The 50,436-nt window shown below is 51.4% G+C and carries 59 protein-coding genes, 1 tRNA gene and 1 pseudogene (1 of these 61 cut by a window edge); 35 read left to right on the top strand and 26 right to left on the bottom strand.

Annotation, left to right across the window (positions count from 1 at the left end; all coding sequences use genetic code 11):
• Positions 1–53: 53 nt before the first annotated feature.
• Positions 54–335, bottom strand: coding sequence for a DUF8124 family protein (locus tag AArcSt2_RS13680; protein ID WP_250585378.1), 282 nt, complete (start codon positions 333–335; stop codon positions 54–56).
• Positions 336–453: 118 nt separating this feature from the next.
• Between AArcSt2_RS13680 and AArcSt2_RS13675 the strand changes: the two genes are divergently transcribed.
• Positions 454–1,644: a redox-regulated ATPase YchF gene (locus tag AArcSt2_RS13675; RefSeq protein WP_174653988.1), complete on the top strand. Its 1,191-nt coding sequence runs from the start codon at positions 454–456 to the stop codon at positions 1,642–1,644.
• 20 nt (positions 1,645–1,664) lie between these two features.
• On the opposite strand, the gene AArcSt2_RS13670 is transcribed toward AArcSt2_RS13675, so the two are convergent.
• Positions 1,665–2,204, bottom strand: coding sequence for a CinA family protein (locus tag AArcSt2_RS13670; RefSeq protein WP_250585376.1), 540 nt, complete (start codon positions 2,202–2,204; stop codon positions 1,665–1,667).
• A gap of 127 nt (positions 2,205–2,331) precedes the next feature.
• On the opposite strand from AArcSt2_RS13670, the gene AArcSt2_RS13665 reads away from it, so the two are divergent.
• From AArcSt2_RS13665 to AArcSt2_RS13655, 3 genes are all read left to right on the top strand, one after another.
• A complete protein-coding gene (locus AArcSt2_RS13665) occupies positions 2,332–3,777 on the top strand; it encodes a carotenoid oxygenase family protein (RefSeq protein WP_250585374.1) in 1,446 nt (481 codons plus the stop codon).
• A 195-nt stretch (positions 3,778–3,972) separates the two neighbouring features.
• Positions 3,973–4,224, top strand: a complete 252-nt coding sequence (locus tag AArcSt2_RS13660) for a DUF8028 family protein (RefSeq protein ID WP_174653991.1) — start codon at positions 3,973–3,975, stop codon at positions 4,222–4,224.
• A 13-nt stretch (positions 4,225–4,237) separates the two neighbouring features.
• Positions 4,238–4,486, top strand: a complete 249-nt coding sequence (locus AArcSt2_RS13655) for a DUF7123 family protein (protein WP_174653992.1) — start codon at positions 4,238–4,240, stop codon at positions 4,484–4,486.
• A 47-nt stretch (positions 4,487–4,533) separates the two neighbouring features.
• Here the strand turns inward: AArcSt2_RS13655 and AArcSt2_RS13650 are convergent, their stop codons facing one another.
• Positions 4,534–4,806 carry a DUF7521 family protein gene (locus AArcSt2_RS13650; protein WP_250585372.1) on the bottom strand — a complete coding sequence of 91 codons (273 nt, stop codon included), beginning with the start codon at positions 4,804–4,806 and terminating at the stop codon, positions 4,534–4,536.
• Between the two features lie 12 nt (positions 4,807–4,818).
• Entirely contained in the window at positions 4,819–5,202 is a 384-nt protein-coding gene (locus AArcSt2_RS13645; protein ID WP_250585370.1) for an ArsR/SmtB family transcription factor, read from the bottom strand.
• 170 nt (positions 5,203–5,372) lie between these two features.
• Between AArcSt2_RS13645 and AArcSt2_RS13640 the strand changes: the two genes are divergently transcribed.
• On the top strand, positions 5,373–5,891 hold the full coding sequence (locus AArcSt2_RS13640) for a halocyanin domain-containing protein (RefSeq protein ID WP_250585368.1): 519 nt from the start codon (positions 5,373–5,375) through the stop codon (positions 5,889–5,891).
• A gap of 2 nt (positions 5,892–5,893) precedes the next feature.
• Here AArcSt2_RS13640 and aglM read toward each other — a convergent pair whose 3' ends face one another.
• A complete protein-coding gene (gene aglM, locus AArcSt2_RS13635) occupies positions 5,894–7,204 on the bottom strand; it encodes a UDP-glucose 6-dehydrogenase AglM (RefSeq protein WP_250585366.1) in 1,311 nt (436 codons plus the stop codon).
• Between the two features lie 91 nt (positions 7,205–7,295).
• Between aglM and aglF the strand changes: the two genes are divergently transcribed.
• The gene (gene aglF / locus AArcSt2_RS13630; protein WP_250585364.1) at positions 7,296–8,024 is read left to right on the top strand and encodes a UTP--glucose-1-phosphate uridylyltransferase AglF; all 729 of its coding nucleotides are present in this window, start codon (positions 7,296–7,298) and stop codon (positions 8,022–8,024) included.
• Positions 8,025–8,122: 98 nt separating this feature from the next.
• The gene (locus tag AArcSt2_RS13625; RefSeq protein ID WP_174653997.1) at positions 8,123–9,115 is read left to right on the top strand and encodes an AI-2E family transporter; all 993 of its coding nucleotides are present in this window, start codon (positions 8,123–8,125) and stop codon (positions 9,113–9,115) included.
• Positions 9,116–9,126: 11 nt separating this feature from the next.
• On the opposite strand, the gene AArcSt2_RS13620 is transcribed toward AArcSt2_RS13625, so the two are convergent.
• The 3 genes from AArcSt2_RS13620 to AArcSt2_RS13610 all read right to left on the bottom strand — a co-directional run bounded on the left by AArcSt2_RS13620 (position 9,127) and on the right by AArcSt2_RS13610 (position 11,025).
• Positions 9,127–9,636 carry a TspO/MBR family protein gene (locus tag AArcSt2_RS13620; RefSeq protein WP_250585362.1) on the bottom strand — a complete coding sequence of 170 codons (510 nt, stop codon included), beginning with the start codon at positions 9,634–9,636 and terminating at the stop codon, positions 9,127–9,129.
• A gap of 52 nt (positions 9,637–9,688) precedes the next feature.
• Positions 9,689–10,294: a rod-determining factor RdfA gene (gene rdfA / locus AArcSt2_RS13615; RefSeq protein ID WP_174653999.1), complete on the bottom strand. Its 606-nt coding sequence runs from the start codon at positions 10,292–10,294 to the stop codon at positions 9,689–9,691.
• 71 nt (positions 10,295–10,365) lie between these two features.
• Positions 10,366–11,025, bottom strand: coding sequence for a lactate utilization protein (locus AArcSt2_RS13610; RefSeq protein ID WP_174654000.1), 660 nt, complete (start codon positions 11,023–11,025; stop codon positions 10,366–10,368).
• A 293-nt stretch (positions 11,026–11,318) separates the two neighbouring features.
• Between AArcSt2_RS13610 and AArcSt2_RS13605 the strand changes: the two genes are divergently transcribed.
• Genes AArcSt2_RS13605 through AArcSt2_RS13595 form a run of 3 tightly spaced genes read left to right on the top strand, consistent with a single transcriptional unit; the run spans position 11,319 to position 13,257 of the window.
• Entirely contained in the window at positions 11,319–12,422 is a 1,104-nt protein-coding gene (locus AArcSt2_RS13605; protein WP_250585360.1) for a threonine synthase, read from the top strand.
• Between the two features lie 53 nt (positions 12,423–12,475).
• Complete coding sequence (locus tag AArcSt2_RS13600; protein ID WP_250585358.1) at positions 12,476–12,760, top strand: hypothetical protein; 285 nt, start codon at positions 12,476–12,478, stop codon at positions 12,758–12,760.
• 41 nt (positions 12,761–12,801) lie between these two features.
• Complete coding sequence (locus AArcSt2_RS13595) at positions 12,802–13,257, top strand: SRPBCC family protein (protein ID WP_250585356.1); 456 nt, start codon at positions 12,802–12,804, stop codon at positions 13,255–13,257.
• On the opposite strand, the gene sucD is transcribed toward AArcSt2_RS13595, so the two are convergent.
• From sucD to AArcSt2_RS13570, 5 genes are all read right to left on the bottom strand, one after another.
• Positions 13,254–14,123 carry a succinate--CoA ligase subunit alpha gene (gene sucD / locus AArcSt2_RS13590; RefSeq protein ID WP_174654004.1) on the bottom strand — a complete coding sequence of 290 codons (870 nt, stop codon included), beginning with the start codon at positions 14,121–14,123 and terminating at the stop codon, positions 13,254–13,256. The genes AArcSt2_RS13595 and sucD overlap by 4 nt on opposite strands.
• Positions 14,120–15,265 (bottom strand): ADP-forming succinate--CoA ligase subunit beta, encoded by a 1,146-nt coding sequence (sucC, locus tag AArcSt2_RS13585; RefSeq protein ID WP_174654005.1) that lies wholly within the window; start codon positions 15,263–15,265, stop codon positions 14,120–14,122. The genes sucD and sucC overlap by 4 nt, the downstream gene beginning before the upstream one ends.
• A 99-nt stretch (positions 15,266–15,364) precedes the next feature.
• Positions 15,365–15,655 (bottom strand): hypothetical protein, encoded by a 291-nt coding sequence (locus AArcSt2_RS13580; protein ID WP_174654006.1) that lies wholly within the window; start codon positions 15,653–15,655, stop codon positions 15,365–15,367.
• A gap of 2 nt (positions 15,656–15,657) precedes the next feature.
• Positions 15,658–15,840, bottom strand: a complete 183-nt coding sequence (locus AArcSt2_RS13575) for a hypothetical protein (protein WP_250585354.1) — start codon at positions 15,838–15,840, stop codon at positions 15,658–15,660.
• A 39-nt stretch (positions 15,841–15,879) separates the two neighbouring features.
• Positions 15,880–16,110 carry a hypothetical protein gene (locus tag AArcSt2_RS13570; RefSeq protein WP_174654008.1) on the bottom strand — a complete coding sequence of 77 codons (231 nt, stop codon included), beginning with the start codon at positions 16,108–16,110 and terminating at the stop codon, positions 15,880–15,882.
• A gap of 81 nt (positions 16,111–16,191) precedes the next feature.
• Between AArcSt2_RS13570 and AArcSt2_RS13565 the strand changes: the two genes are divergently transcribed.
• Together AArcSt2_RS13565 and AArcSt2_RS13560 are read left to right on the top strand one after the other, a co-directional pair.
• Entirely contained in the window at positions 16,192–17,154 is a 963-nt protein-coding gene (locus tag AArcSt2_RS13565) for a quinone oxidoreductase family protein (RefSeq protein ID WP_250585352.1), read from the top strand.
• A 69-nt stretch (positions 17,155–17,223) separates the two neighbouring features.
• Positions 17,224–17,928 carry an SDR family NAD(P)-dependent oxidoreductase gene (locus tag AArcSt2_RS13560; RefSeq protein ID WP_250585350.1) on the top strand — a complete coding sequence of 235 codons (705 nt, stop codon included), beginning with the start codon at positions 17,224–17,226 and terminating at the stop codon, positions 17,926–17,928.
• 20 nt (positions 17,929–17,948) lie between these two features.
• On the opposite strand, the gene AArcSt2_RS13555 is transcribed toward AArcSt2_RS13560, so the two are convergent.
• Positions 17,949–19,307, bottom strand: coding sequence for a sodium-dependent transporter (locus AArcSt2_RS13555; protein ID WP_302929012.1), 1,359 nt, complete (start codon positions 19,305–19,307; stop codon positions 17,949–17,951).
• 259 nt (positions 19,308–19,566) lie between these two features.
• Here AArcSt2_RS13555 and AArcSt2_RS13550 point away from each other — a divergent pair, with 259 nt between their 5' ends.
• Both AArcSt2_RS13550 and AArcSt2_RS13545 read left to right on the top strand, forming a co-directional pair.
• Complete coding sequence (locus AArcSt2_RS13550) at positions 19,567–21,111, top strand: acyl-CoA carboxylase subunit beta (RefSeq protein WP_250585386.1); 1,545 nt, start codon at positions 19,567–19,569, stop codon at positions 21,109–21,111.
• Positions 21,111–21,446 carry a DUF8022 family protein gene (locus tag AArcSt2_RS13545; protein WP_425493664.1) on the top strand — a complete coding sequence of 112 codons (336 nt, stop codon included), beginning with the start codon at positions 21,111–21,113 and terminating at the stop codon, positions 21,444–21,446. Before AArcSt2_RS13550 ends, AArcSt2_RS13545 begins: the two co-directional genes overlap by 1 nt.
• Before the next feature lie 8 nt (positions 21,447–21,454).
• Here the strand turns inward: AArcSt2_RS13545 and AArcSt2_RS13540 are convergent, their stop codons facing one another.
• Positions 21,455–21,919 (bottom strand): MOSC domain-containing protein, encoded by a 465-nt coding sequence (locus AArcSt2_RS13540; RefSeq protein WP_250585348.1) that lies wholly within the window; start codon positions 21,917–21,919, stop codon positions 21,455–21,457.
• A 31-nt stretch (positions 21,920–21,950) separates the two neighbouring features.
• Positions 21,951–22,619 carry a glycerophosphodiester phosphodiesterase gene (locus AArcSt2_RS13535; protein ID WP_250585346.1) on the bottom strand — a complete coding sequence of 223 codons (669 nt, stop codon included), beginning with the start codon at positions 22,617–22,619 and terminating at the stop codon, positions 21,951–21,953.
• Positions 22,620–22,728: 109 nt separating this feature from the next.
• On the opposite strand from AArcSt2_RS13535, the gene AArcSt2_RS13530 reads away from it, so the two are divergent.
• Positions 22,729–24,525, top strand: a complete 1,797-nt coding sequence (locus AArcSt2_RS13530; protein ID WP_250585344.1) for an acetyl-CoA carboxylase biotin carboxylase subunit — start codon at positions 22,729–22,731, stop codon at positions 24,523–24,525.
• Between the two features lie 93 nt (positions 24,526–24,618).
• Positions 24,619–25,239, top strand: a complete 621-nt coding sequence (locus AArcSt2_RS13525) for a CDP-alcohol phosphatidyltransferase family protein (protein WP_250585343.1) — start codon at positions 24,619–24,621, stop codon at positions 25,237–25,239.
• Positions 25,240–25,246: 7 nt separating this feature from the next.
• On the opposite strand, the gene AArcSt2_RS13520 is transcribed toward AArcSt2_RS13525, so the two are convergent.
• Complete coding sequence (locus AArcSt2_RS13520; RefSeq protein ID WP_174654017.1) at positions 25,247–26,455, bottom strand: potassium channel family protein; 1,209 nt, start codon at positions 26,453–26,455, stop codon at positions 25,247–25,249.
• Positions 26,456–26,566: 111 nt separating this feature from the next.
• On the opposite strand from AArcSt2_RS13520, the gene AArcSt2_RS13515 reads away from it, so the two are divergent.
• The 11 genes and pseudogenes from AArcSt2_RS13515 (at position 26,567) to AArcSt2_RS16850 (ending at position 37,459) form a co-directional block, all read left to right on the top strand.
• Positions 26,567–27,139: a magnesium transporter gene (locus tag AArcSt2_RS13515; protein WP_250585341.1), complete on the top strand. Its 573-nt coding sequence runs from the start codon at positions 26,567–26,569 to the stop codon at positions 27,137–27,139.
• Positions 27,139–27,717: a magnesium transporter gene (locus AArcSt2_RS13510; protein ID WP_174654019.1), complete on the top strand. Its 579-nt coding sequence runs from the start codon at positions 27,139–27,141 to the stop codon at positions 27,715–27,717. Before AArcSt2_RS13515 ends, AArcSt2_RS13510 begins: the two co-directional genes overlap by 1 nt.
• 51 nt (positions 27,718–27,768) lie before the next feature.
• Positions 27,769–28,953, top strand: a complete 1,185-nt coding sequence (locus tag AArcSt2_RS13505; RefSeq protein ID WP_174654020.1) for an HD domain-containing protein — start codon at positions 27,769–27,771, stop codon at positions 28,951–28,953.
• Between the two features lie 43 nt (positions 28,954–28,996).
• Positions 28,997–30,226 (top strand): HD domain-containing protein, encoded by a 1,230-nt coding sequence (locus tag AArcSt2_RS13500; RefSeq protein ID WP_250585338.1) that lies wholly within the window; start codon positions 28,997–28,999, stop codon positions 30,224–30,226.
• Positions 30,227–30,296: 70 nt separating this feature from the next.
• A complete protein-coding gene (locus tag AArcSt2_RS13495; RefSeq protein WP_250585336.1) occupies positions 30,297–31,310 on the top strand; it encodes an amidohydrolase family protein in 1,014 nt (337 codons plus the stop codon).
• Between the two features lie 70 nt (positions 31,311–31,380).
• Positions 31,381–31,968 carry a thymidine kinase gene (locus tag AArcSt2_RS13490; RefSeq protein ID WP_174654023.1) on the top strand — a complete coding sequence of 196 codons (588 nt, stop codon included), beginning with the start codon at positions 31,381–31,383 and terminating at the stop codon, positions 31,966–31,968.
• A 61-nt stretch (positions 31,969–32,029) separates the two neighbouring features.
• A complete protein-coding gene (locus tag AArcSt2_RS13485) occupies positions 32,030–32,650 on the top strand; it encodes a YIP1 family protein (protein WP_250585334.1) in 621 nt (206 codons plus the stop codon).
• Positions 32,651–32,703: 53 nt separating this feature from the next.
• Complete coding sequence (locus AArcSt2_RS13480) at positions 32,704–34,773, top strand: DHH family phosphoesterase (RefSeq protein WP_250585332.1); 2,070 nt, start codon at positions 32,704–32,706, stop codon at positions 34,771–34,773.
• Between the two features lie 74 nt (positions 34,774–34,847).
• Entirely contained in the window at positions 34,848–36,512 is a 1,665-nt protein-coding gene (locus AArcSt2_RS13475; protein ID WP_250585330.1) for a tRNA uridine(34) 5-carboxymethylaminomethyl modification radical SAM/GNAT enzyme Elp3, read from the top strand.
• Positions 36,513–36,616: 104 nt separating this feature from the next.
• Positions 36,617–36,955, top strand: a complete 339-nt coding sequence (locus tag AArcSt2_RS13470; protein ID WP_250585328.1) for a CBS domain-containing protein — start codon at positions 36,617–36,619, stop codon at positions 36,953–36,955.
• Between the two features lie 54 nt (positions 36,956–37,009).
• A pseudogene (locus AArcSt2_RS16850) lies at positions 37,010–37,459 on the top strand (SHOCT domain-containing protein).
• A gap of 31 nt (positions 37,460–37,490) precedes the next feature.
• Here the strand turns inward: AArcSt2_RS16850 and AArcSt2_RS13455 are convergent.
• Positions 37,491–38,297, bottom strand: coding sequence for a ZIP family metal transporter (locus tag AArcSt2_RS13455; RefSeq protein WP_250585324.1), 807 nt, complete (start codon positions 38,295–38,297; stop codon positions 37,491–37,493).
• A gap of 95 nt (positions 38,298–38,392) precedes the next feature.
• Here AArcSt2_RS13455 and rqcH point away from each other — a divergent pair, with 95 nt between their 5' ends.
• The 4 genes from rqcH to AArcSt2_RS13435 are packed head-to-tail and all read left to right on the top strand — an operon-like array spanning position 38,393 to position 43,331.
• Entirely contained in the window at positions 38,393–40,528 is a 2,136-nt protein-coding gene (gene rqcH, locus AArcSt2_RS13450; protein WP_250585322.1) for a ribosome rescue protein RqcH, read from the top strand.
• 60 nt (positions 40,529–40,588) lie between these two features.
• On the top strand, positions 40,589–41,617 hold the full coding sequence (locus tag AArcSt2_RS13445; protein ID WP_250585320.1) for a DUF4013 domain-containing protein: 1,029 nt from the start codon (positions 40,589–40,591) through the stop codon (positions 41,615–41,617).
• A gap of 58 nt (positions 41,618–41,675) precedes the next feature.
• Positions 41,676–42,743, top strand: coding sequence for an mRNA surveillance protein pelota (locus tag AArcSt2_RS13440; RefSeq protein WP_250585318.1), 1,068 nt, complete (start codon positions 41,676–41,678; stop codon positions 42,741–42,743).
• A gap of 12 nt (positions 42,744–42,755) precedes the next feature.
• Positions 42,756–43,331 (top strand): DUF8215 family protein, encoded by a 576-nt coding sequence (locus tag AArcSt2_RS13435; protein WP_174654033.1) that lies wholly within the window; start codon positions 42,756–42,758, stop codon positions 43,329–43,331.
• Here AArcSt2_RS13435 and AArcSt2_RS13430 read toward each other — a convergent pair.
• Together AArcSt2_RS13430 and AArcSt2_RS13425 are read right to left on the bottom strand one after the other, a co-directional pair.
• Positions 43,315–43,545, bottom strand: a complete 231-nt coding sequence (locus tag AArcSt2_RS13430; RefSeq protein WP_174654628.1) for a DUF7385 family protein — start codon at positions 43,543–43,545, stop codon at positions 43,315–43,317. The genes AArcSt2_RS13435 and AArcSt2_RS13430 overlap by 17 nt on opposite strands.
• A gap of 64 nt (positions 43,546–43,609) precedes the next feature.
• Positions 43,610–44,866: a hypothetical protein gene (locus AArcSt2_RS13425; RefSeq protein WP_250585314.1), complete on the bottom strand. Its 1,257-nt coding sequence runs from the start codon at positions 44,864–44,866 to the stop codon at positions 43,610–43,612.
• Positions 44,867–44,947: 81 nt separating this feature from the next.
• Between AArcSt2_RS13425 and AArcSt2_RS13420 the strand changes: the two genes are divergently transcribed.
• Positions 44,948–45,223: a zinc ribbon domain-containing protein gene (locus AArcSt2_RS13420; protein WP_174654035.1), complete on the top strand. Its 276-nt coding sequence runs from the start codon at positions 44,948–44,950 to the stop codon at positions 45,221–45,223.
• Here AArcSt2_RS13420 and AArcSt2_RS13415 read toward each other — a convergent pair whose 3' ends face one another.
• The 4 genes from AArcSt2_RS13415 to AArcSt2_RS13400 form a co-directional block, all read right to left on the bottom strand.
• The gene (locus AArcSt2_RS13415; RefSeq protein ID WP_250585312.1) at positions 45,224–45,829 is read right to left on the bottom strand and encodes a class I SAM-dependent methyltransferase; all 606 of its coding nucleotides are present in this window, start codon (positions 45,827–45,829) and stop codon (positions 45,224–45,226) included.
• A 45-nt stretch (positions 45,830–45,874) separates the two neighbouring features.
• Entirely contained in the window at positions 45,875–46,270 is a 396-nt protein-coding gene (locus tag AArcSt2_RS13410) for a winged helix-turn-helix domain-containing protein (RefSeq protein WP_174654037.1), read from the bottom strand.
• Between the two features lie 105 nt (positions 46,271–46,375).
• On the bottom strand, positions 46,376–46,585 hold the full coding sequence (locus tag AArcSt2_RS13405) for a hypothetical protein (RefSeq protein ID WP_174654038.1): 210 nt from the start codon (positions 46,583–46,585) through the stop codon (positions 46,376–46,378).
• Between the two features lie 81 nt (positions 46,586–46,666).
• Positions 46,667–46,750, bottom strand: a tRNA-Leu gene (locus tag AArcSt2_RS13400).
• A 105-nt stretch (positions 46,751–46,855) separates the two neighbouring features.
• Here AArcSt2_RS13400 and AArcSt2_RS13395 point away from each other — a divergent pair.
• Together AArcSt2_RS13395 and AArcSt2_RS13390 are read left to right on the top strand one after the other, a co-directional pair.
• A complete protein-coding gene (locus AArcSt2_RS13395) occupies positions 46,856–47,341 on the top strand; it encodes a DUF309 domain-containing protein (protein WP_174654039.1) in 486 nt (161 codons plus the stop codon).
• Between the two features lie 101 nt (positions 47,342–47,442).
• Entirely contained in the window at positions 47,443–48,246 is an 804-nt protein-coding gene (locus tag AArcSt2_RS13390) for a M14 family metallopeptidase (protein ID WP_174654040.1), read from the top strand.
• A gap of 10 nt (positions 48,247–48,256) precedes the next feature.
• Here the strand turns inward: AArcSt2_RS13390 and AArcSt2_RS13385 are convergent, their stop codons facing one another.
• Positions 48,257–48,706 carry a UPF0179 family protein gene (locus AArcSt2_RS13385; protein ID WP_174654041.1) on the bottom strand — a complete coding sequence of 150 codons (450 nt, stop codon included), beginning with the start codon at positions 48,704–48,706 and terminating at the stop codon, positions 48,257–48,259.
• A 47-nt stretch (positions 48,707–48,753) separates the two neighbouring features.
• Positions 48,754–49,143, bottom strand: coding sequence for a DUF5820 family protein (locus tag AArcSt2_RS13380; RefSeq protein ID WP_174654042.1), 390 nt, complete (start codon positions 49,141–49,143; stop codon positions 48,754–48,756).
• Between the two features lie 497 nt (positions 49,144–49,640).
• Between AArcSt2_RS13380 and AArcSt2_RS13375 the strand changes: the two genes are divergently transcribed.
• Positions 49,641–50,436: the 5' end (the start) of a PrkA family serine protein kinase gene (locus AArcSt2_RS13375; RefSeq protein ID WP_250585310.1), read on the top strand. 1,283 nt of this gene lie beyond the right edge of the window; only the first 796 of its 2,079 coding nucleotides appear in the window; its start codon is at positions 49,641–49,643; its stop codon lies beyond the right edge, outside the window.

Raw genomic sequence — 50,436 nt, 5'->3', positions numbered from 1 at the left:
GAAGAGAGATTTCTCTCTTTGGGGTTTTTTGCATTTCATTCGAAGAGAGACATCTACTCCAGTTGTAACGAGTGTGACGTTACGTCCCCATTTGGAAGGAGCGAAATAGTACCTAAAGACACAGTATCTCCGGGCTCAGTCATAGATACGATCTGTTCAAGAACCGCCTGCTGATCAAGGATGTTCCAGACGTGGTTTTCTACGAGGGTCTGAAATGTATCGGGGTCCGTCCACCCGGAGTCAATATCTGAGGGAACTTGGACAATAAACTGGAGCTCGTTAAGGGTCCGATGGATTTGAACACCGAAGGTGTCTCCATCCGAGTGGTCTGTCATACGAATACTCGAGAACAATGCACAAAGAATCCTCCGGCTACAAGTTGCGGCATGGCACCTTAGCACAAAGCACAGACAGGTAGAACCGCTTTTGACTGTTGGAAGGTCAGTTTCGGTAATGAGTTACAAAATTGGCTTGGTCGGGAAACCATCAGTGGGTAAATCCAGTTTTTTTAATGCAGCAACAATGAACGACGTCCCAGAGGGCGCATATCCATTTACGACAATCGACCCAAGTGTTGGAGAAGCGTATGTTCGTGTTGAGTGTGCTGCTCCTGAATTCGAAGAGACATGCACACCAAGTGTTGGAACTTGTAAGGATGGGACTCGGTTTGTCCCAGTCAAACTTGTTGATGTCGCAGGGCTCATTCCGGGAGCGCATGAAGGCAAAGGTCTCGGAAACCAATTTTTGACAGATTTGAATGAAGCGGACGTGCTTGTCAATATCGTCGACTTTTCTGGGAAAACAGATATCGAGGGTGAGCCAACAGAGAACCACGACCCACGGGAAGACATTGATTTTCTTGAGGACGAACTTGACATGTGGTATCTGGAGATCCTCAACAAAGGAATTGAAAAGTTCGAGACAAAATATCATGGTGCAGAAGCCGAAATCGAAAAAGATCTTGCAGAGCAGATGAGTGCATTTCGAACAAACAAAGACGAAATTAAGCAGATCATTCTTGGGTTGGGCCTTACATTAGAGCCAGGAACATGGGAGCCTGAAGACAGAGAAGAGTTGGCACGATCGATTAGAAAACGGACAAAACCGATGATTGTCGCAGCGAACAAGATGGATACCCCAGAAGCAGCAGCAAACTGGGAAGAGATTACGAATGATCCTGCATACGACCATCTCACATTCGTTCCTGCAAGTGCACATGCCGAAAAAGCGCTCAAAAACGCTGCAGAAGCAGGTGTAATCGAATATGTCGCCGGTGAAGATACGTTCGATATTCGTGGAGATATTTCGTCGGAACAGGAGGCGGGCCTCGAACAGATTCGTGAGTTTATCCACTCATACGGGGGCACAGGGGTACAAACTGCACTTGAGACGGCACTATTTGATGAACTTGGTTGTATGGCAATCTTCCCTGGGTCTGCAAATGGGAGCAAAGACGAAAAAGGGGTTTTCCGTGATTGTTTCATTCTCCCAAAACAGTCCACGACAGAGGATTTTGCATACCATCTACACTCTGATATTGGCGATGGGCTACTACATGGAATCGATTGTAGAAGTAAACGTCAGGTCGGCTCAGGACATGAACTGACGCACCGAGATGTCATTGAAATAATTTCGACGAACTAGCTGTTGTTCGGCTGCAACGGTTATTCATCAGGACTCGACCGTGTAATCGCAGTTTCCAGCGATTCCAATGCCGTGTAGACCGTTTGGTGTCGAACACTCTGACGATCGCCATCGAATACAAATCGATCTGCGGTAACAGCTGAGGTTTGTGTTCCCCACGGCCCTGCGTATGCGATTGCGATGTAGACTAACCCAACTGGTTTCGTTTCAGTCCTACCGTCAGGACCGGCAATGCCGGTCACAGAAATCGCCCAAGTTGTATCCGCTATGTCGCGAGCACTTTGTGCCATCCGAGTTGCGACTGCCTCTGCAACGGCACCATGCTCATCAAGGAGCTCTCGCGGAACTGCAAGTGCAGACCGCTTTGCGTCGTAGGCATATGTCACAAATCCACGTGTGAAATAATCGCTCGACCCGGGTATTGCTGTGAGTTCTGCACTAATCATCCCACCAGTCAACGACTCTGCAGTCGAAACAGTTTCATTTCGATCCCGTAGTCGCGATCCAACACGGGTAGCAATCGATCGTATTTCATCATGACGCTCAGTAGGAGTGTCCATAATCACACATTCAACAGCAGGTAGCATCAAGCCCAGTGTCTATCTGCCACGCAGCCAAACATAACTATACAGAGCTTCTGATACAGCCAACCTACTAAGTTACACTCCACTGTAGTGAAGTAACGATATGGATCCCTCATATAGCGCTGGATTACAATCAATAAGCAAAGAGTACGATGAAGAACCGCTCACAATAGAAGGAACCATTCCCGATTGGCTCTCTGGGGTGTTGCTTCGAAATGGTCCCGGGAAGTTTGAAATCGGTGAACGCGAGGTCACACACTGGTTTGATGGGCTCGCGTATCTGAGGCGGTATGCAATCGCAGAGGGAGAAATTATGTTTACGGGTCGATTTCTTCGGAGTGAGGAGTACAATTACGCAACGACAAAAGGTGAACTCTACAGAGACCAGTTCGGGACAAATATTGACCACTCAGTTTTACGAAGGATATATCTAACACTTCGCGGTGGGTTCACAGATAACTGTGTCGTGAACATCGATCGATGGGGTTTATCAACGGAACCATGTGCACTTACGGAGACCGCACGTGCGGTCACATTCGATCAGCAAACACTCAAAACGAACTCCAGCCTCACACGCGTTCCGGACGTGGATATTACAGGTGCGTTAGCTCATGTTCAGTATGATTTCGGCCGTGATGTTGTGATCACACTGGGATATCAGTTTGGACGCCGCGGTTCATATGTTCTTCTTGAGACAGAATGGCATACCGGAAAGACACGGACTATTACAACGATTCCGGTCAGTCAACCAGCCTATATTCATTCATTTACCCTTACACCAACTCATATTGTTGTGACAGAGCCACCGTTTAGATTCTCGCCAAAGAGAGCGCTTCGTGGGCACACATACGGAAATTGTTTTAAATACGATGAGACGGGGGCAACACGATTCTTTGTAATTGATAGGGCGTTGGATGAGGTGGTTTCGGTGCTTGAGACAGACCCATTCTTTGTGTTCCACCACGTGAACGCATATAATCAAAATAATAACAAAATAGTTGTAGACCTAGTTGCCTACGATGATCCAGCAATTATTGATGCACTGACGCTACAGAGGCTACAAAAAAGCGGAGCTACGATTCCGACTGGAAGACTTAACCGGTACACACTGAATTTTGTGAATACTACTGTGACAAACACCAGTTTGTCTACTGGACCGATAGAATTTCCGACAATAGCATACCAATCATACAACGGTCAGCCGTATCGGTACCTCTACGGCGCAGGACATACGCAAGAGGAGCCACATCAAATACAAGACTGTATCACAAAGGTCGATACCGAAACAGGCACAACAACACAGTGGTCACAGAATGGTATATTTGTAGGAGAACCACTTGTTGTTGAAAAGCCTGAAGCAACAGCCGAAGACGACTGTGTACTACTCGTTCCAGCGCTTGATACAGATACTGAACGAAGCGGACTTATTCTGATTTCTGGGGCCGATCTATCAGAGTATGGACGTGGTATGCTCCCAACAACACTCCCATTTGGATTCCATGGGCAGTTTTATACTGCTGAATCGATCCCACAGCGATCGATGACATAGCAACTTCAGTGTATACATACACCGGATAATATGGCTTTAAAAAGCGTTATAAAATTTCTAATCGTTTTTGAAGCGCTTATGAATTGTGGTGAACAATAGCGTTTTACGGTTAATCAACCTGAAGCCAAAGTAACGCTCACCGTATTATATGTGGTTATCTCACCTTATTCTGAAATGTACACGGTGACTCCTCCCATGGCAAGCGCAACTCAACTGGAATCAAACACGTCGATGAATCATCAAGGTGGTTCAGACTCCGTCAACTACCTGCCTGTTCGTGCAGCACGCGGTATTCGATTTGCAAGCTTTTGGCTCGCGATCGTGCTTCCGTTCGCATACCTACCACTGTTAACTACGGAACTGACACTTGCTACTGCCCTGCTGTTTTTCGGGCTGTTTGGAGCAAATATACTTGCACTAATCGTCGGACACAATCATAATCAATAAGAAGTCTACTACAATGAGCGCTACAACCAACCCAAACCCGACAGTTCAGGAAAAAGAGGCTAGACTCCTTCGGTATCTCCGGCAGAAGGCCGAAAACGGCGAAATGTATTTCAAAAGCAAATTTATTGCAGACGATGTTGGCTTGTCGGCGAAAGAGATCGGTGCACTGATTGTCAAACTCCAAGACTCAGCGACTGATCTCACTATTGAAAAATGGTCATACACTGGTGCCACGACGTGGCGGATAGAGCGTACCGCGTAGCGAAGTCAACTGGTCCCCGAACACGGCCTACAGGTAGTTTGTTTATTTTATTCAAGAAATAGCGCGTATACAATAACTGCGAAGCCGATCGCTGTGAGTGCACTATTAATGACGACACCTGTTGCCAGTTCAACATTCAACAGCTGATCAGCAATGCCACCGAGTAATGCACCGAGTGTCACAAAACTGAACCCAACTACTAACGCTCGTAGTGATGGATCTCCGGTTCGTCGATATGCCTTGTATGCAAAGAATGCGATGCTACCACCGAGCAATAGGATCGTTGTTTTCGTTGCAATCAGTAGGATATCTATATACATTGGTATGATCCTCTAAGTTTCTTCCTTGATCTGTGCCCAGAGCTCTTCAAGACGCTGATCGGCGGTTGCAGTTTCTTCAGGCCGATCGATCACAACTGAAAGATTGGATTCCGCATCAAGTTCAACGCTCACCGACGCAAAGTTTCGAGCATATCGCGTTGTGTGTTGCCCGTTGCGTTTGATTTGTGTGCGCTCTACGAGCAATGATGCGTCAGTGAGACGTTCAAGCTTTCGGTACATTGTAGAGAGTGGAATCTCACATCGATCCGAGAGCTCGCTTGCAGTCATTGGTTCAGTAAGCGTCTCAAGAATATCTCTGGTTGCGTCGTCGCCGAGTGCATCTAAAATGACGCCACTCTCGGGTGGCGAATCATCCACTGTCGAGCGACGGGGCATTGTTATACAGTTTTGATGCGTGAAAATTAAACGTGTCCGTTTGCGTGTCGAGAGACGTACTTGTACCTCCGGATAGCTAAGGGTCTCAGCAACATATATCCATGGTCGATTACCACGTATGTAGAACGGTACTCCGGCTTATCCGAGTACAACACTTATGAGTGCATGTAATGAGTGGGGAGTTACTCGATAGACGAGCGTTTGTTAAAACTGTTGCTGCAAGTGCCACCGTAGTTGCGCTTGCAGGCTGTGCTGGAAATGAAGATAATGGAAATGGCGTGGACCCAGGAAACGGTGGTGGAGAAGACGAAGATGGAAACGGAAACGGTGACCAACCACCAGAGCCAGACTACGGTGACTGGTTCGATGATGTTGAAAACTATGATGGGACAGCCGATCTTCGTGGTGAGGATACCGTAGACGTAGCAGTTGGTGCTGGCAGTGATGGACTGCTGTTTGACCCCGCAGCAATCAGAGTCGACCCCGGAACAACCGTCGTGTTCGAGTGGACTGGAGAAGGAGGTGGACACAACGTGGCAGAGGTTGATGATGTGTTTGAAAGCGAAACTGTGGATGAAGCAGGCCACACATTTGAATATACGTTCGAAGATGAGGGTGTATTCCAGTACGAATGTACCCCTCATGTTGCGTTGGGTATGAAGGGTGCGGTTGTCGTTGGAGACGACTAGACCTACCACGTTAGTCCTTCATATCGTCCGTTCGTAACTGACTCAATCTGTTTTCGGTCGATTATTCGCCGCCCATCGATAACGATCGGCTGTGCCATCGTTCCAAACGTTTCAGCATCGATCGCACTAAATTCGTCCCAATCAGTGACAACAACAGCACCATCCGCACCAGAGAGTGCACTTTTTGCGCTGTCTGCGTAGCTGAGATCTGGATATTGTTCTCGCATGTTTGCTGTTGCGACTGGATCGTACCCAACGACAGTTGCCCCACGGGTAAGGAGTTCGTCAATAATTGGAACCGCACGGGAGCCACGAATGTCGTCCGTTCCCGGTTTGAATGAGAGCCCAAGCACCGCAATTCGCTTGCCGGACAGGTCAGTGTGGGATGCAAGCAACTCAAGCATCCGTGCTGGTTGTTTAGCATTGACCTCAACAGCCGCAGAAAGCAGTGTTGGATCATAGCCTTTCTCACGTGCGGCTGCAATGAGTGCAGCAACATCTTTTGGGAAGCAGGAGCCACCCCAACCGACCCCGCTTGCAAGGAACCGTTCACCGATCCGATCATCCTTGCCGATCGCATCAGCAACCTCGTAGGTATCGACGTCGTACTCTTTGCAGATGTTGCCAAGTTCGTTGATGAGGCTGATTTTTGTGGCTAAGAATGCGTTATTTGCGTATTTGATGATCTCTGCCTCTCGAATGCCGGTTCGGATAACGTGTGTATCAACCTGCTCGATGAGGGGTGTGAACACGGCTTCCATCTGATCGTGCGTACGCGGTGTTTCGGCACCGAGAACAATTTTATCTGGATTTCGGAAATCTTCCAGTGCAAAACCTTCACGGAGGAATTCCGGATTCATGCCGAGGTGAATCTCCTTACCGACAGTCTTCCCAGATGCGGACTCCAACAGTGGCGCAATGACGTCTTCTGTTGTTCCTGGAATAACGGTACTTTTTACAATCACCGTATGCGCCGTCTCTTTTGAAGCAAGCGTATCACCAAGCGATTCGGTAGCGGCCTCAATATATGAGGTGTTGATATGCCCATTCTCGTCTGATGGCGTCAATAACGCAAGGAATGTCACATCTGTATTGAGAATTTGGTCATACTCCGTGGTCGCTTGAATTCGATCGCCACTGTGCTTTGCAAGTAGTTCTGGGACTCCTGGCTCATGGATTGGAGACTCCCCACGATTGATTGTATCAACAACAGATTGATCAATATCAACCGCAAGCACCTCGTGACCAAGCTCGGCAAATGCCGTAGCGATCGTCGTTCCGACGTAGCCGCTGCCGACGATACTCACACGCATACATGATATACGTACGTTGGGTAGTTTGATTCTTCTGTCTTTGACGCTGAGATGCTGAAAGTATTTAGCGATCGCTTGATACTCCATAAATATGAAAGCAGTGCTGCTTGCGGCAGGGAAAGGAACGAGGCTTCGACCACTTACAGACGAGATACCAAAGGGGATGGTCGAAATTAACGGGAAGCCAATACTGACACACTGTTTTGAACAGCTTGCATCGCTTGGGGCCGACGAGTTTGTTGTCGTGGTCGGTTATAAAAAAGAAATAATAATTGACCACTATGGGGATGAATTCAACAAGATCCCGATCACCTATGCACATCAGCGTAAACAGAGTGGATTAGCCCACGCGCTGCTCACTGTTGGAGAACACATTGATGATGATTTCATGCTCATGCTCGGCGACAACATTTTTAATGCCAATCTCAGAGATGTTGTCAGACGTCAACAAGAGGATAGAGCAGATGCTGCGTTCCTCGTTGAGGAGGTTGCGTGGGAAGAAGCAAGCAGATACGGTGTTTGTGATACGAATGCATATGGTGAAATTACCGACGTGGTTGAGAAACCAGAGGAGCCGCCATCAAACCTTGTTATGACTGGATTCTATACGTTTACGCCTGCGATCTTTCATGCCTGTCACCTTGTCCAACCGTCAAACCGTGGTGAGTACGAAATCAGTGAAGCGATCGATCTGCTGATTCGATCGGGTCGGACAATCGATGCAATCCGTATTGATGGGTGGCGAATCGATGTTGGCTACCCAGAAGACCGCGACCGAGCAGAAGAACTACTCAAACAAGATGCTGAAACAACGATTTGATATCCTCTCCGCCCTGAATGACGAGTTTTAGCTTTGCAACCGCCATAATCACATCGGAAAGCACACGGTTTTATTTTTGGTTTTGTTGACATAGATGTATGAATCGGTCCCAAACGTTCCTCCTCATTTGTATCGCGCTTTCTGCGATTGCATCGCTGTATGTTATTTCGCCCTTTCTTGAGTATGTCCTCGGTGCGGTGATACTTGCATATATTCTCTATCCGCTTCACCAGCGGTTGGTACCGTATCTCGGAGTTATACTCTCACCGATCGCACTCATTGGGGCCTCATCAGTTGCAGTGTTTCTTCCGGTATTGTACATCTCAACGGTATTCTACCAAGATGTGATTGAACTAACACAGGGGGAAACAGCGCTAGATATTACTGAAGTTGAAGCCGCAATTCTTGATTCAACGGGATACGAGGTTGATTTAGAAATTCAGTTGACGACGCTTGGTGAGTCTGTTTTTGATGTGCTCTTTGGGAGCGTCTCAAATATTGTAACTGTCGGCTTACAAATGTCGCTTGGCTTTGCGCTTGTGCTCTTTTTAGTCTACTATACACTCAAAGATGGTGATCGTTTTGTCGAATGGATTCATGACGTGACACCGCTTCCGGATCCGGTGACCGATCGGCTGTTCGCCAAAATAGACCAGATGGTTCGTGGCGTTGTCATCGGTCACATCGCAGTGGCAATCATTCAAGGGATTGTTGCCGGCATTGGTATGTGGGTCGTTGGAATTCCAAACGTCGTCTTCTGGACCTTTGTGATGATCATCCTCGCGTTGTTACCGCTAATTGGTGCATTTTTAATTTGGGGACCAGCAGCGGTCTATCTGTTTTTGATTGGTGATGCAGTTGGGGCAACAGCACTGGCGATCTATGGTGTTGCGATCGTTAGCATGATCGACAACTACGCACGCCCAATTCTTATTGACCAACAAGTGCGGCTAAACCCAGCAATCATTCTTGTTGGTGTGTTTGGTGGTGTGTACACGATCGGTTTTACTGGGCTGTTTGTTGGACCGGTGATTCTCGGAGTACTAGCGGCAACGCTCACAACATTCAACGATGAGTTTGATCTGCTATAGGAAGGCTCGAATCAGAACGGTGCGTTAAGATACCAGATCGATGCAGTCAACAGTGTCGCAAATCCGACCCAAAACAGATACGGAACCAAGAGGAGCGCTGCTCGCCGGTCGACAACTCGAAACCATCGAATTGTGCCTACGATCAGTCCAAAGAGCACGACAATCACCCCGAGTGCGATATCAGGCCGTTCAAGCGTGAAGAACGTAGGTGACCATGCAACATTGACAACCATCTGAATACCAAATAGCGCAAGTGCGTTCGTCCGTGCTTTGCTGTCTGGAGTTCGATACACGAGATAGAGTGCAATGCCCATCAGTGTGAACAGCGCAGTCCATACAATGCCAAATAATACGGACGGAGGGTAGAACCATGGGAGCGTGAGCGACTGAAACCATGCACTTCCTGGCGATGTAAATACAACACCGCTTGAGCCAATGAGGTTTATTGCGACGATCGACAGAAGGAGACCACCAATATCGTCTGATCCAAGACCCGAACGATTCGATACAAGCGTGCTCATACGCTCATTACGCTCGGCAGCGTCATCAACGTACTGACCGAACCGCTACTACTCACTCGTGTTGAAGGTTACAGTCACAGCCGCCACGATCTAAGAGCTGATCAAGTGTATATTGACCACCACAGTCTTCACACAACACTGAGACATCTACCAATACGGATGCTGCACCAACATGTACTTTTTCAGCCGTGTCTAGTCGGTCCACCGTATTTTCCGCGACTGCAGTCAGACGGCTTACGAGCCGTTTGATTGTCTCTCGATCGCGTTCGATCCGCTCTTCAGGTGAATATTTATTCGATGGCCGCTCTGACTCTCGTGTCTTTGTGAGGTACGTGTGAACCGCTTGATGTGAGACAAAATCCGATTGTAGCTCTTCAATGTCGATACCTGCTCGTTCGAGACGGCGTCTTGCTTGTGTCCGCATCCCTGCACTTACACCTTCATCAGTAAGAAGCCGATACGTATTTTCCACCTCCCCGTCAAGTGGTGTAAGTCCTGCATCTTGCATCCGATTCTCGAGGAGCCAACTGTTAAATCGATCTGCGAGTGATCGGAGACTCTCACGCTCGTACCCGTCACCAATCCATCGCTGTTCTAACTCCTCGCCTCGCCCATTCAATTCATAACTCTCGATGAGCCGTGCAACTTTGGTTACCATTTCGAAAGACGGACCTCTCTCTGTTAATCAACTTCGGGGAAGATATGAGAAACTACCGACCGTAGATGGTTTTAGTAGCCGAGTGATTCGTTGATCAGGACAACAGTTGTTCGGCCTTCGGTCCCCTCAAATCGATAGATCAGCTGTTTTGCAATGATGCTTTCAACACCATATGCTTCCTGTGCTCGTTCATTCTCCAGCGGGTAGGCAACGTTTTCGACACGGTCGAGCGCTGCTTGAAGATCTGAAACAATTTTGTTGACACCGCTCACTAAGAACAGATTCTTAGCAGCGAACGGGTATGCGCCAATTCTACTGCCTGAGGCATCCGCTGCAACGAGTTCACCAGTCTGTGAGATTGCATTAACGCTTCCAAGGAAGTAGTCTGCAGTCTGAGATTCACGGCGAGCATCCTCACGGGCTTCGTCATCGTCGATCGACCAGATCTCATCGCTGAGTGTCTCCCATTCGTGGTCTCCCTCAGCAGCATACTCCATGAACCCAATCTCTTCAAGCGTTGTCGAGTGCCCGTTCATAACCGATGCTCCTGCAGGAATTGCATCAGTTAGCAGCGCAAGTGCTTCGTCTGTGGAGTCGACAACTTCCACGACAAAGCCGTGTTCTGTCAGCGCATCAACCGTGGCTGTAATTTCGTCGTCTGATGGAAGCGAATCAAGGGAATTATCGATCGATACATCATCTATGTAATCTGTTTTAGTTTGTTGAGACATGTGTATAACTGTTTGATGTGGTGCCCGATACGGTAATCTGGGTACGTACCAGTTTTGGAGTGCGAACAGTATAACTGCTCGCGGACAACGCTGTCACCAGGTTACACTGGTGTCTGCGACAACAATTCACACGACTCTCGGAAAATACATCTCATGAACCGTGTCCATTTATAAACACACGGACAAGGTGACGCATGGAACACTCGCTCTCATGTTATCGCTGCGGTTCAATCTACACGGAGCGCACACGACAACGGTGTGATTGTGGGGAGCCACTGTGGTTTGACACGCCCGTGAATTCTGATCTGCTCTCACTTTCAGCATCGATCGACTCAATCTGGACGTATCAGGATCTGCTCCCAGTAGCACAGCCACGGTCTGGAATTGCGGCATCAGTTGGTGCAACGCCACTACATCGACTAGCAGCCCTCGATTCGATCGGCCCAGCGATCTATCTAAAGAATGAAGGGCTTCATCCAACAGGGAGCTTCAAAGACCGTGGGAGTGCTGTTGGTGTGACTGCGGCTGTCGAACATGGGGTGAGTGCGATCGGAACCGTCTCACATGGTAACATGGCAATGAGCACTGCAGCATGTGCCGCAGGAACTGAGTTGGACTGTTACGTGTTTGTCCCCGATGATATCCCACCGGAGCGATTATACAACATTGGTCAGTTTGGGCCGACGATTGTCAGGGTCTCTGGGTCGTACGGGGCACTGTATGAGAAATCGCTTGAGCTCGAACAGACACATGATATTACATTTGTTAATTCCGACTCTCCGCTCCGGACTGCTGGACAGAAAACAACGGGATTAGAGATCGCACATGAGTTTGTACAAAATAAGGCGCTTCCTGACGCCCCCGATGCAATCGTCCTCCCGGTCAGCTCTGGAGGCCACGCAAGTGCAACGTGGAAGGGGCTGCGTGAGCTAGCTGAGGCAGGACTCATTGAGACCGTACCACGACTGTATTTTGTGCAGGCTGCAGCGTGTGCGCCGATCGCACGAGCGTATACGAATGGTGCATCCACCGCAACTGCACTGTCTCCTGATGACGTTGGAGAAACAATTGCATATTCGATCGCAAACGCAGACCCACCAAGTGGAACACGAGCACTGACTGCAGCAAGAGAAACAGGTGGTTCGGTCCTTGCTGTAACTGACAAAGATATCCACGCCGCAAGGAACCAGTTGGCAAGACGAGGCGGTATCAGCGTCGAGTCAGCGTGTGCAACAACGCTGGCAGCGACAGAACAACTCGTTGAGATTGGCGAGCTCAACACAACCGATCACGTGGTTCTCGTCGGGACTGGCTCTGGATTCAAAGAACAGCGTACAGGCGAGATTGCAACGGTTGATGCGTCGGTTGAGGCGCTTGAGACCGTCCTCAAACACTGACTGTTTTTATGACACACGACAACTACTAACACGAACGACACGTATGGCTGGTAATGGCCGTTGAAATGATGTTTCGGCTTCTTGCAGCAGCTGTACTCATCGCTGCCCCAACACTGCTTTTCCTCGGGTTCTGGCATGGAATGCAGTATATCCGAAATGAGCAGCTGATCGAACAGCTCTATGGTGACACAAGCGAGCCAGTGCGACCCCCACAATTTGACTTCTCAGTACTGTTTTCGACAAACGGAACACACGATACTGAGGCCAGTGCATGCGTCTACTGTGGGAAAACCTGCCGCCGACAGATGTGCCGATCGTGTCGTGATCAGTATCTGTAACTGACCATACAACAAAGTGCCGTGCACTCGTATGGCGAGGTATGAGCACACTCACTGGACGTGTGACGATCGATGCACCGATCGAACAGGTATTTTTGTATATGGATGATCCACGGAATCAAGCGGTTATCACACCTGCATTATCGTCGGTGGAGCCGATTTCGATTCTTGAAAATGGTGGAAAACGCGCGTCGTATCGCTATGCAATGGGCCCGATCGGTCTCACAGGAGAGGTCGTTGCCACAACGTATATTCCAAACCAAGCAATCACATTTGAACTTCATGGAGACCTCTCGGGAACGATCGACTGGGAGTTTGAACAGGTGGACGACACACAAACGAGAGTTACTTACAGTGCAACATACGAACTTCCAGGGCCGTTTTCATGGCCGCTCTGCTCACTTCTTACAGGCCCCGGTATCAGACGATACAATCGTCGGCAACTAGTTGCGACGCTCACGGAGTTGAAAAAACAGATCGAGATGTCGGCAGATTAGAGGAAATCTTCGATCGCGTCTGCGACTTCTTCGGGTGTGTCGCCAACTGGGACACCAGCATCGTTAAGCGCGTTAACTTTTGACTCTGCGGTTCCGGTGCCGGAGCCTGAAACGATTGCACCTGCGTGACCCATGCGTTTTCCGGGCGGTGCCGTTCGACCAGCAATGAAGCCTGCAACTGGTGTATCCATGTTCTCTGCGATAAATCGAGCAGCTTGCTCTTCGTCTTCGCCACCGATCTCACCGCACATCACGACTGCATCCGTCTCATCGTCGTTCTCGAATGCGTCAAGTGCATCAACGAACGACGTGCCAATAATTGGGTCGCCACCGATTCCGATCGCGGTGGTCTGTCCAATACCGCGCTCGGTGAGGTTCGAAACAACCTGATACGTAAGTGTTCCCGATCGGGAGACGAGGCCGACGTTTCCTGCTTCGAAGATGTTTCCAGGAAGGATCCCAAGCTTTGCCTCACCTGGGGTAATGATCCCCGGACAGTTTGGACCAAGAAGTCGGGTGTCAACCTCGCTGAGGCGCTTGTTGACTTTTGCCATGTCTTGTGTTGGGATTCCCTCGGTGATTGCGACAACGAGATCGAGGTCGGTGTCGAGCGCTTCAAAGATTGCGTCACCTGCGAACGCGGGTGGGACGAACACAACGGATGCGTTCGCATCTTCCTCCTTAACTGCTTCATCGACGGTGTCGTACACTGGGACGCCTTCAACTTCCTGGCCGCCCTTGCCTGGGACGGCACCTGCAACGACGTTTGTCCCATACTCGATCATCTGCTGGGTGTGGAACTTTCCTTCGCCACCCGTGATACCCTGTACAACTACTTTTGTGTCATTGTCAACAAACGTGCTCATTGTTCGACCTCCGATGCGTTTTTGACCGCACGCTGAACTGCCTCTTCGAGCGTTCCTTCGACCTGCACAAGGTCGGTGTTTAGAATTTCCATTCCCTCTTTTGCGTTCGTTCCAGCAAGTCGAACAACAACTGGCTTTGGAATCTCATCGAAGCTTTCGAGCGCCTCGTTGATTCCTTTTGCCACTTCGTCACCACGGGTGATTCCGCCGAAAATGTTGAACACGACCGAATCAACGTTCTCATCGGAGAACACCATGTCAAGTGCGTTTGCAACGCGGCTTGCTTTGGCACCGCCACCGATATCGAGGAAGTTTGCCGGCTTGCCACCGTAGTAGTCGACAAGGTCGAGCGTCGTCATGACGAGCCCTGCACCGTTGCCGATAATTCCAACATTACCTGAGAGTCGGACGTAATCAAAGCCGTACTCACCGGCTTTGCGCTCAAGGTCGTCCTGATAGGAGTCTTTCTCCATCTCAGCGAGTTTTGGTTGTCGGAACAATGCATCCTCATCAATGTTCATCACTGCGTCCGCCGCAATTACATCGTCATCTGACGTGATCATCACGGGGTTGATCTCGATGTCTGCTGCATCGTTCTCAACGTATAGCTCATACAGCGTCGAGAGGATTCCAGACACTTCGCGGGCGTATTCTTTCGGGACGCCTGCACCGTACACTGCCTTGCGTGCTTGGTATGGGTGAAGACCAAATGCCGGATCAATATGCTCCTGTGCAATCGCATCTGGATCCTCTTCTGCGACCTCCTCAATGTTGACGCCACCTTTGGTCGAGACCATTGCGACCGGCTTGCCTGCACCACGGTCCATCGTAATCCCAACATAGTACTCATCAACGAAGTCAACGCCAGCCTCAACGAGGACTTCATTGACGGTGTACCCTTTCAGATCCATGCCAAGGATCCGGTCTGCCTCCTCGCGCGCCTCATCTGCATCCGAGACGATCGCAATACCGCCAGCTTTGCCCCGCCCACCGACGTGTACTTGCGCTTTGATCGCCGCCGGGAAGCCAATCTTCCCAACAGCTTCGACGACTTCTTCAACACTCCCAGCCAGCTGTGATTCCGGTACCGGAATCCCAGCGTCAGCGAAGATGTTTTTCGCTTGATATTCGTGAAGCTTCATCTATTTACATCCGGGTGCGTCCAACGCTTAAATCCCAACGATTCTTCCCAATAGAGGCGTTAGCAAGCACCATGAATATTGTCAACATGTACAAAATGCTTACCGACGGCTAATCAACAGTAATCCGACAGTTCCTAGCACAACTGGCAATGCAAGCGACCAAAATGGTTCAGTACAGACGACTGTGCCGTCGGGCGTGTACTGAAGCGCCCATCCGGAGAGACCCAGCACAGCAAAGCCGCTTTGTTCAGTAGCGGTAGTAATCGGTGAACACGAAGACAGTGGTAGCTGTGGAAATGACAGCACAAGTAAGAGCCCCCATCCGATTGCAACAACAAGATGGAGTACGCCTGCGAAAGCAGTTCGAGCACTCGTACTGTTGGTGCTCATTGTTAGCGGTGTGTCGATCCGTCTTCGGATGGCTCTGTCTGGCTGTCCTTGCGGGCTTTCTGTTCTCCAGCAACTCTAGACATGTTGACGGTCGTTTCAGTTTCGCGATCGATGTATGCTGCGAGTGCGAGTGATCCAATAAGTGATCCGATAAGCAAAAGAAGGATAGCAGTTCCAGCGGGCATAACGGGGCTATTTTTTGGGCATATACAAAGGTACCGCTGTTACCGGCTCAAACTGGTCGCTTCATCGGTGAACTCATCTACATACCACCGGACGAGTCCACACTCGGGACAGACATAACCTGTGACGTTGACCCGCTCTTTTGCACCAAGCCGGCCGAGAAACCCACTCCGTGGATCTTCCGTACGGAGCCGGACGCGCTCGCCCTGCATTGCCGTCAACGGGGTCGCCTTCGTAAGTGTAAGCTCACAGTCCGGACACTGCCGAAACATACCACTACAATCGTATTGTCAACTATTGTTAGTAGGTAATTAGCCTCCTATTTTAATTCAGTCGCTGTTGTACGTGTTTTCATGCGTGCAGTCCGATTCCACGAACACGGCGGTACTGATGTCTTACAAGTAGACGAGATCGATCGGCCGGATGCGACAGGTCACGGTGTTGTCGTCAAAGTACATGGTGCAGGCGTAAACCCGGTTGACACCTACTTCAGAGAGGGATCGTATAAGCCATTCACCATGCCAATGATTCCGGGTGTCGATGTCGCTGGTGAAGTCGCTACTGTTAGCGAGTATGTCGAGGGATACGAAGTTGGCGATCTCGTCTATGGGACCGGAATTGGAAAGGACCACTACGGTGGCTATGCGGAGTATGTTGCCGTTCCAGAGGACCGACTCGCAAAATTACCGGGTGGTGTCGATCCAGTCGCCGCTGGTGGTGCTGGTGTTGCGGCAGTGACGGCATGGCGTGCACTGATTGACCATGCAAACCTGCAAGCAGCGGATGTCTGTCTCATCCACGGTGGCTCAGGTGGCGTCGGCCATGCAGCAGTCCAACTTGCTGCCGCAGCGGGTGCTAATGTTGTAACAACCGCAAGCGAGCAGTATCACGATCGGCTTACCGAGCGTGGTGCAGATACAGTCCTAGACTATCGCCGAGATGACCTTGAGGATGCAGTTATCGAAGCAAGTGGCGGTGGCGTTGATGTCGTTCTTGACCATCGAATGCACGAGTATCTCCAGCTCGATGCAGCCGTTGCCAACACTGGCTGTCGTGTTGTCGGCATTGGTGAAAAAGACCCAAACGTTGGATTCACACAGTCTTCGGCGGCTCGATCGAAAGACCTCCAACTGACGATGATGAGTATGTTCAACACCCCCGATCTCCGAATACCGCTTCAGAAGGTTGCATATCTCATGGGTGAAGGTGGGGTCTCGATCGATGTTGCACAAACGTACGATCTGTCCGAGGCTGCAGACGCACAGCGTGCTGTGTTAGAGGATAGTTTCTTTGGCAAGCTGGTCATAACGCCCTAACCGATCAGTTCGCTAACCTCTCAATTTTCGCAGAGTGGTTTTATGCGCCATGCTACCATGAGTTATTGTATGAACGCATCCTTTGATTTCACAGATGACGTTGCGGTTGTCACTGGCGCATGCGGTGCATTAGGAAGTGCAGTTGCTGCCGAATTTGTCGCTGCAGGTGCAACTGTTGTTGCGTGCGACATCATGTCGATCGACGACGACGATGCACAACTAGACGCTCACGAGAACATCGATTTTAGACAGGCAGATTTCACCGATCCAGATGCAGTACAGGAAACGATCGACGATGTAGTCTCTGAACATGGACATATCGATTATCTGTTGAATATTGCAGGTACCTGGCGTGGTGGTGATCCGATCGAGAACACCGACACGGATCAGTTTGACTTTTTGTTCAATGTTAATCTGAAAACGATGTTTCTTGCATCCAAGTACGCGCTTCCGCATCTTCAAGAGCGTGAGGGATCGATCGTGAGCGTTTCTGCCCGATCAGGGTTAGAAGGTGGTGACGGTGATGGAATCTACCGATCGACGAAAGCAGGCGTTCGCATTTTGACGGAGACAATCGCCGAAGAAAACCTCGGAACAGTTCGGGCAAACTGCGTGATGCCAAGCGTCCTTGATACACCAATGAACAGAGAGATGATGACGCCGAAAGACGCATGGGTGACACCAACAGAGGTTGCAAGAGTTATGCAGTTCCTGTGCTCGGATGCGGCCGCCGTGACAAGCGGTGCAGCCGTCCCAGTGTACGGAGAGGCGTAAAAACGAGTTTTAGTGACGATTTAGCCGTTTAGCCACCCAAGAAAGTCATCTGCGAGGAACTCTAGGTAGCCCGTTGCACCGAGATACAGCGAAATAACGAGCACGATGGCGATCGGGATCCGAACCGCCCACAGCCAGATCGACCCAAGCGATCCAATATTTTCGACCCCTGTTGTAAGCTCATCGAGCCCATCTTCAGGAATAACCCATCCAACGAAGAGGACAACAAGGAGTGCACCAAGCACAAGAAGCACACTGTCTGCGAGTCCATCAAAGAGATCGAGGAAAACCAGATCGATCGTAACCGGGATTCCAAGCACAAACACCGCAAGTCCTGCGGCAGCAGCGGCTTTTGGTCGTTCCCATTTAAATTCGTCAATCAGATAGGATGCAAGCATTTCAAGGATACTAATTGCGCTAGACAATGCTGCGATAACGACCATCCCGAAGAAGACAACACCAAGCAACCGTCCGCCCGGGATCGTCGCAAATGCTTGTGCAAGGCTCACGAAAATCGCATCTGGACCAACCTCTGTCGGATCCGCACCTGCTTGGAAAATAAATGGGAAGACAACAAACCCAACAAGAACTGCGATGAACGTATCGAGACTAACGATTACCGCAGCGTCTTCTGCAAGGTTTCGATCTTCACCAAGATAGGACGCGTAGGTGATCATAACACCCATCCCGAGCGAGAGCGTGAAGAATGCTTGGCCCGCAGCGGCGGGAAGAAGTGTCTGCCAGTTTTCGGCAATGACACTGAAATCAGGCTGGAGGTAATACGCATAGGCTTGAGAGGCTTCCGGAATTGCAAACGCACCGTATGCAGCAAGGCCAAGAAGAATGAACAAAATGCCGGGAACCATTACTTTTACTGCAATCTCAATTCCGCTTCGGATACCTGCAACAATAATACCGGTAACGGCGATCATGAACGCAGCATGTGCGAGCAGTGCTGAGGTTCCAGAGCTGGCAGCACCGAATGCGGCACCAAGTTCTTCAGGTGTTGTTGCGGTGTAGCCCTCAAACAGACCGGTGATGAAGTATTGGAAGAACCAGCCTGCAACAACGCTGTAGTACGAAAGCAACACGAATCCAGTCACAACGAAGATTCCGCCAACGTACTTCCAGCGATCGCCTCCGAGCTCTTTGAGCGCACCGACTGGATTTCGTTTTGTTCGTCGCCCAATGACAAACTCCACAAGAATTGCTGGGAACCCGATCAGTGCAATAAATCCTAGATAGACAAAGAGAAACGCAGCCCCACCTTCCGCTCCTGCTTGGAACGGGAATCGCCAAATGTTACCTAATCCAACTGCACTCCCAACGGCCGCGAGAATGAACCCCATCCTCGTTGCCCAAGTCTCACGTGATGGCATGGCTTATCGCAAGGATACCGGATTTATAACTCTATTCAACTTTTGTAAATAGATGTTCAATATAAACTCTTATTGAACAGTATTTTTAGACAGATAGCCAACATTGCTGATTGGCATCTGATGATTTCTTAAATGTACTATGCAAACAAGCAACATATAATTCGACAGCTGTCGAACTTAAAAACAACTGATTGCGGAACCCTTTTGCCATATCTCGTAGTTCATTATCAACAATGACTCAGGGTGGTCCGAGATGACAATGGACGACCGGATTGACGAACTTCGTGCACGCCGACGTGAGGCTGAAAAAGGCGGCGGTGAAGAACGAATTGAATCCCAACACGAGAAGGGGAAAATGACGGCTCGTGAGCGAATTGACTACTTCCTTGATGAGGGAACGTTCCACGAGTTTGACCAGTTCCGAACACACCGAAACCACAAGTTTGGAATGGAAGAAGAGCAGACTCCGGGCGATGGTGTTGTGACTGGATACGGTGAAGTAAACGGCCGGACAGTGTTTGTCTTTGCGCATGATTTCACTGTTTTCGGTGGCTCTCTTGGTGAGGTCTTTGCTGAAAAAGTGTGTAAGGTAATGGACAAAGCGATGGAAGTTGGTGCCCCAGTTATTGGGCTCAATGACTCCGCAGGTGCGCGCATTCAGGAAGGTGTGTCTTCGCTTGCAGGTTATGCTGAAATTTTCCGCCGGAACACAGAAGCAAGCGGTGTCGTTCCACAGATCTCTGCAATTATGGGACCATGCGCAGGTGGTGCGGTCTACTCACCTGCAATCACAGACTTCACGTTCATGGTTAAGGATACGAGCCACATGTTCATCACCGGCCCTGACGTGATCAAAACGGTCACCGGTGAAGAGGTTTCGTTCGAGGAGCTTGGAGGCGCAGTCACCCATTCCTCGACCTCCGGTGTCGCGCACTTTGCTGTTGATTCAGAAGAGCAAGCCCTCGATAACATTGCGCTACTGCTTTCATATCTTCCCCAGAACAACGTTGAGAATCCGCCACGTATTGATCCATGGGACGACCCAGACCGTGCAGATGACGCGCTGAAAACGATCGTTCCAAACGAGCCACGGAAGCCGTACGATGTTACGGATGTCATCGGTAGTGTGTTCGATGAGGAGTCGTTCTTTGAAGTGCATGAGAACTTCGCAAAGAATATTGTGATTGGATTTGCACGGCTAAACGGCCACTCAGTCGGTGTTGTTGCTAATCAGCCTCGAGTAAATGCAGGGACGCTCGATATTGAGGCATCAGAAAAAGGGGCACGGTTCGTGCGCTTCTGCGATGCATTCAACATCCCGATCGTCACCTTTGAGGATGTTCCAGGCTTCATGCCGGGCACAGAGCAAGAGCACGGTGGAATCATCCGCCACGGCGCAAAGCTGTTGTTCGCATACGCAGAGGCAACAGTCCCACTGCTGACCGTTATTACACGGAAGGCCTACGGTGGCGCATACTGTGTGATGGCGTCAAAACATATTGGCGGCGACGTCAACTATGCGTGGCCAAGTGCCGAGATTGCAGTTATGGGTCCAAAAGGTGCGGTCAACATTCTCTATCGTCGAGAGTTGGCTGCGGCTGATGATCCGGAGGTACGGCGTCAAGAGCTTATTGATGAGTACAGAGAGGAGTTTGCAAACCCATACACGGCAGCCGACCGCGGCTTCATTGATGATGTCATTGAGCCACCAGAGACACGAAAACGACTCATTGATGATTTGGAAATGCTGCTTAGCAAGCGAAAATCACTGCCCGATAAGAAACACGGAAATATTCCAATCTAATGTCACCACAGTCAGATTCAAAATCGGGCGCATCTGAAGTTAACCAGCAGTCAAACGGTCAAAGCGAACTGCCGATCGAGACGCTGCTACAGTCGATATCCGGCCTTTCGACAGCCAACGAAGCCGAAGCAGCTGCGGTTGCGGCTGCAATTGCTGCACACATCCGGGATCAAGAGCTTGCTGTTGCCGCCGCGGCAACCGAAGAGAGTTGGGACGAGAAACGGTGGGCGTTCAGCGGTCGACTCACCTCGATTACCGGGGGCTCGAACGCGCGTGTCCCACTATCTGCACCAACTGACCCGTGGACTGCAAGCGGACGCCGCGATCGATTCTGAAAACGCAACTACTCGTTTGGCGTGACCGAATCACCGACAGCGATCGATCCTGAGTCAACAATGCGGCCACGAAGGCCCCCACGATGGATGAGTGCGTCACAGACACCCTCTTGTTCAAGCATCTGTTCGAGGTATGAACACGGCTCACAGAGCTCATGCCCAACCATTGTTGCGCCTCCAACTGTGAGTGGTTGATCAACGAAATGGTTGAGCGCAACACCTTCGACAACGATATTTCGACGGTGAACACCGGGATCGAGCGAGATGGTATACTCTCGCTCAACCGCTGTTATCGCCTCTTTTTCAATGAGTGTGATATCTGTTGCAATCTCACGCCCAGAGAATGTCCCTGTGTCATCAAAATATCGATCGCCGCGAAGGCCACAATCAGCAACCGCCTCTACAGTTTGTTGCGGTTCGGCTGGGCTACCCTGTTCACGTGCAATAAATATCCCTTTGACGACTCCGTTCATACATTCCGTTTACAGCCGGGAGAGTAAACTGCTACTCAAACACATCCCAGTCATCCACAATAATACCGTCAACACCCATCGAGTGTAGTTTTCGTGCCATCTCTGTGGACGGAACAGTCCATGCATGAACTGCGAGCCCTCTCTCGTGTGCTTGTGCAACGCGCTCTTGCGTGAGCAGCGTATACTCCGGGTGGATTGCAGTACAGCCTAACCCTTCTGCCATGTCTAACCGGCTACTCCATCCATCTGGTCGCTCCCACAGGTCTGAAAAGAGATATCCACGATTGTACGAACCATCGATCTCTGCTAGCGCTTGTGGGACGAACGAGGAGTAGAGGATCTCGTTCTCATGTTTCGAAACGATCCGTTCGAGATCCGCGGCCATGCCTGCATGCTTGAGCTCAATGTTGACTCCGACGCCAATCGGAATCGCAGAAAGCACATCCGAAAGGAGTGGAATCTGTGCGTCACTGCCATCAACAGTAAGTGTGGACAGCGTATCCCAGTCTGTAACCGCAACTGGGCGGCTAACTGCAGTGAGCCGATCAAGGGTTGTATCGTGAAACACAACAAGTTCACCAGTCCCACAGCGTTGGACATCGATTTCGATCATATCCACGTATGGGGCGGCCCGGGTTGCGGTTTCGATCGTGTTGCCCGGCCCATGAGCAAGCCCGCCTCGATGCCCGATTAATTGCATAGTATTCGGTACTGTTCTTTTACCAGATATCTATCGGTTTTGATTTGGCACGCTGTTTCGATCAGGACCGATAGAATCAGGTAGCCCTTCACCAAAATGTTCCTCAAGAATGTTCAGTAAGGTTTTGGTTGCAAACCGCGGCGAGATCGCAGTGCGAGTATTCCGGGCATGCGAAGAACTGGGCATCAGAACGGTTGCTGTCTACAGTGAAGCTGACAAACATGGCGGGCACGTCCGCTATGCTGATGAAGCGTACAACATTGGCCCGGCGCGTGCAGCGGACTCCTATCTGGATCAAGAATCAATCCTCGATGCTGCCCGCAAGGCGGATGTTGATGCAATTCACCCTGGATATGGGTTCCTTGCAGAGAATGCGTCGTTCGCTCGCAGGGTTGAAGAAAGTGAATTTGTTTGGATTGGACCGTCTGCAGACGCGATGGAGTCGCTTGGGGAGAAAACAAAGGCACGCTCGGCTATGCAAGCGGCAGATGTCCCGGTCGTCCCTGGAACAACGGAGCCGGTTGAGTCGCCTGCAGAGGTGAAAGAGATTGCAGATGAGTACGGCTACCCAGTTGCAATCAAAGCAGAAGGTGGTGGCGGCGGCCGAGGTCTCAAGGTTGTTAACAGTGAGGATGAGGTCGAAGAACAGCTTGAAACAGCCCAACGTGAGGGTGAAGCGTATTTCGACAACGCATCTGTGTATGTAGAAAAATACCTCGAAGCACCGCGCCATATTGAGGTCCAGATCCTCGCAGATGAACACGGAAACGTCCGCCATCTTGGCGAGCGTGACTGCTCGCTGCAGCGCCGACATCAGAAGGTGATAGAAGAGGCACCATCGCCAGCACTCTCCGATGAGCTTCGGGAACAGATTGGTGAGGCCGCAAAACGAGGTGTTGACGCGGTCGGCTACACAAACGCGGGCACTGTTGAGTTCCTTGTTGAGGATGGATCCTTCTATTTCATGGAGGTCAACACCCGAATCCAAGTCGAACATACCGTCTCCGAAGAGATTACTGGGGTCGATATCGTCAAATGGCAGCTTAGAATCGCTGCCGGAGAGGAACTCACCTTTGAGCAGTCTGATGTGAAGATTGAAGGCCACGCGATCGAGTTCCGAATCAATGCTGAAAACGCTGCGAACAATTTTGCCCCGGCAACGGGAACGCTTGAGACATACGACCCTGCTGGTGGGATTGGCGTTCGGATTGATGATGCAGTTCGGCAGGGAGATGAAATCGGTGGCGACTATGATTCGATGATTGCGAAACTCATCGTTGCAGCATCCGATCGTGACGAGTGTCTCGCTCGATCCGAGCGCGCACTAGCAGAGTATGATATTTCGGGGCTCCAGACGATCATCCCGTTCCACCGCTTGATGCTTACCGATGAAGCATTCATCAACGGCGAACACACCACGAAGTATCTCGACGAAGTGCTGGACAAACAACGAATTGCCGACGCCGTTGAGCAGTGGGGAGATGGTGATCGTTCTGAAGCGGATAACGACGATGAAGAAGTTACGGAACGACAGTTTACCGTTGAAGTCAACGGCAAGCGATTTGATGTGTCGCTTGAAGAGCGTGGCGCACCACCGCTTCCAAGTGGCGCTGGCGGGGCAAGCGGCCGAATGCAGCGGCCGCCACAGGCAAAGAATGAGAGTGAAAACACCTCGGCTGAGTATGAAGGCGAGGGTGATACCGTTACCGCAGAAATGCAGGGAACGATTCTCTCTGTTGCGGTTGCAGAAGGCGATGAGGTTTCCCCTGGCGACGTTGTCTGTGTGCTTGAAGCGATGAAGATGGAGAACGATGTTGTCACCGAACGTGGTGGGACTGTGACACAAGTCGCAATCGAAGAAGGCGACAGCGTCGATATGGGCGATCTGCTCGTCGTCCTCGAATAGACCGTCCTAAGTAGTCGCCTCGATCTGTAGTTTCTTAATGGTCTCCTGTTTAGTAGCAGTCAGTGATGTCTCTGCTCATTGAACGGAGGACCCATGACGCTTGATCAACTTCGCGATGTCTCCGATCGAGCGATCGTTCCATTCGTTTCTGTTGCCACAAAACTCGGCCTCTCGCCAAACGCGATCAGCACGCTTGCACTAATTGTCGCTATTGCTGCTGGTATTGCACTGGCACTTGCCGGTGAGAATACACAACTGTACTTTATTGCTGGACTCTTGGTGTTGTTTAATGGCTTTCTTGATGTATTAGACGGTGCTGTTGCTCGGGAGACTGATACAACGTCAAAAGCAGGCGATTATCTCGATCACCTAATTGATCGATACGCCGATGTACTCATTCTTGGAGGCTTAACAGTTGGTGCACAACAGTACGAACTTGGGCTGCTCGCAATTACAGGTGTGCTCCTGACAGCCTACCTTGGAACGCAAGCACAGGCGGTTGGTCTTGGCCGGATGTATGGCGGGCTGTTGGGCCGCGCGGATATCCTGATGCTTGTAGGGATTGTTGCACTGCTTGCGCCGTGGGTCACACGTGAACTGTACGGACTGACGATCGTTGGGCTATTGTTAGCCTTTTTTGCCGTTGTGAGTCACGTCACTGCACTTCAACGATTTGTCTGGTCGTGGAAACAGCTCCGAAAACTAGACGAGTAAGATTGTATTACGCGATCGAGAGGTCGGTGAAGCCGTCCGCTGCGGTTCGGGTTCCTTTTGCAATAAGGACATCACCGCTGTGTATTGTCGCATCAGCGTCACCAACAAGAATCCATCCGTCCGCAGGTCGTCTGATTGCGATGATCGACATCGTTACGTCTGTGTCTGGGACACCCGCGACAACGCTTGCACCATCAAGATCGCTCCCTGGCTCAACCTCGATTCGGGTGATAATTTCATCACTCTCTTCAACAGCCATCTGAATCACTGGGTGGACGCCAATATCTCTGATCACACCATCACTGATATCGACTGCAGCGTCACTGATTACCTCAGTCGCACGGCCAAGGTGAATGAGCCCGCGAAGTGCGACCGGAGCTGGTGCATCTGCAGCAGCCTGTAGCGTCCATGCTTCGAACCGTGATTCGAGCGCGTCAACTTCAACCTCGATATTTCGAACCTCTTCAGCCAGCCCTTCGCTGTTGAATAGCACGCTGCTGTATGCGAGATCGACTGCGAATTCAGAGAGGTTCTTCATATGGAGTATTGTGTTGACTGCACGTTCGAGATCCTCAATATCCGGTGTGTCTACTTCTGGTCGATCGTAGGCCCTCCCTGTAATCGTTTCATATACATCCGGGATTCCGATTTCCGGACCTCGAAGGAATAAAACATCCCCCGTTTTGATGCGCGTTCGAGGTCCTGGGTTGAGGATCCATTCGTCATCTCGGCGGATTGCGATCACACGAACACCAGTTACGGATTCGAGATCAATGTTTTTGAGTGTGCGTCCAGCGTACGATGAGTCTTCAGAAACAGCGCCCTGAACGAGCGTTTCGGTTGCTTCTGGAATCACTGCTCGCATTGCTTCTGGGAGCCCAATATCGTCAAGGACAATCTTGGCAATGTCACCGGCAGCATCGCTAATCATGTCTGCTGCAGAGACGATCCCCATCACAGGAACTAACTGCTCGGCATCGTCTGGGCTTCGGGCAGCCATCATAATCGCCATCTGTGCGCGCATCTCAAGGACGTCCATCCGTGCCTCAAGCCGGAGCACTTCCGTGGCCAAATCCTTGTTTCGGTGCAACACCGCGGAGTACGCAAGATCGATCAACAGCTCCGCAGTATCTTTCATTTCTACCAGGACGTCTTTGACGTTCGTCGGTTCGTATTTAATCCGCACTGGTGTCGGTTCACCGTCGAACATATTCATGGCCAATACGAATCATTCCTATTAAAAAAGGTTTCCTGCCGAAAACACGACTAATACAACGCAAAAATAGGTCTCGGTAAGTTTAATATTAAAACTCAGTCAATCTGTAACATGCCCATCCGGGATGAATTCGCTTCGATATACCGTGAAGCGCTTCCAATTTTGTTGATCGCACTCGGCGGCGGATTATTTGCAGGACTTGTTCTCGAAGGCATCTTAGAAAGTGTTGAGCGATTCCCCGGCTTACTTGTCATGGTTCCCGTATTTCTCGCAACCCGTGGGAACGTGTACGGCGCACTTGGTGGCCGAATCTCAAGCGGACTTCACCAGGGATTGATTCCACCGGAATTCGAAAAAAGCGAGCGGCTGGTTAACGCAGTTCTTGCATCTTTTATTAATGGTATTGGAATTTCGATCGTTATTGGTATTTTAACGTGGCTTGCGCTGTTCATTTTAGGCTGGGAGTCTGCAGCACTGATTGAGTTTGTTGCAATTATGTTTATTGCCGGTGTGTTGACCTCGTTTGTCCTTATTTTCGGGTTGCTGGCACTCATATTTGCAGGATATAAATATGGCTATGATCCGGACAACCTTGTTGGTCCGATCGTTACGACACTTGGTGACATCTTCGGAATGTTGTTCCTCCTGTTCTCGATTGGTATTGTTGAGGCGGTGATGGTCTAATGATGGTCCCATCCGGCTCGCTCGGCTCATGGGAGACAAAAAAGATTGTCTCCAATATGTTCCCGTTGCTGGTCGTCCTCTGTGCGATCGTGTTGATTGCAGGAATTACGCTTGAAGATGCAGAGGAGATGCTCAATGAGTATGGGATTCTCGCGGTCATGGTCCCAACAATGGTTGATATGGGCGGTAATCTTGGTGCGATCTTAAGCTCTCGACTCTCGACACGGTTCCATTTGGGAACAACAGAGCTTGATCCGAAAGATAAGGTACTTTGGGCAAACGTAGCTGCAATCCTCGCACTTGCTGCGACGATCTTCACCGCACTTGCGGTTGGCGCATACCTCCTCGGTGCGTTCCTTGGATTTGGACTGCCACTCGTGACGCTGCTCACAATCTCACTGATCAGCGGGATGTCTGTTGCGGTGATTGCGATCGTCTTCAGTTTCGCCGCAACCTATGCCTCCTACCGTCTGGGAATTGATCCGGATGATACAACGATTCCAATTGTCACAAACGTCGTCGACGTGTTTGGAATGGTGATCTTCATTGGTGTGTCAGCGATCGTCCTTGGACTGTAGCTAACAGCCAAACTCGGATTATTTTTGCGTGGGCCCTCAAAAACGATAGTAATGGCTGCAATCAAGGATAGTGTCCACGATTACATCACGCTCAACCCGCTTGCACAGGAGTTGCTTGATACGGTTGAGTTTCAACGCCTCCGCCATATTAAACAGCTCTCTACGGTCCGCCTCGTCTACCCATCTGCGAATCATACGCGTTTTGAGCATAGTTTAGGCGTCTATCACCTCGCAACACAGGCACTCGATCAACTCGATATTGATGCGGACCGATCGAAACACGTGCGAGCGGCTGCACTGCTGCACGATATTGGACATGGACCCTACGGACACCAAACAGAGGGGCTCATTCATCGACATACCGGCCGCGACCATGACGAGATAGAGTGGTTGCTCACCAACGGTGATCCGTTTGCAGCCGATTCGGAAACGACTGTCCCTGATGTCTTTTCAAGACACGACATTGATCCAGCCCGTGTCGCCGCACTTGTTCGTGGAGATGGGGAGTTGGGGCAGTTGGTATCCGGTGAACTGGACGTTGATCGGATGGATTACCTCGTGAGAGACGCCCATCACACCGGTGTACCATACGGAACGATCGATCACGGGCGGCTGATTCGAGAACTCAGGCTCATCGACGGTGAACTCGTGTTAGCAGAAGGGAACGTCCAAACCGCAGAGAGCCTTCTCCTCGCCCGTGCGATGATGAACGGGATCGTCTACCGACATCATGTCTCTCGGATTGCGGGGGCAATGTTAGCGCGAGCGTGTGAGCAATTACTCGCTGAGCAAGCTGTTTCGATCGAGCAGTTCCAACGGATGGCCGATCATGATCTCTTGGTTGCACTCCACGAACAGGTCCCGAAGCTGGGTCGTCGGATTGAGCGCCGACAGCTCTACAAACGTGCAGTCTGGGCAGGCGTTGAGGCAGTTCCTGCAGGCCTGATGGAGTTTGATCGAAGCGATGAGCGCGAGGCTGCTCGCGAAATAGCTGCCGCAGCAGGTGTCGAAGAGACCGAGGTGGTTGTTGATATTCCATCTCGCCCGCGGCTAAAAGAGTCGGCAACGCAGGTTGTTGTCGGTGGTGTTGTGCAGCATTTAGAAGATGCCTCAGAACTGGTTAGTGCGCTCCGATCCGCAGAGCGCTCACAGTGGCGACTGGGTGTTTATGCACCTGCAACTGCAGTAGAGTCGGTTCGATCGGCAGCGCGTGATTGTTTTGGGATTCAAACATAGTTCATCCAACGCTTTTTATCCAAACAGGGTTGAGTTCCAAATAATGGCCACGATTAAAGATAGCGTACATGACCATATTGACGTTACAGGCGTGGCTGAAGCCCTCCTCGATACACCCGAAGTACAGCGGCTTCGCCATATCAAACAGCTCGGAACAGTCCAACTCGTCTATCCATCCGCGAATCACACGCGATTTGAACACAGCCTTGGAGTCTATCATCTCGCAAATCGTGCACTCACGCATCTGGACATCGGTGGCAAACACGCCGATCGGATCACCGCAGCGGCAATTCTTCACGATATCGGTCATGGGCCGTTCAGCCATAACATCGAGACACTCACCCACCGGTACACCGGAAAATACCATGATGATGTTGAAGAGTTGCTCTCAACAGGTACTGTCGGCTCAGTTCTTCGAGAATACGATCTGGATCCCGCATACATTGCAGACCTCATTCGTGGTGACGGGAAATATGGGCAACTGGTTTCCGGTGAACTTGATGTCGATCGGATGGACTACCTCATCCGCGATGCCCACCACACGGGCGTTCCGTACGGCACAATTGACACTGAACGGTTGCTTCGAGAACTCCGATTCGTTAATGATGAGCTAGTCCTCGATGAGGGAAACGTACAAACTGCAGAGAGCCTGCTCCTCGCACGGGCATTAATGAACCCAACAGTGTACACGCATCCGGTAGCTAGAATTAGCAAGGCGATGCTCCGAAGAGCAAGCGAACGGCTGCTTGATGCACCGGATATTACGCCAGAGCAACTTCGACGAATGGACGATCATGATCTGCTTGTTGCACTGCGGATGGATCCAGAGACACAGTCGTTTGCAGAACGATATGATCACCGAAAACTGCTCAAGCGAGCACTTTGGACTGAGATTCATGATGTCCCAAACTCGCTATTCCGCGCAGACCACGACGAAATTAGCAATCTTGAATCAACAATCGCCGATCGGTGTGGGCTACCGGTCGCAGACGTTATTATTGATATCCCGGCTCGTCCGTCGATCAAAGAATCAACAACTCGTGTACTGGTGAACGGAGAAATCCGAAACCTTGGCCAGCAATCGCCGTTGGTAAACACGCTTCGGATGGCACAGCGAGAACAGTGGCGATTGGGAGTGTACACACGCTCAGAAGACCGCGATCGGGTTGGGCGGGTTGCTGCAGAAGAGCTGGGCATCGACAGTGATCACGGGCTCATTAGCGAAGTACGGCACCACGGCGTGCAAGCCCGCGTAGATGAGTTTGAGGAGTAATTCCCAATACATAACAGGCGTTTCGACACTGCTTCGTGGGGTTCAAACCCCCCCAATGCGACACCACTGTATGAACATTGAGGGAACGGTGCTTGTCGGGCCTGATTTTGAGCCAGTGGAGGGTCGGGTACTCATCGAGGATGGAACCATCCAAGAGATCGAAGAAACGGAGACCGGCTCGGATTCGATTGTGCTCCCTGCATTCGTGAATGCACACACACATCTTGGTGATTCAATCGCGAAAGAGGCAGGCGCTGGCCTCTCGCTTGATGAGCTTGTTGCACCACCGGATGGGCTGAAACATCGACTCCTTCGGAGCACGCCACGGGAGACGAAAATCAAAGCGATGGGTCGATCGCTCCAGTTCATGGAGCAAACCGGCACTGCAGCCTTCATCGAATTCCGGGAGGGCGACGTTGATGGTGTCGAGATGATGTACGAGGCCGCAAAACACCGTGAGATCGATCCTGTTATTCTTGGTCGAGAGAGCGAAGCCGCAATGCAGCGAGCGGATGGGTTTGGGGCCTCCGGCGCAAGAGACGGTGATTTCGATCAACTGCGGAATGCAACCCGCCGTGCTGGAAAGCTATTTGGAATCCACACTGGCGAACGCGATCCAACCGACATTCATCCGGCATTGGATCTGAGTCCCGACTTCATTGTCCATATGGTCCATGCTGAGTCGCTCCATCTTGAGCGAGTTGCGGACATGCATGTTCCAGTCGTTATTTGCCCACGATCGAACCTCGTCACAAACGTCGGTGTGCCACCAATTCGTGAGCTGGCAAAGCGAACCACGGTGGCATTAGGGACAGACAATGCAATGACAAATAGTCCATCAATGTTCCGTGAAATGGAGTTTGCCGCAAAACTGAGCGATCTTCCTGATGAAGAGATTCTTGCAATGGCAACCAGGAATGGCGCAGAAATTGCAGGGCTAAACTGTGGCCTCATTGAACCAGGTCGAGACGCAAAGCTGCTTGAACTAGACGGCGACTCGGACAACCTTTGCTACGCCAAAGATCCCGTCCGAGCGGTTGTTCGGCGCGCAGGGCATTCGGATATCAAACGCGTCATTCTCTAGTTATTGTCATTGGGAGCCAGATACAGTCAAAGAGGAACTGTTTTCCATACCGGGATATGCCCACTCTACTATGCATGCCATTACCCGCTCTGGTTGGATCGAGGTCATCTCTGGCTCGATGTTCTCCGGCAAAACCGAGGAGTTAATTCGTCGGCTTCGCCGCGCAGAGATTGCAGATCAAGAGGTTGCAGTGTTCAAACCGTCTATTGACGATCGATATGGTGAGACAACGATCGGCTCACATGATGGCCGCCAGTGGGAGGCCACGCTCATTGATCCTGAAGCTGACGTGCTTGAACAAGCACAAACTGCACTGAACGGCGAAGAAGTCGTTGCGATCGATGAGGGGAATTTTTTCGAAGGCGATTTAGTGACACTGTGTGAGTCACTTGCGGACGATGGGCGGCGGGTTATTGTCTCCGGACTCGACCGAACCTTCCGGGGTGAGCCATTTGATCCGATACCACAACTGCTCGCCGCAGCAGAATATGTGGATAAACTGCATGCAATCTGTACAGTCTGTGGCGAGCCAGCAACCCGAACCCAACGACTTATCGAAGGTGAGCCAGCACACGTTGACGACCCTACAATTTTGGTTGGTGCTGAAGAGAGCTATGAGGCCCGCTGTCGACAGTGTCACACCGTCCGTCGCGACTAACAGACTTATTTGGTTGATAGAGAACGGAACGATCAAATCGGTCGCATCCGTACACTGACTTGTGACTACGTGGGTACAATCGCCACGGGAAGGACGAGACCGTGGACCGGCGGGAATGGCGCGTGCATGGGCTGGAACACTCGTTGCACCTCGATCGTTTTTTTCTGAGGGGGTTGCACCGGGTGATCAGGAGCCAGGACTGACGTTCATCGTCACGGTTGCAGTGATATACACGATCGGAACGCTGGCTGTGTCGCCGCTCTCAATTCTTGGTGAAGATGGGTGGTTCCCGATTCTCGGTGACAGTATTGCACTCTCTGGGTTTCTTGTGGTGTTACTTACGGCAGTGTTCATCGCACCATTAGGCCTGCACTTGGTCGCAGCGATCCAGACGGTGATCCTTATGTTGACGGTCGACGATCGGGCTGGTGTAAGTGAGACGGTGCAGGTGATTGCGTATGCTACGGCTCCATGCGCGCTTGCGTGGATTCCGTTCTCTCCAATCCAACTATTTGTGGTGGGGTATGCAGTCGTTTTGCTTGTAATTGGGCTCTCAACGGTTCATACTATTTCGACTCGACTGGCTGCAGTCGTCGGGTTTTTGCCCGCTACGATCGTGTTTGGGTGGGCGTTTGGAGGTACTGCAGCAGCGACTGCAACGATCGAATTGCTCGGTGTTTGATCTCGCGGGAGTTTCGACAACAGTTTTAGGGCGGAACCATTCAGTCTTATCAAATGGGTTCGTGTATCATTTGTGGTACTCCTGTCGACGGTCACATTTGTGACAGCCATCAGGAGGACGTCGTTTTTGAATTTAGAGGAAATCATGCAAACCAACTCCGTTCTGGGCGCTTCTATCGAGGCGTTGTCGACGGCTACGCCGACTTTGGCGTCTTCATCGACATCGCACCCGGCGTTACAGGGCTGCTTCACCGAAGTGAACTTGATCGAAGGCTCGAAAGCCTTGATTGGGAACCAGGCGACACTGTCTGCGTGCAGGTGAAAAATGTCCGTGATAACGGAAATATTGATCTTGGGTGGTCGATCCGCCAAAGCAACCGGGAGTTCCGTGGCGCACTCATTCAGGATGGGACAAAAGAGTATCTTCCTGAAGAGTTTGAGGATGCAGACGAGGAATCTGAGGCAAGTGAATCAGAATCAGAATCAGCTACGTCAGTACAAGAAGAGAAAGAACAACCGTCTGAGTCAGAGCCAGAACCGGAACCGGAACCGCAATCAACGGCACCGGCCAACACAGCTGACGGACAAGACGAATCCGAGCCGGAACCAGAGCCGGGTCAACTTGATCGTGTCACCGTTGACTCACTGAGCGATCGGGTTGGTGAGACAGTCCGACTTGAAGGAGAAATCGTTAGCGCTCGTCAAACTGGTGGTCCAACTGTGTTTGAACTCCGTGACGAGACTGGTGTCGTAGATTGCGCTGCGTTTGTCGAACCAGGTGTCCGTGCATACCCGGACATTGATGTTGATTCGATCGTTCGGCTTGATGGTGAGGTTGAAATGCGTCGTGGCGATCTCCAAGTCGAGACAGAAGCGCTCGTTGCACTCGAAAGTAATGAGCAAACAGAGGTTCAGACCCGTCTCTCGGATGCACTATCGGATCGAGCACGTCCAGAGGCGCTCAAACCGCTTGCAGATAACGAGACCGTTGTCAGCGTTGCAGAAGGGCTGCTTGATGCTGCGGAGGTCATTCGAACTGCGGTGCTCGAATCACGTCCGATCGTGGTTCGCCACGGCGCAAGTGCAGACGGTTACGTGGCTGGCGCAGCGCTCGAACATGCAGTGCTTCCACTCATTCGAGAGGAACACGCCCGATCGGACGCAGAATACCACTACTTCACACGCCGACCGCTCGATGACTCCGTCTACGGAATGGACGCAGCAACGAACGATGCAACACGAATGCTTCAGGACCGCGATCGACACGACGAGAAGATCCCGCTTTTCATCTTCCTTGGCACTGCAAGCACTGTTGAGTCCGAAGACGGACTTGGGCTTCTCGGAATCTACGGTGCAGAGCGCCTCGTGATTGATGCAGGCGCAGTCGATAGCGGTATTCTTGACGCCGCAGATCTGCTTGTAACGCCCGATAAGAACAGCGCAGATGACCGGAATCCATCCACCGGGTCGCTCGCAGCAAACGTCGCAGCTGCAATCAACGAGGATGTGCGCGACGATGTTGGCCATCTTCCTGCAATCAGCTATTGGGAAGATACGCCGCAGGCGTACACCGAACTTGCAGACTCGCTCGGTTATGATGACGAACGGGTCGCGAACCTCCGTGCCGCGATCGCACTCGAAGCGTACTACCAATCCTATCAGGACAAGCGCGAACTTGTAACTGACCTCTTGTTTGAGGATGCAGGTGGACTTGCAGATCACATTGCAGAACAGTTCGATGTCAAACTCGAGACGGAGTTCGAGACCGCGATCGCACATCTTGAGACCGAAGAACGCGACGGTGTCACACTTGCCGTGCTTGATACGGATGCATACACGCACCGGTTTGACTTCCCGCCAACAGGATTGCTCCTCGATGAGATCCATCGCCGTGAACGCGACGAGGGGCCATTTGTGACGATCGGTGTCGGAATGGATGAGCTGTTCATCCGAAGCACCGACAGAGTCGATATTCGTGCGGTCGCCTCCGACACTGCAGTTGAAGTCGGTGATGCAGATGTCACTGCACTCGGTGTTCGAGAGGGGCGCATTGAATTCCTGTCGGGCCGCAGAGACCAAGTCTCTGAAGCAGTCTTAGACGCGATCGCAGCACAGCTCTCCTAAGACCTGTCGCTTCTCGTTCATTCAACAACCGTCGAGCGACACGCTTATCCGCGAAACGCGGTGATACTGTGGTAATGAGTTCGGAGGCTGACGCGGAGACATCATCCGCATTCGAGAGTGCGTGTCAATCGCTCGTAGAGGGGATTCTTTCGGGCGAGATCGAACGTGATGATCTCGAATCAGCGAAGCTTTCGGTCTGTTCAGAATACTCGTCGCCAAAAGTGCCGAAGAATACGGAGCTTTTGAATTTTGCACCATCCGACCGAAGAGAAGAGGTCAAAGAGGTTGTCCGACGGAAGCCGGTTCGAACGGCATCCGGCGTCTCACCGATCGCAATCATGACCTCTCCGGAGATGTGTCCGCACGGCAAGTGTCTCTACTGTCCGGGGGGCCCTGCAAGCGAGTTCTCCTCTTCGCAGAGCTACACCGGTCATGAGCCTGCCGCAGCACGAGGCAAACAGAACGAGTACGATCCATACGGACAGGTGACGCTTCGGCTGCACCAACTCCGACAGATCGGCCACCCCGTTGATAAAGCAGAGCTCATCTTGATGGGTGGCACGATGACCGCACGAAGCCATGATTATCAAGAGTGGTTCGTCAAACGGGCATTGGAGGCAATGAACGATTACGACCTCGATGCAGATCCACAGCCCGCAGAGGAAGTGAGCTTCGCGCAACCGCAGGATGAGTATGCGTTCAAATATCTAGAGGACGTGATCGCCGAAAACGAGACGAACGAGATCCGAAATATTGGAACGACGTTCGAGACGAAACCCGATTGGTGTGATCCCGAACAGATCGATCGAATGTTAGATCTCGGTGGGACAAAAGTCGAGGTCGGTGTCCAAACCACGTACGAACGGATTAATCGTGAGATGCACCGAGGACACGGCACACAGGCATCAGTGGATGCAAACCAACGGCTTCGGGACTCCGGATTCAAGGTTGGGTTCCACATGATGCCCGGACAGCCGGGAATGACCCGTGAGATGTGTATCGAGGACTTCCGTCAGCTATTCGAAAATGATGATTGGCGTCCTGATTATCTGAAAATCTACCCAACGCTTGTCGTTCGGGGAACGATCGTCTACGATGACTGGTATCGTGGCGAGTACGATCCGCTCACGAACGAAGAAGCAGCAGATATTGTCGCAGAGGCGATGGGGAAGATTCCAAAATACACTCGACTCCAGCGCGTCCAGCGTGATATCCCTGCGGACTTCATCGATGCAGGTGTTTGGAAATCGAACCTCCGACAGCTCGCAGAACAACGAGCAGCAGAGCGAGGAATTGAGATCAGAGATATTCGTGCGCGTGAGGTCGGCATGAACGAGGAGGATCCGGATCCGGACGCGATCGAACTTGACGTAATGAAGTATGACGTCTGCGGTGGGACCGAACACTTTATCAGTTTCGAAGATCCGGTTCGTGATCTGCTCATTGGCTTCTGTCGGCTTCGGTTCCCGAACAATCCGGTGCGAGCCGAACTGCAGGACGCGGCGATCGTTCGTGAACTGCACGTGTACGGGAGTGAAGCGGGAATCGGTCAAGAGAGTGGCGAGAAGGAATGGCAACACAAAGGCTACGGGCGAAAACTGCTCGCGCACGCAGAAGAGCTTTCCCAAGCGGCAGGATATGACAAGATCAGTGTTATTTCCGGCATTGGCGTCAGAGAATACTACCGGAAGAAACTGGGCTATCATCAGGATGGCCCATACGTGAGCAAGCGATTCTAGCCAGCACTCTTGTCAGTTTTGGTACAAACAATAGTAACACCAATAAGAGTTGCATCTAAAAAGAGAGTATGGCAAACAGCACTCGAACCCGAGTAAAAGACATTATGTCTGCACCTCTGGTTACAATTGCTCCTACGGCAACCGTTAGGGAGGCAGCACAAATCATGCGAGAAAAAGATATCAATGCACTTGTCGTGACGACAACGTCTCGAGCGATCGTAACGAGTACAGATGTGCTCGATAGCGTTGCAAACGGTGACGACGTCTCTGAAACGCCGGTCTCCGAAATTATGACCACAAATGTCGAGACGGTGACTCCAGATCTATTTATGGAGGAGGTTGCTGCAATGATGATCAACTACGGTATTAAACATCTCCCGGTGGTCGATGATGACTATGTTGGCATGGTCTCGTCAACAGATGTCGCAGCGCAGCTAACATAATCAGTTACTCTCGAAACAGATACCATTTTTACGATCCATACAGGAGTCCCACGTATGGCTGCTGAAACCCCGCAGGAACGACTCCGAAACAATGCCACCGAGATAGCGGCAGTTGTTGTGACCGGTATATGGATGGCAGCACTATTCGCTGGGGTCGGATGGTGGCTTGGATTCCTCCTGTTCGGCTATATCGTCGTCGTCCCACTCATCGCGTTACTGTATGGTGATGACGATGATCGGACCGACTGGTGGGGCTCGGCTGATGGTGACTGGTAGGACACCGATACTGCGTCAACAGCTGACTCTGATACTGATACTGACACAGACAAAGATATCTCACATGCTGAGACCCCGCTTGAAACACTACGCCGTCGATACGCGGCTGGAGAACTCTCCGATGAACAGTTTGAGCGAAAAGTAGCGCGACTACTCGAAACAGAGACACTCGAAGATGTTGAAGACAGCTATACACGCTCTCAATCGTACGAAACTGATCGAAACTAACAGCATCGCCTATCTTTCTGCGAGGAGGATGTCACACCGCAAGGCCGACATCAACAATGAGCATAATTACGAATCCAACAACAAATGTCAGCGTTGCTTCGTCCGCAAAGCCGTGACCGTGGCTTGACGGAATCATCTCACGGAATACAACTGCCATCATAGTTCCGGCCGCAAACCCCGCAGCAACCGGGAAAATCCCGGTCACAAGCGTCACGAGTGTGAATCCAACCACTGCTGCGATCGGCTCTGGAATCGCTCCTGAAAGCGTTGTCACAATTACTGTTTTTGCCTTTGAGAGGCCTGCTCGGCTCGCAGGAACGGCCATTGCGAATCCGTCAGGAACATTTTGGACGGCGATCGCAATCGCAAGTGCAATTCCCACTGCGTCGAGTCCGCTTGCAAACGCAATTCCGATCGCAAGCCCCTCGGGAACATTATGAATTGTAATCGACCCACCGATTAACGCTGCTTTTCGGGAGTCATCTGATAGTTCCTCGGCTCGTTTTGACTCGGGATACCGACGCTTATCACCTGTTGTGCCGCCGTTGAGCAACCCATTAAAAAAGACGTGTGCATGCGGAATATACTGGTTCGCCACGAGCAAAAATACCGCACCGACAACGACTCCAAGAACGACCTCTGTGAGCGTTCCGAATTCGAGGCCGGGGACGATCAGTGCAAAAACTGCAGCACCGATCATAATGCCCGCTGCAAGCCCGATCGCAGAATCGTATATCCGGTGACTAATTCGATCGGTAAACAGCGTTGGAATCGCACCGAGGCCGGTTGCTGCGCCTGCTAACCCCGCAATCAGCGCAACCTCACCAACTGAAACCATATGCAAACCAACTGCAGTCATATGAAAAGAGGCTTCGGTCCTTCTGAAAGTAGGAGCGACACGTCTTTTTCCTGCCACCGTGACCATTCGTGTATATGAATCCAAAGCGGGAACTCTCAAGTATCGATCTCGCTGCCCTCGTTACAGAACTCGGTCGATACGAGGGGTCAAAGGTCGATAAAGCCTATCTCTATGGCGATGATCTCCTCCGGCTCAAAATGCGTGACTTCGATCGCGGTCGGATCGAACTCATGATGGAAGTTGGCGATATCAAACGCGCACACGTTGCACCCCCAGACCACGTTGAAGACGCACCTGGACGACCGCCAAACTTCGCAAAAATGCTCCGCAACCGACTGAGCGGTGCTGACTTTACGGGTGTCTCACAGTATGAGTTCGATCGAATCTTGGTCTTTGAGTTTGAACGTACGGATCAGAATACCACGATCGTTGCAGAGCTGTTCGGACAGGGCAATATTGCAATTCTGAACGAACTAGGCGAAGTTGTCCAAAGCTTAGAAACCGTGCGACTGAAATCCCGAACGGTCGCACCAGGGTCACAGTATGAGTTCCCGGACTCTCGGCTCAACCCTCTGACAGTGAGCTTTGATGCATTCTGTCGAAACATGGATGCCTCAACAAGCGATGTTGTCCGGACGCTTGCCACACAGTTGAATCTCGGCGGCCTGTACGCAGAGGAGGTCTGCGAACGCGCAGGCATCGAAAAAGAGCTTGCGATCGAGGACGCAGAGACAGCAGTATATACCCAGCTCTACGATGCGATCGAGGAACTTGCAACGCAGCTTCGATCTGGGACACTTGATCCACGAATATACCTCGAAGACGAGCAGGTTGTGGATGTAACGCCATTCCCACTTGAGGAGCGAGAAAACGAAGGGCTCGACAGTGAGGCGTTTAGCTCATTCAATGACGCCGTTGATTCGTACTTCTATCGCCTCGATCGATCGAAAGAGGAGTCACAGCCACAAAATACAGGATCGAACCGGCCGGATTTCGAAGCGGAGATCGCAAAACAACAGCGCATTATCGAACAGCAGGAGGGTGCGATCGGCACGTTCGATGAACAAGCGGATGCTGAACGTGAGAAGGCTGAGTTGATCTACGCCAAGTACGATCTTGTTGATGAGATTCTCAAAACGATCCAGCGTGCCCGCGAGGATGGTGTTCCATGGGATACGATCGATGAAACGTTCACAGACGGTGCTGAACAAGGGATCGATGCCGCAAAAGCAGTTGTCAACGTGAATGGCTCGAATGGCTCTGTAACCATCAGAATCGACGACACTACGATCACGCTTGATGCGCTTACTGGCGTTGAAAAGAACGCAAACGAACTGTACACCGAAGCAAAGCGTATTGAGTCAAAAAAAGAGGGTGCACTCAAAGCAATCGAAAACACCCGATCGGATCTTGAAGCGGTCAAAGCCGAGCGAGATGCATGGGAAGCCAAAGAGGCAGCCGCTGACTCTGATTCCAAAGGTGGTTCAGATGGCGACACAAGCGAAGGTGAGGATGAACCAACCGATTGGCGATCGATGCCACAGATTCCGGTTCGTCGAAACGAGCAGTGGTATGAAAAGTTCCGCTGGTTCCACACAAGTGATGGCTATCTCGTGATCGGTGGACGGAGTGCTGATCAGAACGAGGAGCTGGTGAAAAAATATATGAGCAAGGGCGATCGGTTCTTCCACACACAAGCACACGGCGCGCCAGCAACAATCCTCAAAGCAACTGGCCCAAGTGAGCCTGCCCGCGAGGTGGAGTTTTCAGAACAGACGCTTGCTGAGGCAGCGCAGTTTGCAGTCTCATACTCATCCGTCTGGAAAGATGGTCGGTTTGCTGATGATGTGTATATGGTTTCGCCGGATCAGGTCTCAAAAACACCCGAAAGCGGAGAGTATGTCGAGAAAGGGTCGTTCGTCATTCGTGGCGATCGGACATATTTCAACGATACACCAGTTGGGGTTGCAGTCGGGATTCAATGTGAGCCACAAACCCGCGTCATTGGCGGCCCAACAGATGCAATTGCAAATCATGCAGAGGCAGTCCTGACAGTACAGCCAGGGAAGTACGCACAGAACGATATGGCGAAAATCTGTTACCGAAAGCTTCGAGAGATGTTTGCAGATGAGTCGTTTGTTCGAAAAGTTGCGAGTCCAGATCTTATACAGGAGTTCCTCCCGGCGGGTGGCAGCGAACTCGTTGAGTAGGCTGAGAGGTGGCTACCGTGAAGCGGAGTTATTTGAGTCCTGCCATAGAGTATAGAACTAATGCTGCGTACTGCGATCGGAACGCCATTCCGATCAGGCGATGCTGCCGGAACACTCATTATCGGAAGCGTGCTCACGTTCTTGTCCATTGCGCTGCCGATTGGCTGGCTCATCGCAGTCGTTCTCGCGCCTGTGACAGCACTGTTTCTGCTTCCAGTTGTCCTCTTTCCGCTCTTCGTCCTACGAGGGTATACGCTCAAAATGATTCACACCGCTGCAAACGGTGGATCGGCTGCTCCGTCATTTGTTTCATGGGGGTTACTGGCACGAAATGGTGTTCGATCGGTCATCCTCACGCTTATTTACCTCACTCCGGCAGTGATACTGCTTGGACTTGGGGTGACTACTGCATTTTTGCTCTCGCTTGAGAGCGTACGCCTTGGTTCAGTCGGTGCAACAGTGACGGCCCTCTCAAGCGGTATTGCGGTGTTCTCTGCAGTTCTGTATCTGCTTATATACAGCTACGTTCGACCGGCTGCGGAGGCTGTGTTTGCCACGACAGGACGGTTTCGAAGTGCACTCGCCCCCAAACCCGTCCTCAAGACTGCAGGGACCGGTGATTTTGCAACGGGTTGGATACTTTCCGTTTTCTTGCTTTCAGTCGGTATACTGTTTGGCGTCCCGTTGTTTGCACTTCTTGTTGGTGTTCTTGGGCTGTTTGGTATCCGAGTGATGGTGGCCGCACTGATCGGCGCAGGTGTACAGCGTACCCTTGGTACAGCCACCAAATCCAATGCACTCGGCCAACAGGTCGTCTCCGAGAAAGCAACAGCAGTGTCAGCACCGATTGAACAAACGATTGCGCCGCTTTCAGCAACAGATACAGCACCAACTGAAGCAGACCCTGCAGTCCAAGTTGGCCGATCGGTTGCTGCTGGATTTAGTATGTTTGAACGACCAACTCTAGTCGACCCGTCACCAGACAACGAACGGAAGGCCAACACAGACACAACGCCAACCCTTGATGACGGATTTTCATGGGGTCCACTTCCAGAGACACCGACAGAGCAGACTGAACGGTCTGAGTAGTCTCTGTCGATCGATCGACAGAGACAATAGTTTAAGGCTGTCAGCCAAAGGCCCACATATGCGAATTACGAGCCGGGGTCGCGGCGAAGAGGGACGCGAGCGGATTTCGCTTGTCCCCGAAACCGTCGACGACTTATGGCATCTGTCTCACGTTCTGGAGCCGGGCGATCACGTCTCCGGTGACACAACCCGTCGAATACAACGGGATGACGATCGAATGCGTGACACCGGTGGGCAGCGCGAACCGATGAGCGTCACAATCGAGGTTGAAGATACGGAGTTTGCACGATTTGCGAACCGCCTCCGTGTTGGTGGCGTTATTGTTGGGTGTTCTCGTGAAGACCAACTTGGTCATCATCACACACTGAATGTCGAGCAACGAGCGGAGATTACGATCGAGAAACATTTCAAACCGGATCAACTCGATCGGCTCGAAGAAGCCGAAGAGACCGCAGAAAATCCAGATGTTGCGATCGCAACGATCGAAGAGGGTGAGGCATACATCCACCTGGTCAAACAGTATGGGACCGACGAATACGCGTCGTTTACCCGACCAACTGGAAAAGGCGAGTACGCTCGACCACGATCGGAGCTGTTTGCGGAGCTTACAAAGGCGCTGTCGCATCTTGATGCAGACGCAATTATCCTTGCTGGCCCGGGGTTTACCAAACAGGATGCACGAGACTACATTGCAGAGAATTCAAGGGAAATCATTGAAAAGCTCACCGTTGTAGACACCTCCAGCGCCGGCGATCGTGGTGTGCACGAAGTACTGAAACGTGGTGCTGTTGATGAGATTCAGGCCGAAACCCGAATTGCCCGTGAAGCAGAGTTCATTGATACGTTGATGCGAGAGATTGCAGACGGCGCAAAAGCAGCATACGGTATCGAAGCTGTCAAAGAGGCTGCGGAGTTTGGTGCGATCGACACACTACTGCTATTGGACGAACGACTCCGGAAAGAGCGACTTGGCGATGGTGAATGGGAACATGATGTTAATGAAATCATCGAATCAGTCGAACAGCAGGGTGGGTCAGTGACTGTGTTCTCCGCGGAGTTCCAACCAGGACGGCAACTGGGGAATCTCGGCGGCATTGCCGCAATTCTCCGATATCGGCTTCAATAAGTGATATAACCCATGTCTGAACGTAGCAATCAGCGACACGGCGATGAGCGCGATCGTGAGTGGCTTGACCCCGAAGACCTACCAACAGAGGACGATCTGTGGGCGATGCGAGAAGGGAATGATACGCCGAACCCAGAGGACGGATATACTGGAGCGCCACGGGAGGACGGGCAAACAGAATCAACGCGATCGTTTACGATGCGGATGGAGCGGTGGCTCGAATACCTGTTTAATAGCGGTGTTGAACTGTCGTTCCTCGGCACACCGGGGCTCGTGGTGTTGATCTATACGCCCTTCTTTTCCATTGATGGCATCTCGTTTGCAGGGCTCACCGCAGTTGGGTTCGGGGCGTTCTGGTTAGCACTGTTCCGCGGGAAGTACGTCGATGTCGGTGAGTATCCCGGATACGGAAACTTCTCGTCGGTTCCAGTTCGGTTTGTGGTATATAACACTGCACTCATCGCCGGTACGTATGCTGGTGCCTATGGCTGGGATGCAAACCAGTCGCTTCTGTTTGCAATCTTGTTTCCAGTGGTGATTACCGGAGTGTTGATGGCATCTCTCCCGCGGTTCACTCGCGGTGCGTGAATAAGAAGGGATTTCCATTGTCACCGGTACTCACACAGAGGTCCATCACTTCTGAAAGCGAGAGGCTTGTCGGATCCTGTTTACACACAATAAGATAATCAAACGGCTCCGAACACGCCGGACATGCGATCGCGGTCGTATTCTGATATGTTGACATCATCTCGTTGTTCTCTCGTGGTGTGAGATAGCTCACAAGCTCTTGTGGTGTATCCATCTCGTCCATGGTAGTACAACACACTCATCACGTATGCAAAAACATTCGCTTCCCAGCGACAGAATCAAACAGTGATCGGCTCACAAAGCGCCCACACATCAGTCTGCGGATCTAATCGGTGTGGTTCACGTCCCCGGTCGGTGAGAAATCCGGCATGATACAGCATCGCTTTGAGCTGAAATACTGTTGGTGAGTGATATACCTCGCCATCTTTGAGGCCAGCCCGTCGAATATTACCCTCAGGGGTAAGTACCCGCCTTCGAGCCGCTTCTGTTCCCTTAATGAATAATTCAATAGTAAATGTGGGGTGAAGTGTGTGAAGATACGAAACAAACTCGGTAAGTGAGAGTTCAGTGAACCCATCCGTATGCATTTGTTGTAACTCTTCGATGATTAGTGTCGTCCCACGGTATGCAAATAACACCCGTCGGGCCAGCTCTCCCCATGCAGGCGCAAGCTCACAGAAGCGCTTTCGGGAGCGATACCACGACTCAAACTCCGAAAGGGCAGCGTCGATCGATCCAGACTGTCGAACGGCAAACCGAACTACCTCTTTGCCAAGTGGTGTCAACCGAGCGTGGCCGAGCGATGTGTCAATAAGATTGAGATGTGACGCACCTCGCCTTGCTTGTGCGGTTGCATTCACAATCTGATACTGTTTGAGCAACGCATCGGTATCACCGTCAGCTGCCAATGCGATCGGATACCCAAGATAGTTTTTTGGATGGTTGAGCGAGAACGAGTTGTCCGTGACACCTTGGGCACTTGCCTGAAACCGGATCGCAGATGCGGCATCGGTTGATTGATTGCCAACAACCCGTGGGGCTTCAAACAATGTGACGGATCCGCTTGCAGAAACAGCTAGGACGCCAACATTGAGATTTCGTGCAAGCACCCGATCGGTTTGTGTGATTGCCTCACTCGGCGCTGCCATGTATGCAACGTTTGCTGCCGACAGCCGATCGTGTGCTTGCACAATACCACGCTCGGTATCAACCGTTCCAGATGCGGTGTAGCCTTTTGCTTCCACCGCAATCAGTGGTGGGGTTTGACCAAATCGATCGACTGCGAGCAGTTCAGGATCAACACTACCAACGCCAACTAAATCCGGATAGCCACTGCCGAGTTCGACGTGATTAAACGGCGATAGTATCTCGTGAATTTGGGGTTTGATCGGGATGCCTGCGTTCCATGTCTCTGCTGCGAACTGTGTATCGGTGACAACGTAGCTCCCCTCGGAAATCTCAGGAAACAGCCGCTGTTTCGTATGTGCCAACACCGCAGGCTCGGAAAGCTGATCCGTGTTGGCTGTGACGCTCATATTCGAAGCTCACACTCAATCGATAAGAACATTCGGGCCGGTCCCGACGAACGTAAATAAGATGCCTAAGTAAGTGCGTTTGTGTCAGGGCCACGAAAACGGTGTACTAACTGCGGGACGGATATCCCACACGCAGCCAAAATCTGTCAGGAGTGTAAAACGGTCCAGCCGTCGAACCTCTTACTCGTGGGTGTTGTTGTGTTCGGGTTGTTCTGTCTGCTCTTTGGAGTCCCGATCGCGCTGTTCTCAGTTGGCCTCGGTCGATTGATTGGCGCACTGTTTGCAGTCTGTGGACTCGCGATGGTTTTTGGTGGGTATACCGCATATATCGATCGAAAAGCCGGAATCGAAGTATAATCAGGCTACCGTTGCAAACACAAACAGCGCTGAACTTCCAAGCGGGTCATCAACAACACGCTCCCATTGGACCTCGAATCCTGCCGTTTTGAGCTGGTCGATTGTTTGTTGTTTTCCCGGCGTACTGAAGAACATTGAACGGCCACTGTTGAGCCAGTTCGATCGAACCGTTTGATATCGGCCAGTCCCAACGGTCATCAGTAGCCCGCCGCCGGGGGCTAACACTCGGGCAAACTCGTGGTATACGTTGGAATGTTCTGTTCTTGGGACGTGGAAAACTGAATGGTACGCCGTGATTGCGTCAACACAGTCGCTTTTGAGCGGGAGTGCCGTCATCTCTCCTTGGAGAAGTCTCGCTGAAGGGACTGCATCGGCAGCTAATACAAGCCCTGATCGGGAGATATCGAGACCAACGGACTGGACGTGTGTGAGGTTTGACAGCGTTCGACGGCCATCTCCACACCCAATATCAAGGACAACTGCATCAGGTGGAAGGTCTCCAAAACAAGTTGTGATGAGTGCAGCATCGTTTCCATCCGGGTTGCGACTTTTGGCGTACGTGTCCGAGAGTTGGTCCCACGACTCTCGAATCCGATTTCGATCCATACCTGCTGTACGGCTGCTATAGGCATGGGTGTTTGGACAGCGCCGTTAATCTGCAGAGATTGGGGTTACAGAGAACATCGATGGGGATTCTTCATGCTGCTCTGTTGGTTTGACAGTGACTTCTACACCGTTGCCTATGACACCAATATTCAACTCGTCAACCGTACACACATATTCGGAGGCATGATCTCCATCCGAGCAGAATCGGAGCTGTTCGGACAACAGTGGTGTCTCGCTTAGCCGATCGACTTTTCGGTATGCCGTCGAGAGTGGAACATCACAGACATCGGCTAGCTCGCTAGTCGTTCGTGGTTCGGATGCGGCTCCAAGGAGCAGCCGGCAGTCGGGGTCTGAAAGTAGCTCCAACACCGTTTGTAATGTATCGTTTGGTTCGCGAGATCCATTGTCAACAAGTTCATCAGTCGCCGATCGTGACTCCATACCCGTCTGCATCATATCTAAGAGATAGAGGCCAATCGATGGATAGTATCGCCCAAAATATAGTGGTGGTTTATATACTCCCTTGCGAGTAAATGTCACAGATTACTACGGGAGACACACAATATCAAACTCGCAAAGGAGACTCGTCGGCCAGGCACCGATCGTTAGCAAGACGATGTCTAAGAGAAACCAAAGGGCAGCCATGATCGCGATGAACTGCTCTCTTGTACTGGTGACCATTGTTGGTTGCTGTTCAGATGCGATCGATATATATTCTGGTGTATCTGCTTCGCGTTTGATGGAGCGATCGCTCACAGTGTAGTTTTTTAAGAAGTTTTGCGAGGGAAGAGCGCTCCGAGAGCGTCTTCCGCATGGACGCACTGTGGTGCGTCTACATGCGAGGGGAGGGATTTGAACCCACGGACCTCTACAGGAGCGGATCTTGAGTCCGCCGCCGTTTCCGGGCTTGGCTACCCTCGCACGCACTCTCTTGTCTGCGGCCGATCGCATAAAACGTTCCGGATCGGCTCCATTTCACGCAGTGGGCTCCGATGGAGTTACCCTGCCCCGTACACATCTTTCTGTATGGACGAGCACACCCGTGACCCAAGCGTTGCCCCGCCACTTGGCTCTCCGACTGGCTGGTGTGCCGATCGACGCCAATGGGAACACGCGACACTGCGCCGCGCGACTGAACACGGTATTCGGCTCTTCAACGATGGTGCATTCCACGAATCACACGACTGTTTCGAGGATGAGTGGTATAATTACGGCTCCGGAACACCGGAAAGCGCATTCCTTCATGGCATGGTTCAGGTCGCTGCCGGCGTCTACAAACACGTCGACTTTAAAAATGATGACGGGATGCGATCGTTGTTTACCACCGCACTGCAGTATTTATACGGCCTGCCTGCAGATTTCTACGGTGTTGATCTCACAGACATCCGGTCGACACTGTCGACCGCACTCGATGACCCAACAGTACTTGATGAGTGGAAACTGACACTCGACGGCCATACGCCGACAGCGTACCCGTCCGATTATGCGTATGCTGAACAGCTCGATCACTAGTATATAGAGTACGTGGGAAGCAAAATCGAAGCTTACACTTTTATAATCGCAATCAAACACAGACCGGATTGCTCAAATGGACCGGCTACTTGTATCTGTATATGCAGGTAATCGAACTCGGGGACGGGAAACCCGAGGTTGCGGTTGTCGGCGGTATTCACGGTGACGAACCGTGCGGGCCGATCGCAATCAATCGCCTTCTCGCAGAGGAACCATCCGTAGAGCGACCAGTCAAATTTATTATTGCCAACGAAGAGGCACTTGAAGCGGGTGTACGGTATCTTGATACCGATCTGAATCGGGCATTTCCGGGAGATCCTGATGCGGACCTTCATGAAAATCGACTCGCGTACGATCTCGCAAGGGAGATTCAAGACTGTACAACACTTGCGTTGCACTCAACACAGTCGTATGCAGATCCGATCGGCGTGATCAAATCCTTCGATGAGGTTGCTCGAGCGATCTACCCACGCCTTCCAGTTAATGTCGTGATCGAAACTGACGAACACACGGATGGGCGGCTCATCGAATACCCACACACGATTGAAGTTGAGTGTGGTCTACAGGGAACTGCTGATGCTGCGGATAATGGCTACGAGCTTGTCCGTGCGTTCCTTGTTGCCACTGGCGTGCTTCGACAGGACAAAGACGAGACGCGATTAGACGCTCCAGAGCGGGATGAGGTCTCAGTATTCCGTCTTGAGGGACCGATTCCAAAACCGGAGGCAGAACGATACGATGTCCTTGCGGAGAATTTCACGAAGGTCGACGCTGGTGAAGCGTTCGCACGGGCAGATGACGATGAGATTGTCGCCGAAAAATCATTCTATCCGGTGTTGCTCTCACCAAACGGGTATGAATCAATCTTCGGCTACGTGTCGAAAAAAGTCGGGACTGTCGAGTAACGACGCTTCGTTATGCATCGTCGCTTGATAGCTCCACAAGCGTAAGCGATCGATCAAGATAGCAGTGCTCATGGGGTGGATCCCCCTTTATTTCTGCAATTCGGTACTCCGTATCAAATTGTGCACCGTCGGGGACACAGTATTCGTGACTTGGACACTCCACGTGTGGACATGGCCCTTCCAGAGTTGCTTTGCTTCCAGCATACGCGCCGCGTGATGGGACGTTAGCCAGCACTGCTGCGGGCTCAACCTCAACCGCGCGGACACCCGTGTCGTGAACTGCACAGTCGAGCGTCTGTGCGTTTTTTCGTATCTCTGTAACCCGGTAGCGCTTTCCTTCCGTAAGATTAAGACACTGACTCCGGTACGGACACCCTTCACAACCGGTGGCTTCACCGTTGTAAACGAACTCTTGTCCGATTTCTGCAAGCCGTGTTCCAATGAGTGTGACAGTGGACATACCCAGCCTTACGCAGGTGGGTCCGTTAAGTTGTTCGTCCGTCGCGGCTACACAGTCTCTCGTCCGGTTAGTTCATCTAACATGTCGAGATACTCCTCGCGAGGCACCTGATAGGCTGAGCGATACGCAATCTCTCCCTCCGCAAATTTGGTTGCCTGCACGACTGCCTCGTCGATCGCGGCGTCGCGCGAGTCAAACGTCGATTGACTCACCTCCACGTCCGGCTCGACAAAGAGAATGACTCTCCATGTGTCCGTTTCAACTGACCCCGCACCCGGACGACGGCGTGGAGAGCCGTTCGTCACATAGATTGTTGGCAAGCACGCGGCGTCAAAATCGGCGGAATTGAATACGTCTGGTCGATATGCGAGAATAATTCGCCCCTCTGGTTCCGCATTCCAGACACCCCATGCGTCGGGAAGTGCATCAGTATCCATACATGGTTGTTTGCTGGCCGGATACAAAGCCACCGCGTTCACTCCCGCCCAAACCGATCAAAACGCTAGACTGTTTCAGATGTTCAGCGATACTGAACCCAATATATCCGTTGATTTCACACCAAGTATTTAAACGGTGCTGAAAATACTGTTATGTTATCAGATAACACTGCCACTACGTCTGCGTGTCTTGTCACTATATTACGTTGAATCAGGGAAAAGTATTTATGTATAAAATTCACATAGTGTAAATAGCCTCGGTTCATAAACCGAGTATACCACCCGCTCCCCGCGCGTTCCCCTGCTGGTTCTTGAAGTCTCTGTCGTCGATGACGATCGGCGATCGCGCTAAGAGTGGTATGCATACACATGCCACGACTTACATCAACTGAGGAGGCCGCGATTGATACCAAGCATACCGATTGGTTACTCCGGGCAGTGACACACCAGTACAGCCTCCAAGTAACAAAGCGAGTGAGACCACAACAAGTGATACAATGAGTAACGACATCCAAACCCTTGAGGACATCAGTCAGGCGTACAGAGCATCCGTGCCATCCGACCTTCGAGAGGCGCATTCATTTGAATGGTACCTCTCAGAGCTTTCGGAGAATCCCCACATTGCACGGAATGCGCATCAGCGTGTTGCAGATATGTTCGATCACTACGGAACAACTTACGACGAAGATGCCGGCGTCGTCGAGTACCTGATGGCTTCAGAGGACCCGCTTCATGACAGTGAGAACGTTTTCTATGGAAGAGAAGTGCATGAATCAATCCACGAGTTTGTTAATAAAGTCAAATCCGGTGCGCGTGGGTTAGGACCTGAAAAGCGAATTAAGCTCCTTCTAGGTCCAGTTGGATCGGGAAAATCTCACTTTGATTGGCTTGTACGCCGTTATTTCGAGGACTACACGCTTAGTGATGCCGGGCGAATGTACACGTTTAGATGGATCAACCTAGGCGACATCATTGTTGATCAAGACCCTAGTGATGACTCGGTCCAGTCGCCAATGAATCAAGATCCGATTGTTCTCCTCCCACAAGCGCAGCGTGATCAGGTTATCGATCGGCTTAACGAGACGTTAGAGGCCCCTTACACGATTCGAAACGAACAGCACCTTGATCCGGCCAGCGAGTTTTATATGGACCGGCTGCTTGCGCACTACGATGATGATCTTCAGGCAGTTCTTGAGAACCATATTGAAGTGATCCGACTTGTCGCAAGCGAGAACCGGCGCCAATGTATCGAGACATTCGAGCCAAAAGATAAGAAAAATCAGGATGAGACCG

Source organism: Natronocalculus amylovorans, from assembly GCF_023638035.1.
GTDB classification, from domain to species: Archaea; Halobacteriota; Halobacteria; order Halobacteriales; family Haloferacaceae; genus Natronocalculus; species Natronocalculus amylovorans.
Note: the sequence above shows the minus strand (reverse complement) of the source record. Positions and strands in the feature narration are given on the sequence as shown.

Coding starts and splice junctions, on each gene's coding strand:
- AArcSt2_RS13680 (WP_250585378.1), bottom strand. CDS start 335: ATGACAGACCACTCGGATGGAGACACCTTCGGTGTTCAAATCCATCGG.
- AArcSt2_RS13675 (WP_174653988.1), top strand. CDS start 454: ATGAGTTACAAAATTGGCTTGGTCGGGAAACCATCAGTGGGTAAATCC.
- AArcSt2_RS13670 (WP_250585376.1), bottom strand. CDS start 2,204: ATGGACACTCCTACTGAGCGTCATGATGAAATACGATCGATTGCTACC.
- AArcSt2_RS13665 (WP_250585374.1), top strand. CDS start 2,332: ATGGATCCCTCATATAGCGCTGGATTACAATCAATAAGCAAAGAGTAC.
- AArcSt2_RS13660 (WP_174653991.1), top strand. CDS start 3,973: ATGGCAAGCGCAACTCAACTGGAATCAAACACGTCGATGAATCATCAA.
- AArcSt2_RS13655 (WP_174653992.1), top strand. CDS start 4,238: ATGAGCGCTACAACCAACCCAAACCCGACAGTTCAGGAAAAAGAGGCT.
- AArcSt2_RS13650 (WP_250585372.1), bottom strand. CDS start 4,806: ATGTATATAGATATCCTACTGATTGCAACGAAAACAACGATCCTATTG.
- AArcSt2_RS13645 (WP_250585370.1), bottom strand. CDS start 5,202: ATGCCCCGTCGCTCGACAGTGGATGATTCGCCACCCGAGAGTGGCGTC.
- AArcSt2_RS13640 (WP_250585368.1), top strand. CDS start 5,373: ATGAGTGGGGAGTTACTCGATAGACGAGCGTTTGTTAAAACTGTTGCT.
- aglM (WP_250585366.1), bottom strand. CDS start 7,204: ATGCGTGTGAGTATCGTCGGCAGCGGCTACGTCGGAACGACGATCGCT.
- aglF (WP_250585364.1), top strand. CDS start 7,296: ATGAAAGCAGTGCTGCTTGCGGCAGGGAAAGGAACGAGGCTTCGACCA.
- AArcSt2_RS13625 (WP_174653997.1), top strand. CDS start 8,123: ATGAATCGGTCCCAAACGTTCCTCCTCATTTGTATCGCGCTTTCTGCG.
- AArcSt2_RS13620 (WP_250585362.1), bottom strand. CDS start 9,636: ATGAGCACGCTTGTATCGAATCGTTCGGGTCTTGGATCAGACGATATT.
- rdfA (WP_174653999.1), bottom strand. CDS start 10,294: ATGGTAACCAAAGTTGCACGGCTCATCGAGAGTTATGAATTGAATGGG.
- AArcSt2_RS13610 (WP_174654000.1), bottom strand. CDS start 11,025: ATGTCTCAACAAACTAAAACAGATTACATAGATGATGTATCGATCGAT.
- AArcSt2_RS13600 (WP_250585358.1), top strand. CDS start 12,476: ATGGCCGTTGAAATGATGTTTCGGCTTCTTGCAGCAGCTGTACTCATC.
- AArcSt2_RS13595 (WP_250585356.1), top strand. CDS start 12,802: ATGAGCACACTCACTGGACGTGTGACGATCGATGCACCGATCGAACAG.
- sucD (WP_174654004.1), bottom strand. CDS start 14,123: ATGAGCACGTTTGTTGACAATGACACAAAAGTAGTTGTACAGGGTATC.
- sucC (WP_174654005.1), bottom strand. CDS start 15,265: ATGAAGCTTCACGAATATCAAGCGAAAAACATCTTCGCTGACGCTGGG.
- AArcSt2_RS13580 (WP_174654006.1), bottom strand. CDS start 15,655: ATGAGCACCAACAGTACGAGTGCTCGAACTGCTTTCGCAGGCGTACTC.
- AArcSt2_RS13575 (WP_250585354.1), bottom strand. CDS start 15,840: ATGCCCGCTGGAACTGCTATCCTTCTTTTGCTTATCGGATCACTTATT.
- AArcSt2_RS13570 (WP_174654008.1), bottom strand. CDS start 16,110: ATGTTTCGGCAGTGTCCGGACTGTGAGCTTACACTTACGAAGGCGACC.
- AArcSt2_RS13565 (WP_250585352.1), top strand. CDS start 16,192: ATGCGTGCAGTCCGATTCCACGAACACGGCGGTACTGATGTCTTACAA.
- AArcSt2_RS13560 (WP_250585350.1), top strand. CDS start 17,224: ATGAACGCATCCTTTGATTTCACAGATGACGTTGCGGTTGTCACTGGC.
- AArcSt2_RS13555 (WP_302929012.1), bottom strand. CDS start 19,307: ATGCCATCACGTGAGACTTGGGCAACGAGGATGGGGTTCATTCTCGCG.
- AArcSt2_RS13550 (WP_250585386.1), top strand. CDS start 19,567: ATGGACGACCGGATTGACGAACTTCGTGCACGCCGACGTGAGGCTGAA.
- AArcSt2_RS13545 (WP_425493664.1), top strand. CDS start 21,111: ATGTCACCACAGTCAGATTCAAAATCGGGCGCATCTGAAGTTAACCAG.
- AArcSt2_RS13540 (WP_250585348.1), bottom strand. CDS start 21,919: ATGAACGGAGTCGTCAAAGGGATATTTATTGCACGTGAACAGGGTAGC.
- AArcSt2_RS13535 (WP_250585346.1), bottom strand. CDS start 22,619: ATGCAATTAATCGGGCATCGAGGCGGGCTTGCTCATGGGCCGGGCAAC.
- AArcSt2_RS13530 (WP_250585344.1), top strand. CDS start 22,729: ATGTTCAGTAAGGTTTTGGTTGCAAACCGCGGCGAGATCGCAGTGCGA.
- AArcSt2_RS13525 (WP_250585343.1), top strand. CDS start 24,619: ATGACGCTTGATCAACTTCGCGATGTCTCCGATCGAGCGATCGTTCCA.
- AArcSt2_RS13520 (WP_174654017.1), bottom strand. CDS start 26,455: ATGAATATGTTCGACGGTGAACCGACACCAGTGCGGATTAAATACGAA.
- AArcSt2_RS13515 (WP_250585341.1), top strand. CDS start 26,567: ATGCCCATCCGGGATGAATTCGCTTCGATATACCGTGAAGCGCTTCCA.
- AArcSt2_RS13510 (WP_174654019.1), top strand. CDS start 27,139: ATGATGGTCCCATCCGGCTCGCTCGGCTCATGGGAGACAAAAAAGATT.
- AArcSt2_RS13505 (WP_174654020.1), top strand. CDS start 27,769: ATGGCTGCAATCAAGGATAGTGTCCACGATTACATCACGCTCAACCCG.
- AArcSt2_RS13500 (WP_250585338.1), top strand. CDS start 28,997: ATGGCCACGATTAAAGATAGCGTACATGACCATATTGACGTTACAGGC.
- AArcSt2_RS13495 (WP_250585336.1), top strand. CDS start 30,297: ATGAACATTGAGGGAACGGTGCTTGTCGGGCCTGATTTTGAGCCAGTG.
- AArcSt2_RS13490 (WP_174654023.1), top strand. CDS start 31,381: ATGCATGCCATTACCCGCTCTGGTTGGATCGAGGTCATCTCTGGCTCG.
- AArcSt2_RS13480 (WP_250585332.1), top strand. CDS start 32,704: ATGGGTTCGTGTATCATTTGTGGTACTCCTGTCGACGGTCACATTTGT.
- AArcSt2_RS13475 (WP_250585330.1), top strand. CDS start 34,848: ATGAGTTCGGAGGCTGACGCGGAGACATCATCCGCATTCGAGAGTGCG.
- AArcSt2_RS13470 (WP_250585328.1), top strand. CDS start 36,617: ATGTCTGCACCTCTGGTTACAATTGCTCCTACGGCAACCGTTAGGGAG.
- AArcSt2_RS13455 (WP_250585324.1), bottom strand. CDS start 38,297: ATGGTTTCAGTTGGTGAGGTTGCGCTGATTGCGGGGTTAGCAGGCGCA.
- rqcH (WP_250585322.1), top strand. CDS start 38,393: ATGAATCCAAAGCGGGAACTCTCAAGTATCGATCTCGCTGCCCTCGTT.
- AArcSt2_RS13445 (WP_250585320.1), top strand. CDS start 40,589: ATGCTGCGTACTGCGATCGGAACGCCATTCCGATCAGGCGATGCTGCC.
- AArcSt2_RS13440 (WP_250585318.1), top strand. CDS start 41,676: ATGCGAATTACGAGCCGGGGTCGCGGCGAAGAGGGACGCGAGCGGATT.
- AArcSt2_RS13435 (WP_174654033.1), top strand. CDS start 42,756: ATGTCTGAACGTAGCAATCAGCGACACGGCGATGAGCGCGATCGTGAG.
- AArcSt2_RS13430 (WP_174654628.1), bottom strand. CDS start 43,545: ATGGATACACCACAAGAGCTTGTGAGCTATCTCACACCACGAGAGAAC.
- AArcSt2_RS13425 (WP_250585314.1), bottom strand. CDS start 44,866: ATGAGCGTCACAGCCAACACGGATCAGCTTTCCGAGCCTGCGGTGTTG.
- AArcSt2_RS13415 (WP_250585312.1), bottom strand. CDS start 45,829: ATGGATCGAAATCGGATTCGAGAGTCGTGGGACCAACTCTCGGACACG.
- AArcSt2_RS13410 (WP_174654037.1), bottom strand. CDS start 46,270: ATGGAGTCACGATCGGCGACTGATGAACTTGTTGACAATGGATCTCGC.
- AArcSt2_RS13395 (WP_174654039.1), top strand. CDS start 46,856: ATGGACGAGCACACCCGTGACCCAAGCGTTGCCCCGCCACTTGGCTCT.
- AArcSt2_RS13390 (WP_174654040.1), top strand. CDS start 47,443: ATGCAGGTAATCGAACTCGGGGACGGGAAACCCGAGGTTGCGGTTGTC.
- AArcSt2_RS13385 (WP_174654041.1), bottom strand. CDS start 48,706: ATGTCCACTGTCACACTCATTGGAACACGGCTTGCAGAAATCGGACAA.
- AArcSt2_RS13380 (WP_174654042.1), bottom strand. CDS start 49,143: ATGGATACTGATGCACTTCCCGACGCATGGGGTGTCTGGAATGCGGAA.